General features: G+C 68.2%; 52 protein-coding genes and 1 pseudogene (1 of these 53 only partly in view). 21 read left to right on the top strand and 32 right to left on the bottom strand.

Annotated features, from left to right (window positions below; translation table 11 throughout):
* Window positions 1-73 precede the first annotated feature (73 nt).
* Window positions 74-1,753, bottom strand: coding sequence for an electron transfer flavoprotein-ubiquinone oxidoreductase (locus K9U40_RS03105; protein WP_282888753.1), 1,680 nt, complete (start codon window positions 1,751-1,753; stop codon window positions 74-76).
* 275 nt (window positions 1,754-2,028) lie between these two features.
* On the opposite strand from K9U40_RS03105, the gene K9U40_RS03110 reads away from it, so the two are divergent.
* Window positions 2,029-2,916 (top strand): uracil-DNA glycosylase, encoded by an 888-nt coding sequence (locus K9U40_RS03110; protein WP_282888754.1) that lies wholly within the window; start codon window positions 2,029-2,031, stop codon window positions 2,914-2,916.
* A 115-nt stretch (window positions 2,917-3,031) separates the two neighbouring features.
* Here K9U40_RS03110 and K9U40_RS03115 read toward each other — a convergent pair whose 3' ends face one another.
* The 5 genes from K9U40_RS03115 to gcl form a co-directional block, all read right to left on the bottom strand.
* Window positions 3,032-3,529 (bottom strand): CYTH domain-containing protein, encoded by a 498-nt coding sequence (locus K9U40_RS03115; protein WP_282888755.1) that lies wholly within the window; start codon window positions 3,527-3,529, stop codon window positions 3,032-3,034.
* Between the two features lie 194 nt (window positions 3,530-3,723).
* Complete coding sequence (gene pyk / locus K9U40_RS03120) at window positions 3,724-5,316, bottom strand: pyruvate kinase (RefSeq protein WP_282888809.1); 1,593 nt, start codon at window positions 5,314-5,316, stop codon at window positions 3,724-3,726.
* Between the two features lie 424 nt (window positions 5,317-5,740).
* Window positions 5,741-6,619 carry a 2-hydroxy-3-oxopropionate reductase gene (gene glxR / locus K9U40_RS03125; RefSeq protein WP_282888756.1) on the bottom strand — a complete coding sequence of 293 codons (879 nt, stop codon included), beginning with the start codon at window positions 6,617-6,619 and terminating at the stop codon, window positions 5,741-5,743.
* A 96-nt stretch (window positions 6,620-6,715) separates the two neighbouring features.
* Entirely contained in the window at window positions 6,716-7,495 is a 780-nt protein-coding gene (gene hyi, locus K9U40_RS03130) for a hydroxypyruvate isomerase (RefSeq protein WP_282888757.1), read from the bottom strand.
* Window positions 7,496-7,755: 260 nt separating this feature from the next.
* A complete protein-coding gene (gcl, locus tag K9U40_RS03135) occupies window positions 7,756-9,531 on the bottom strand; it encodes a glyoxylate carboligase (RefSeq protein WP_282888758.1) in 1,776 nt (591 codons plus the stop codon).
* 183 nt (window positions 9,532-9,714) lie between these two features.
* Here gcl and K9U40_RS03140 point away from each other — a divergent pair, with 183 nt between their 5' ends.
* From K9U40_RS03140 to K9U40_RS03150, 3 genes are all read left to right on the top strand, one after another.
* A complete protein-coding gene (locus tag K9U40_RS03140; RefSeq protein WP_282888759.1) occupies window positions 9,715-10,014 on the top strand; it encodes a YARHG domain-containing protein in 300 nt (99 codons plus the stop codon).
* A gap of 125 nt (window positions 10,015-10,139) precedes the next feature.
* Window positions 10,140-11,432 (top strand): nicotinate phosphoribosyltransferase, encoded by a 1,293-nt coding sequence (gene pncB / locus K9U40_RS03145; protein ID WP_282888760.1) that lies wholly within the window; start codon window positions 10,140-10,142, stop codon window positions 11,430-11,432.
* A gap of 242 nt (window positions 11,433-11,674) precedes the next feature.
* Complete coding sequence (locus tag K9U40_RS03150) at window positions 11,675-12,313, top strand: peroxiredoxin (protein WP_282888761.1); 639 nt, start codon at window positions 11,675-11,677, stop codon at window positions 12,311-12,313.
* A 77-nt stretch (window positions 12,314-12,390) separates the two neighbouring features.
* Here K9U40_RS03150 and K9U40_RS03155 read toward each other — a convergent pair whose 3' ends face one another.
* The 5 genes from K9U40_RS03155 to murJ form a co-directional block, all read right to left on the bottom strand.
* Window positions 12,391-12,822, bottom strand: coding sequence for a CBS domain-containing protein (locus K9U40_RS03155; RefSeq protein WP_282888762.1), 432 nt, complete (start codon window positions 12,820-12,822; stop codon window positions 12,391-12,393).
* A gap of 171 nt (window positions 12,823-12,993) precedes the next feature.
* A complete protein-coding gene (locus K9U40_RS03160; RefSeq protein ID WP_282888810.1) occupies window positions 12,994-13,725 on the bottom strand; it encodes a rhomboid family intramembrane serine protease in 732 nt (243 codons plus the stop codon).
* A 224-nt stretch (window positions 13,726-13,949) separates the two neighbouring features.
* On the bottom strand, window positions 13,950-17,129 hold the full coding sequence (locus K9U40_RS03165) for an efflux RND transporter permease subunit (RefSeq protein ID WP_282888763.1): 3,180 nt from the start codon (window positions 17,127-17,129) through the stop codon (window positions 13,950-13,952).
* Between the two features lie 9 nt (window positions 17,130-17,138).
* Window positions 17,139-18,311: an efflux RND transporter periplasmic adaptor subunit gene (locus K9U40_RS03170; RefSeq protein ID WP_282888764.1), complete on the bottom strand. Its 1,173-nt coding sequence runs from the start codon at window positions 18,309-18,311 to the stop codon at window positions 17,139-17,141.
* A gap of 170 nt (window positions 18,312-18,481) precedes the next feature.
* Complete coding sequence (murJ, locus tag K9U40_RS03175; RefSeq protein WP_282888765.1) at window positions 18,482-20,032, bottom strand: murein biosynthesis integral membrane protein MurJ; 1,551 nt, start codon at window positions 20,030-20,032, stop codon at window positions 18,482-18,484.
* 287 nt (window positions 20,033-20,319) lie between these two features.
* Between murJ and K9U40_RS03180 the strand changes: the two genes are divergently transcribed.
* The gene (locus tag K9U40_RS03180; RefSeq protein WP_282888766.1) at window positions 20,320-20,571 is read left to right on the top strand and encodes a hypothetical protein; all 252 of its coding nucleotides are present in this window, start codon (window positions 20,320-20,322) and stop codon (window positions 20,569-20,571) included.
* Window positions 20,572-20,722: 151 nt separating this feature from the next.
* On the opposite strand, the gene rnhA is transcribed toward K9U40_RS03180, so the two are convergent.
* The 3 genes from rnhA to ispH are packed head-to-tail and all read right to left on the bottom strand — an operon-like array spanning window position 20,723 to window position 23,133.
* Window positions 20,723-21,181 (bottom strand): ribonuclease HI, encoded by a 459-nt coding sequence (rnhA, locus tag K9U40_RS03185; RefSeq protein WP_282888767.1) that lies wholly within the window; start codon window positions 21,179-21,181, stop codon window positions 20,723-20,725.
* Window positions 21,178-22,143, bottom strand: a complete 966-nt coding sequence (locus K9U40_RS03190; RefSeq protein WP_282888768.1) for a homoserine kinase — start codon at window positions 22,141-22,143, stop codon at window positions 21,178-21,180. Before K9U40_RS03190 ends, rnhA begins: the two co-directional genes overlap by 4 nt.
* Window positions 22,144-22,146: 3 nt before the next feature.
* A complete protein-coding gene (gene ispH, locus K9U40_RS03195; RefSeq protein ID WP_282888769.1) occupies window positions 22,147-23,133 on the bottom strand; it encodes a 4-hydroxy-3-methylbut-2-enyl diphosphate reductase in 987 nt (328 codons plus the stop codon).
* A 346-nt stretch (window positions 23,134-23,479) separates the two neighbouring features.
* Between ispH and K9U40_RS03200 the strand changes: the two genes are divergently transcribed.
* A complete protein-coding gene (locus K9U40_RS03200; RefSeq protein ID WP_282888770.1) occupies window positions 23,480-24,184 on the top strand; it encodes a DUF1013 domain-containing protein in 705 nt (234 codons plus the stop codon).
* A 172-nt stretch (window positions 24,185-24,356) separates the two neighbouring features.
* Here K9U40_RS03200 and K9U40_RS03205 read toward each other — a convergent pair whose 3' ends face one another.
* Window positions 24,357-25,187 (bottom strand): universal stress protein, encoded by an 831-nt coding sequence (locus K9U40_RS03205; RefSeq protein ID WP_282888771.1) that lies wholly within the window; start codon window positions 25,185-25,187, stop codon window positions 24,357-24,359.
* Between the two features lie 308 nt (window positions 25,188-25,495).
* On the opposite strand from K9U40_RS03205, the gene K9U40_RS03210 reads away from it, so the two are divergent.
* Window positions 25,496-26,539, top strand: coding sequence for a glycosyltransferase family 2 protein (locus tag K9U40_RS03210; protein WP_282888772.1), 1,044 nt, complete (start codon window positions 25,496-25,498; stop codon window positions 26,537-26,539).
* Entirely contained in the window at window positions 26,536-27,384 is an 849-nt protein-coding gene (locus K9U40_RS03215) for a ChbG/HpnK family deacetylase (RefSeq protein WP_282888773.1), read from the top strand. Before K9U40_RS03210 ends, K9U40_RS03215 begins: the two co-directional genes overlap by 4 nt.
* A gap of 56 nt (window positions 27,385-27,440) precedes the next feature.
* On the opposite strand, the gene K9U40_RS03220 is transcribed toward K9U40_RS03215, so the two are convergent.
* From K9U40_RS03220 to K9U40_RS03230, 3 genes are all read right to left on the bottom strand, one after another.
* Complete coding sequence (locus K9U40_RS03220; RefSeq protein ID WP_282888774.1) at window positions 27,441-28,085, bottom strand: CoA transferase subunit B; 645 nt, start codon at window positions 28,083-28,085, stop codon at window positions 27,441-27,443.
* Window positions 28,085-28,804: a CoA transferase subunit A gene (locus tag K9U40_RS03225; protein WP_282888775.1), complete on the bottom strand. Its 720-nt coding sequence runs from the start codon at window positions 28,802-28,804 to the stop codon at window positions 28,085-28,087. Before K9U40_RS03225 ends, K9U40_RS03220 begins: the two co-directional genes overlap by 1 nt.
* Window positions 28,805-28,894: 90 nt before the next feature.
* Window positions 28,895-29,662 (bottom strand): SDR family NAD(P)-dependent oxidoreductase, encoded by a 768-nt coding sequence (locus K9U40_RS03230; RefSeq protein ID WP_282888776.1) that lies wholly within the window; start codon window positions 29,660-29,662, stop codon window positions 28,895-28,897.
* 244 nt (window positions 29,663-29,906) lie between these two features.
* Between K9U40_RS03230 and K9U40_RS24765 the strand changes: the two are divergent.
* Window positions 29,907-30,272, top strand: a pseudogene (locus K9U40_RS24765) (N-acetylmuramoyl-L-alanine amidase); the annotation flags it as partial.
* Window positions 30,273-30,402: 130 nt separating this feature from the next.
* On the opposite strand, the gene K9U40_RS03235 reads toward K9U40_RS24765, so the two are convergent.
* The 4 genes from K9U40_RS03235 to uvrC form a co-directional block, all read right to left on the bottom strand.
* Window positions 30,403-30,879, bottom strand: a complete 477-nt coding sequence (locus K9U40_RS03235; protein WP_282888777.1) for a molybdenum cofactor biosynthesis protein MoaE — start codon at window positions 30,877-30,879, stop codon at window positions 30,403-30,405.
* A gap of 3 nt (window positions 30,880-30,882) precedes the next feature.
* The gene (gene moaD, locus K9U40_RS03240) at window positions 30,883-31,134 is read right to left on the bottom strand and encodes a molybdopterin converting factor subunit 1 (RefSeq protein WP_282888778.1); all 252 of its coding nucleotides are present in this window, start codon (window positions 31,132-31,134) and stop codon (window positions 30,883-30,885) included.
* Window positions 31,131-31,769 (bottom strand): CDP-diacylglycerol--glycerol-3-phosphate 3-phosphatidyltransferase, encoded by a 639-nt coding sequence (gene pgsA / locus K9U40_RS03245; RefSeq protein ID WP_282888779.1) that lies wholly within the window; start codon window positions 31,767-31,769, stop codon window positions 31,131-31,133. The genes moaD and pgsA overlap by 4 nt, the downstream gene beginning before the upstream one ends.
* Window positions 31,770-31,887: 118 nt before the next feature.
* Window positions 31,888-34,206, bottom strand: a complete 2,319-nt coding sequence (gene uvrC, locus K9U40_RS03250; protein WP_349239403.1) for an excinuclease ABC subunit UvrC — start codon at window positions 34,204-34,206, stop codon at window positions 31,888-31,890.
* Window positions 34,207-34,494: 288 nt separating this feature from the next.
* On the opposite strand from uvrC, the gene K9U40_RS03255 reads away from it, so the two are divergent.
* The 3 genes from K9U40_RS03255 to K9U40_RS03265 all read left to right on the top strand — a co-directional run bounded on the left by K9U40_RS03255 (window position 34,495) and on the right by K9U40_RS03265 (window position 36,940).
* Window positions 34,495-35,106, top strand: a complete 612-nt coding sequence (locus K9U40_RS03255) for an outer membrane protein (RefSeq protein ID WP_282888780.1) — start codon at window positions 34,495-34,497, stop codon at window positions 35,104-35,106.
* A 245-nt stretch (window positions 35,107-35,351) separates the two neighbouring features.
* Window positions 35,352-36,050, top strand: coding sequence for an outer membrane protein (locus K9U40_RS03260; RefSeq protein ID WP_282888781.1), 699 nt, complete (start codon window positions 35,352-35,354; stop codon window positions 36,048-36,050).
* Window positions 36,051-36,271: 221 nt separating this feature from the next.
* Entirely contained in the window at window positions 36,272-36,940 is a 669-nt protein-coding gene (locus K9U40_RS03265; protein WP_349239404.1) for an outer membrane protein, read from the top strand.
* Here the strand turns inward: K9U40_RS03265 and panD are convergent.
* Window positions 36,924-37,373, bottom strand: a complete 450-nt coding sequence (panD, locus tag K9U40_RS03270) for an aspartate 1-decarboxylase (RefSeq protein ID WP_282888782.1) — start codon at window positions 37,371-37,373, stop codon at window positions 36,924-36,926. The genes K9U40_RS03265 and panD overlap by 17 nt on opposite strands.
* Window positions 37,374-37,683: 310 nt before the next feature.
* Here panD and K9U40_RS03275 point away from each other — a divergent pair, with 310 nt between their 5' ends.
* A complete protein-coding gene (locus tag K9U40_RS03275) occupies window positions 37,684-38,718 on the top strand; it encodes a Gfo/Idh/MocA family protein (RefSeq protein WP_282888783.1) in 1,035 nt (344 codons plus the stop codon).
* 325 nt (window positions 38,719-39,043) lie between these two features.
* Window positions 39,044-40,186, top strand: coding sequence for a DegT/DnrJ/EryC1/StrS family aminotransferase (locus K9U40_RS03280; RefSeq protein ID WP_282888784.1), 1,143 nt, complete (start codon window positions 39,044-39,046; stop codon window positions 40,184-40,186).
* A gap of 96 nt (window positions 40,187-40,282) precedes the next feature.
* Here K9U40_RS03280 and K9U40_RS03285 read toward each other — a convergent pair whose 3' ends face one another.
* Window positions 40,283-41,389 carry a polyamine ABC transporter substrate-binding protein gene (locus K9U40_RS03285; RefSeq protein ID WP_282888785.1) on the bottom strand — a complete coding sequence of 369 codons (1,107 nt, stop codon included), beginning with the start codon at window positions 41,387-41,389 and terminating at the stop codon, window positions 40,283-40,285.
* 97 nt (window positions 41,390-41,486) lie between these two features.
* Window positions 41,487-42,890: a glutamine synthetase family protein gene (locus K9U40_RS03290; RefSeq protein WP_282888786.1), complete on the bottom strand. Its 1,404-nt coding sequence runs from the start codon at window positions 42,888-42,890 to the stop codon at window positions 41,487-41,489.
* A 460-nt stretch (window positions 42,891-43,350) separates the two neighbouring features.
* On the opposite strand from K9U40_RS03290, the gene K9U40_RS03295 reads away from it, so the two are divergent.
* Window positions 43,351-43,680: a CHASE3 domain-containing protein gene (locus K9U40_RS03295; RefSeq protein WP_282888787.1), complete on the top strand. Its 330-nt coding sequence runs from the start codon at window positions 43,351-43,353 to the stop codon at window positions 43,678-43,680.
* On the opposite strand, the gene K9U40_RS03300 is transcribed toward K9U40_RS03295, so the two are convergent.
* From K9U40_RS03300 to K9U40_RS03310, 3 genes are all read right to left on the bottom strand, one after another.
* Window positions 43,661-44,014 (bottom strand): (2Fe-2S) ferredoxin domain-containing protein, encoded by a 354-nt coding sequence (locus K9U40_RS03300; RefSeq protein WP_282888788.1) that lies wholly within the window; start codon window positions 44,012-44,014, stop codon window positions 43,661-43,663. The genes K9U40_RS03295 and K9U40_RS03300 overlap by 20 nt on opposite strands.
* A 273-nt stretch (window positions 44,015-44,287) precedes the next feature.
* Entirely contained in the window at window positions 44,288-45,310 is a 1,023-nt protein-coding gene (locus tag K9U40_RS03305) for a sulfate ABC transporter substrate-binding protein (RefSeq protein ID WP_282888789.1), read from the bottom strand.
* 164 nt (window positions 45,311-45,474) lie between these two features.
* The gene (locus K9U40_RS03310) at window positions 45,475-46,461 is read right to left on the bottom strand and encodes an aldo/keto reductase (RefSeq protein WP_282888790.1); all 987 of its coding nucleotides are present in this window, start codon (window positions 46,459-46,461) and stop codon (window positions 45,475-45,477) included.
* 114 nt (window positions 46,462-46,575) lie between these two features.
* On the opposite strand from K9U40_RS03310, the gene K9U40_RS03315 reads away from it, so the two are divergent.
* From K9U40_RS03315 to K9U40_RS03330, 4 genes are all read left to right on the top strand, one after another.
* On the top strand, window positions 46,576-47,214 hold the full coding sequence (locus tag K9U40_RS03315) for a TetR/AcrR family transcriptional regulator (RefSeq protein WP_282888791.1): 639 nt from the start codon (window positions 46,576-46,578) through the stop codon (window positions 47,212-47,214).
* A 148-nt stretch (window positions 47,215-47,362) separates the two neighbouring features.
* Window positions 47,363-47,785, top strand: coding sequence for a nucleoside-diphosphate kinase (ndk, locus tag K9U40_RS03320; protein WP_282888792.1), 423 nt, complete (start codon window positions 47,363-47,365; stop codon window positions 47,783-47,785).
* A 521-nt stretch (window positions 47,786-48,306) separates the two neighbouring features.
* Complete coding sequence (locus K9U40_RS03325; protein ID WP_282888793.1) at window positions 48,307-49,047, top strand: TerC family protein; 741 nt, start codon at window positions 48,307-48,309, stop codon at window positions 49,045-49,047.
* A 68-nt stretch (window positions 49,048-49,115) separates the two neighbouring features.
* Entirely contained in the window at window positions 49,116-51,236 is a 2,121-nt protein-coding gene (locus K9U40_RS03330; RefSeq protein WP_282888794.1) for a molybdopterin-containing oxidoreductase family protein, read from the top strand.
* Between the two features lie 40 nt (window positions 51,237-51,276).
* Here the strand turns inward: K9U40_RS03330 and purN are convergent, their stop codons facing one another.
* From purN to K9U40_RS03350, 4 genes are all read right to left on the bottom strand, one after another.
* Window positions 51,277-51,945, bottom strand: a complete 669-nt coding sequence (gene purN / locus K9U40_RS03335) for a phosphoribosylglycinamide formyltransferase (RefSeq protein WP_282888795.1) — start codon at window positions 51,943-51,945, stop codon at window positions 51,277-51,279.
* Entirely contained in the window at window positions 51,942-53,015 is a 1,074-nt protein-coding gene (purM, locus tag K9U40_RS03340; RefSeq protein ID WP_282888796.1) for a phosphoribosylformylglycinamidine cyclo-ligase, read from the bottom strand. Before purM ends, purN begins: the two co-directional genes overlap by 4 nt.
* A 417-nt stretch (window positions 53,016-53,432) precedes the next feature.
* On the bottom strand, window positions 53,433-54,122 hold the full coding sequence (gene aqpZ / locus K9U40_RS03345; RefSeq protein ID WP_282639720.1) for an aquaporin Z: 690 nt from the start codon (window positions 54,120-54,122) through the stop codon (window positions 53,433-53,435).
* The gene (locus K9U40_RS03350) at window positions 54,119-54,331 is read right to left on the bottom strand and encodes a hypothetical protein (protein ID WP_282888797.1); all 213 of its coding nucleotides are present in this window, start codon (window positions 54,329-54,331) and stop codon (window positions 54,119-54,121) included. The genes aqpZ and K9U40_RS03350 overlap by 4 nt, the downstream gene beginning before the upstream one ends.
* A 350-nt stretch (window positions 54,332-54,681) precedes the next feature.
* On the opposite strand from K9U40_RS03350, the gene K9U40_RS03355 reads away from it, so the two are divergent.
* A complete protein-coding gene (locus K9U40_RS03355; RefSeq protein ID WP_282888798.1) occupies window positions 54,682-54,960 on the top strand; it encodes a hypothetical protein in 279 nt (92 codons plus the stop codon).
* Window positions 54,961-55,120: 160 nt separating this feature from the next.
* Window positions 55,121-55,524: the start of a carbohydrate-binding family V/XII gene (locus K9U40_RS03360; RefSeq protein ID WP_282888799.1), read on the top strand. It continues 2,116 nt past the right edge of the window; the window shows 404 of its 2,520 coding nt (coding positions 1-404); its start codon is at window positions 55,121-55,123; its stop codon lies beyond the right edge, outside the window.

Genomic DNA, 55,524 nt, shown 5'->3' on the forward strand with positions numbered 1-55,524 from the left:
CTCGATCTTCCTTTTGTTTTTTTTAATGATCCGCCGCTCACCGATCTCTACCCCTATTAAGTCTTCGGCAGCGTCAGCTGTGTTTATGAGACAAGTTCGGCCCACCGCCGCCTTCCGGCGCGGTCCAGGTGATGTTCTGGTTCGGATCCTTGATGTCGCAGGTCTTGCAGTGCACGCAGTTCTGCGCGTTGATCTGGAAGCGCGGCGCGTCCGCCCCCTCCTCGATCCACTCATAGACGCCGGCCGGGCAGTAGCGGTTGGACGGGCCGGCATAGATGTCGTGCTCGGACGCCTTCTGCAGGGCCATGTCCTTCACCACCAGATGCACCTGCTGGTTCTCCTCGTGGTTGGTGTTGGAGAGGAACACCGAGGACAGCTTGTCGAAGGTGAGCACGCCATCCGGCCGGGGATAGGCGATCTTCTTGCAGTCCTTGGCCGGCTTCAGCGAGGCGGCGTCGGTCTTGCCGTGCTTCAGGGTGCCGAACAGGGAGAAGCCCAGCGTGTTGGTCCACATGTCCAGCGCGCCGAGCGGGATGCCGACGAAGGTGCCGAGCTTCGACCACAGCGGCTTCACATTGCGCACCTTCTTCAGGTCCGCGCCGATGGCGGACGAGCGCCACGCCGCCTCGTAGCTCGCAAGCTCATCATGGCCGCGATCCTCGGCGAGCGCGCCGGCGAGGTGATCGGCGGCGAGGATGCCGGAGAGCACCGCATTGTGGCTGCCCTTGATGCGCGGCACGTTCACGAAGCCCGCCGCGCAGCCCACCAGCACGCCGCCGGGGAAAGAGAGCTTGGGCACGCTCTGGTACCCGCCTTCCGAGAGGGCGCGGGCGCCGTAGGCGATGCGCTTGCCGCCCTCGAAGGTGTCGCGGAAGAAGGGATGAGTCTTGAAGCGCTGGAACTCGTCGAAGGGAGAGAGCCAAGGGTTCTGGTAGTTGAGGTGGACCACGAAGCCCACCATCACCTGCTCGTCCTCCATGTGGTAGAGGAAGGCGCCGCCGCCGGTCTTGCCGTCGAGCGGCCAGCCGAAGCCGTGCTGCACCAAACCGGGCCTGTGCTTCTCCGGCTTCACCTTCCACAATTCCTTGAGGCCGATGCCGAATTTCGGGACGTCGCGGCCGGCATCGAGGCCGTATTTCGCGATGAGCTGCTTGGTGAGGTGGCCGCGCGCACCCTCGGCGAACACGGTGTAGCGGCCCCGCAGTTCCATGCCGCGGGTGAACTCGGCCTTCATCTCGCCGTTCTTGTCGACGCCCATGTCGCCGGTGGCGATGCCTGCCACGGCGCCCTTCTCGTCATAGAGGATCTCGTCGGCGGCAAAGCCGGGATAGATCTCGACCCCCAGCGCCTCGGCCTTGGCGGCGAGGAAGCGGCAGACATTGCCGAGCGAGCCGACGAAATTGCCGTGATTGTTCATCAGCGGCGGCATGGCGAAATTGGGCAGGCGGATGCCGCCGGCGGGGCCGAGCAGATAGAAATGATCATCCGACACCTGGACCGAGAGCGGGGCGTCCGCCTCCTCCCGCCAGCCGGGGACGAGCGCATCGAGACCAACCGGATCAATGACGGCGCCGGAGAGGATGTGGGCGCCCACCTCCGAGCCTTTCTCCACCACCACCACCGAGATCTCGCTGCCGCGCTCGGCCGCCTGCTGCTTCAGGCGAATGGCGGTGGCAAGCCCGGCAGGCCCGGCGCCGACCACCACCACGTCATAATCCATGCCTTCGCGTTCAGGCAGTTCCGCCTCGCTCATGCCTCAAGCTCCCCTGTCTCTCGTTCCTTGCTTGGACTTTTTCCACGGTTGCAGCGCAATGACAATCGGCTCAATGCCGCATACGACAATCCATTGCCTTATACGAGCAAATGGTGATCCGGCCCGGCAAGCGGGACGTGGCACGGGAGGCGGCAAGCGACGCCCGGCCCCGCCCGGCAAGCCGGCCGGCCAAGGCGTTCTCCTTGCTGCGGCCGGAGGGCAGCGCACCGAGCAAATTGATGCAATCTGCTCGGTGCGCGCACTAGAATGGAATTATGACTCTGACGCCCCGTGACGACCTCGCCGATATCCTCGCTTTCTATCAGGAGGCGGGCGTGGACGTGGCCGTGGGCGAGGCGCCGGTGAATCGTTTCGCCGAAAGCGCGGCGGAGCAGACCCGGGCCCGGCGCCCACCGGCGGTTCAGGTTCCCGACACGCCTTCGCCCCATGGCATCGTCGGGCGTCCGCAGGCTGCCGCCGCACGCCCCACCCCCACGGCGCCGCCCCGTTCCAACGCTGCGTCCGCTTCGGGCGCCTCGGCGCTGGTCACCCAGCCGCCGGACGAGGCGGTGATGTCGGCGCGGGAGGCGGCGCGGAACGCCGAAAGCCTGGACGCCCTGCGCGCCATCCTCGACGGTTTCGACGGCTGCGCCCTGAAGCGCACCGCGAGCCGACTGGTGTTCGCCGACGGCAATCCGCAGGCGAAGGTGATGTTCGTGGGCGAGGCGCCGGGCCGCGACGAGGACCAGCAGGGCCTGCCCTTCGTCGGCCGCTCGGGCCGGCTGCTGGACCTGATGATGGCGGCCATCGGCCTCGACCGCACCAGCGCCTACATCGCCAACGTCATCCCCTGGCGCCCGCCGGGCAACCGCACGCCGACGCCCCAGGAAACGGCGGTGTGCCTGCCCTTCATCAAGCGCCAGATCGAATTGGCGGACCCGGACATTCTGGTGTGCCTCGGCGGCCCGTCGGCGCAGGCGCTGCTCGCCACCACAGAGGGCATCACCAAGCTGCGCGGGCGGTTCATGGACTATGAGACCGGCACCCGCACCATTCGCGCCATCGCCACCTTCCATCCCGCCTATCTGCTGCGCACGCCGCTGGGCAAGCGCCTCGCCTGGCGGGACATGCTGGCGGTGGAAGCCGCGCTGAAGGGCGCGTGATACCAAAACGGCCTTTTGTCTTTGACCGGTGCCGGGAGGGCTCCGCTCAGGCGCCCCGCGGGTCCAGAACCGACCGCTGACGCGTCAGGCGCATCGCCCATTGGCATGACGCCCTTCAGAGGCCGTTGCCCAGTTCCCCCTCGACGAGGGCGAGGCCGCCCAGCGGCGCGCTGACGAGGGAGGAGTTGCGGTAGCGGGGATCGTCGGTGACTTCCTCGCCCACCCAATCGGGCAGCGCGACCCGCTCGTCCGCGCGGGCGAGTTCCACCTCGGCCATGACCAGCCCGTCATTCTCGCCCTCGAACACGTCGACGGTCCAGAGCTTGCCGGCATGCTCCAGAAAATAGCGCGTCTTCTCGATGAGGGGACGCGAGCACAGGGTCTCGAGCATGACCTCGGCATCTTGGAGGGGAATGGGATATTCGAACTCGGCGCGGCTGAGGCCCTGGGTCTTGCCCTTCACGGTGATGAAGGCTTCTGCGCCGGCGATGCGTATGCGCACCGTGGCTCCGTCGCCGAGGGACAGATAGCCCTGCCGGATGGCGCAGGCCCGCGCGCCGGCGCGCCAGCGGTTCGATTTGACGAGGAATTTGCGCTCGATTTCGACAGGCATCAGCTGCTTGACCCCATAGCCGGCAGCTTAACCCCATTTTACGGGGGCCCGTCCAGAGCGAGGGCGGTTCCATGGCACCGCCCGACGAAAGAAAACGATTTCGGCACCTTGCCTGCGTCAGAAGGCAGCGGCAGGGGACAGCGGAGGCCGGGTGGGGGTGCGGCCGGAGGTTGCCCGGCCGCACCAGAACCGCGTTAAGCGTGCACCTTGCCGCCCTGGGTTTTTGCGTCCTTGGCTTTGGCCTCATGAGACTTGGCCTCATGAGACTTGGCCTCATGAGCTTTGGCCTCATGAGCTTTGGACGGGTGCGCCTTGGGCGAGCGGACCGCTGGCGTGTCCACGTCATGGCGGGAGGGCGGGCTGTCAGCGCCGATGGTGGTGATGCGCATGATGTTGGTGGTGCCGGGCCTGGCGAAGGGCACGCCGGCGGTGATGGCCAGCCGGTCCCCCGGCTTGCCCAGGCCATGCTCCACCGCCGTGCGCACCGCCGTATCCACCATGTCGCCGAAGGAATGGATGTCCTCCTTCATGTGCACGGCGTGCACCGCATAGGAGAGGGCGAGGCGCCGCGCGGTCTCCATCTTCGGGGTAAGGCCAAGGATCGGGATGGCCGGGCGCTCGCGCGCCGCCCGCAGGCCCGTGGTGCCCGACAGGGTGAAGGCCACCAGCGCCGAGGCGTCCACCGCGATGGCGGCCTGGTAGGTGGCCTTGGTCACCGCGTCGCCGATGGTCTTGCCCCATTCCGCCTGGGTGGCATCCAGCACCTGCCGGTAGCCGGGATCGCATTCCACGTGGCGGATGATGTCGTCCATGAAGGTGACGGCCTCCACCGGGAACTGGCCCGCCGCCGTCTCCGCCGAGAGCATCACGCAGTCGGCGCCCTCATAGACCGCGGTGGCCACGTCCGACACCTCGGCGCGGGTGGGCACCGGGGCGGTGATCATGGATTCCAGCATCTGGGTGGCGACGATGACCGGGCGGCCATATTTGCGCGCCTCGGCGATCATCCGCTTCTGCAGCGCCGGCACCTCGGCCAGCGAGATTTCGACGCCGAGGTCGCCGCGGGCCACCATGATGGAATCGGACAGTTCCACCAGCTCGGTGAGGTGCTCCACCGCCGACGGCTTCTCCATCTTCAGCATCACCGCCGCGCGGTCCTTGATGAGGGCGCGCGCCTCGTGGATGTCCTCCGGCCGCTGCACGAAGGAGAGGGCGATCCACTCCACCCCCGCCTCGCAGGCGAATTCCAGGTCGAGGCGGTCCTTCTCGGTGAGCGGCGACAGCGGCAGCACCACGTCTGGGATGTTGAAGCCCTTGTTGTTGGAGAGCTTCACGCCCGCCACCACCTGGGCCTCCAGGAAGCCCTCGCCCTTCTTCACCACCTTGAGGCGCACCTTGCCGTCGTCGCACAGCACGGTGGAGCCGACCGTGAGGGCGGCGAGGATGTCCGGGTGCGGGATCGGCACGCGGGTCTCGTCGCCGAGCCGGTCCACGTCGGCGTCGAAATGCAGGATGTCGCCGGCCTTGATGGCGATGGCGCCGTCCTTGAAGCGGCCGATGCGCAGCTTCGGCCCCTGCATGTCGGCGATGACGCCGATGGGCCGGTTCATCTCCTTCTCCAGCCGGCGGATGCGGTCCAGCACCACGCCGTGATCGGCCTGGGTGCCATGGCTGAAATTGAGGCGGAACACGTCCACGCCCGCGAGGAACAGCGCCTTCAGCTTCTCCTCGCTGTTGGAGGCGGGGCCGACGGTGGCGACGATCTTGGTGGAGCGCTGGCGCTTCAGGGGCTGGCGCTGCGGTTCACCGTGCAACTCACCCTGCGACTCGGGCTGTTCTTGGCGCTTTGTGGGCATTGGGACTTTCCTCCGGCTCCCGCGATTGTTCACGCCTTGATTGTGCGTCTTGTTGAGTCGAGCGTTCTTAGGGGCATCATGCGCGCCCTTCGTGTACGCATAAAGTCGCATAAACGGCAGCAGCGCTGACGGATAGCCGGGCGGGCCGTTTCACCCGGGGACGGCCCCGCCGCCCGGTCCGCTCGGAGGGAAACGCCGGGCCTCGGCGCCTCGGCATCCCGTCCTGGAGGGCGCGCGCCCGGATCGGCCCCGGATCGGCGTTTGGCGGTCCCCTGCCCGCATCCGCCCGTCATGGCAGGCGCCCTGCCCTCCCCCGCGTGCGGGGGAGGGAAAATCGGCGACGGCGCGGCGCGCCTCACGCCACGTCGTGGTTGGCCATCAGCTCGAGCGCCTTCACCATGGCGGAGTGGTCCCACTTGGAGCCGCCATGGGCGGCGCAGGTGTTGAACAGCTCCTGGGCGGTGGCGGTGTTGGGCAGGGCGACGCCGAGGGCGCGGGCGCTCTGGAGCGCGAGGTTGAGGTCCTTCTGGTGCAGCTCGATGCGGAAGCCCGGATCGAAAGTGCGCTTCACCATGCGCTCGCCGTGCACCTCGAGGATCTTGGACGAGGCGAAGCCGCCCATGAGCGCCTGGCGCACCTTGGCCGGGTCGGCGCCCGCCTTGGAGGCGAACAGCAGGGCCTCGGCCACCGCCTCGATGGTCAGCGCGACGATGATCTGGTTCGCGACCTTGGTGGTCTGGCCGTCGCCGTTGCCGCCCACGAGGGTGATGTTCTTGCCCATCTTCTCGAACAGGGGCTTCACCTTCTCGAACGCGCCCTCCGGCCCGCCGATCATGATGGTCAGCGAGGCGGCCTTGGCGCCCACCTCGCCGCCGGAGACCGGGGCGTCGAGATAGTCGCAGCCGAGCGCGTTGATCTTCTCCGCGAAGCCCTTGGTGGCCACCGGCGAGATGGAGCTCATGTCCACCACGATCTTGCCCGCGGACAGGCCCTCGGCGACGCCGCCCTTGCCGAACAGGGCCCCTTCCACATGCGGAGTGTCCGGCACCATGGTGATGATGATGTCGGCGGCCTTCGCCACGTCCGCGGAGGAGGCGCAGGCGGTGGCGCCCTTCGCCGTCAGCTCCGCGGGGATGCGGAACACGTCATAGACGAACAGGGTGTGGCCGGCGTCGATGAGGTGACCCGCCATGGGGGACCCCATGATGCCGAGGCCGATGAATCCGACGTTCATGTGCGTTTCTCCTGAAGAGCTCTCATTTGCATCTGCCGCACGTGCGGCCGGAAGGCGCCCCCTCCCCCGCAAGCGGGAGAGGGGGCCGCGTCGTGCCTAGCCCTTGTAGGGCGCGAACCAGCCGATGCCCTCGTCGGTGGTGGTCTTCGGCTTGTATTCGCAGCCGATCCAGCCGTCGTAGCCGGCCTCGTCGATGGCCTTGAACAGGAACGGATAGTTGATCTCCCCCGTGCCCGGCTCGCCGCGGCCCGGATTGTCGGCCAGCTGGATGTGCTTGATGCGGGCGATGTTGGCGCGGATGGTGGGGGTGAGATCCCCTTCCATGATCTGCATGTGATAGATGTCGTACTGGAAGAAGATGTCGTCCGCCCCCACTTCGTCCAGCACCGCCAGGGTCTGCCTGGTGTTATGCAGGTGGAAGCCGGGGATGTCGCGGGTGTTGATGGCCTCCACCACGAAGGGAATGCCCGCCGTCTTCAGCTCGGCGGCGGCGAACTTGAGGTTCTTCACCAGGGTCTCATGGACCTGTTCCGCCGGCACATCCTTCGGGGTGAGGCCCACGAGGCAGTTCAGCGCCTTGGTGCCCAGCGCCTTCGCATAGTCGATCCCCTTGCCGACGCTGTCCTGGAACTCGCCTTCGCGGCCCGGCAGGCAGGCGATGCCGCGCTCGCCCGCCGCCCAGTCGCCGGCCGGCAGATTGTGCAGCACCTGGGTGAGCTTGTAGGTGGCCAGCTTCTCCGCCAGCGCATCCTTTTCATACGGATAGGGAAAGAGATATTCGACCCCGGTGAAGCCGGCTTGAGCCGCCTTTCCGAAGCGGTCGAGGAAGTCGATCTCGTTCCACAGCATGGTGAGATTGGCGGCGAACTTGGGCATGCGTCTCTCCGCGGGCTGAGCCTTGGGCCAGAGCATTTTTCCGCTCGCCTTGGCTCACGGAAATCGCTCTAGAGTTTTGCGTTAACGCGTTTTCTTCACGCGAACCGGTATCCACTTCGCTTGAAAACGCTTTAGTCACGCCGCCATGCCCCGGCCTTCCGGGGCATCCACGGCTTATGGAAAGGGGCGAAGGGCGGCAAAGGGCACCCCCCGGAGGAACCGGAGGATGCCGCACATGCCGGGAGCGGAGCCTGCGGGGATTATTCCGCCGGCTCCAGGGCGCGGACCTGATCCAGCGGCACGTCGAGGATTTCCTCGAACTCGTTGACCGCGTTGATCTCCACCCCCATGGCGATGTTGGTGACGCGCTCCAGGATGAATTCCAGCACCACCGGCACCTGATGCTCGTCCATGAGCTTCTGGGCGTTGGCGAAGGCGTCCTTGAACTCGTTGGGGGTGCGCACGCGGATGGCCTTGCAGCCGAGGCCCTCGGCCACCGCCACATGATCCACGCCGTAGGCACCGGCCTCCTCCGAGTTGATATTGTCGAAGGCGAGGCTCACCTCGAAGTCCATGTTGAAGCCGCGCTGCGCCTGCCGGATGAGGCCGAGATAGGAGTTGTTCACCACCACGTGCAGGTAGGGCAGCTTGTGCTGGGCGCCCACCGCCAGCTCCTCCACGAGGAACTGGAAATCATAATCGCCCGAGAGCGCCACGATCTTGGCATCGGGCCGCGCGGCGCGCACGCCGAGGGCCGCCGGCAGGGTCCAGCCGAGCGGGCCGGCCTGGCCGCAATTGATCCAGTGGCGCGGATTGTAGACGTGCAGGAACTGCGCGCCGGCGATCTGCGACAGGCCGATGGTGGACACATAGGTGACGTCGCGGCCCAGCGCCTCGTTCATCTCCTCATAGACCCGCTGGGGCTTCAGCGGCACCACGTCGAAGTGGGACTTGCGCAGCATGGTCTGCTTGCGCTCCAGGCATTCGCCGGCCCACGCCGACCAGTCCGGCAGCTTGCCGGCAGCTTTCAGCGCCTTCGCCGCGGCCACGAACAGCTCCAGCGCCGCTTTGGCGTCGGAGACGATGCCGAAATCCGGCCCGAACACGCGGCCGATCTGGGTCGGCTCGATGTCCACATGGATGAACTTGCGTCCCTCCGTATAGACCTCCACCGATCCGGTGTGGCGGTTGGCCCAGCGGTTGCCGATGCCGACCACAAAGTCGGACGCGAGCAGGTTGGCGTTGCCGTAGCGGTGCGAGGTCTGCAGGCCGCACATGCCGGCCATCAACGGATGGTCGTCGGGGATGGTGCCCCAACCCATGAGGGTGGGGATGACCGGGATGCCGGTCAGCTCGGCGAATTCCACCAGCAGGTCGGAGGCATCCGCATTGATGACGCCGCCGCCGGAGACGATCAGCGGGCGCTGCGCGCCGAGGATCATCTCCATGGCCTTGTCGATCTGTGCCTGCGTCGCCGCCGGCTTGTAGACCGGCAGGCTGGCATAGGTCTCCTCGTCAAACTCGATCTCGGCGAGCTGCACGTCGATGGGCAGGTCGATGAGCACCGGGCCGGGACGGCCCGAGCGCATGACATGGAACGCCTGCTGGAACACCATGGGGACGAGGGCCGGCTCGCGCACGGTCACCGCCCACTTGGTGACCGGCTTGGCGATGGATTCGATGTCCACCGCCTGAAAGTCTTCCTTGTACAGACGGGCGCGGGGCGCCTGGCCGGTGATGCACAGGATCGGGATGGAATCCGCCGAGGCCGAATAGAGCCCGGTGATCATGTCGGTGCCGGCGGGGCCGGAGGTGCCGATGCACACGCCGATATTGCCGGCCACCGCACGGGTATAGCCCTCGGCCATGTGGGAGGCGCCCTCCACGTGGCGCGCCAGAACGTGGCGGATGGAGCCGCGCGCCTTCATGGCGGAATAGAGCGGGTTGATGGCCGCGCCCGGCACGCCGAAGGCGCAGCGGATGCCTTCCTTCTCAAGGACACGGACGGCGGCATCGACAGCACGCATGCGGGCCATGGCTCTTCCTCCTGTTGGTCTTATTGACTTGCATTCTGAATACGCCCCGGCCGTCTTCGCTTCTATGGGAAGAAACGGAATGACATTGATGCCATGAGAGAAACAATCATGCGCACCGCCGTCATTCTCCCGGTCCGGTCGCGGTGCTAGCCTGCCGAGCGGGACGGAAGGCGGGAGGCGGGGATGAACAAGCCGGCGCTCATTCGGGGCTTGGTGTGGGGCACGCTGGTGCTGGGCGTTTCGGGCGCCGTACCGGCGTTCACGCCGGCTGCGCAGGCCCAGGCGCTGAGCGAATTATCGTGCCGCGCGCTGTGGTATCAGCGCAATGCCGTCTATGCGGAGCGCGGCTACTGCTTCAAGACGGCGGACGCCATCGCCACCTTCGGCGAGCGCTGCTTCCCGCCCTACGGCCAGCTCACCCCGTCCCAGCAGCGCTACGTGGACGAGGTGAAGATGTGGGAGGCGCGCAAGGGCTGCCGCTGAGCGGAATTTGCTGCGAACGGATCGCATCGCGCGCCGGCATGCTATAGGTAGGATGCCTGCCCCCCCGGAGCCGTCCGCGACCGGACGCCGCCTCCCAAGACGACGCCAATGATAAGACGACGCCAATGACCGACATCGCGACGCGCGTCTACAACCACACCTGGAAGATCGACCCCATCGTGCGCTCCGTGCTCGACACGGACTTCTACAAGCTCTTGATGGGGCAGACGATCTTCAACCGCCATCGGGCGACACGCGTCACCTTCGGCATCCATAACCGCTCCACCCACATCCGGCTGGCCGAGATCATCGACGTGGGCGCCCTGCGCGAGCAGCTCGACCATGTGCGTTCCTTGAAGCTCACCCGGGGCGAGAGCACCTGGCTGCGCGGCAACATGTTCTACGGCAAGCGGCAGATGTTCTCGCCGGACTATGTGGCCTGGCTGGAGGGCTTCCGCTTCCCCGCCTATCACCTGGAGAAGCGCGACGGGCAGTATGAGCTGACCTTCGAGGGGCCGTGGGTCGAGACCACCATGTGGGAGATCCCGGCGCTTGCCATCATCAACGAACTGCGCTCGCGCGCCGTGCTCAAGGGCATGGGCAAGTTCGAGCTGCAGATCCTCTATGCCCGTGCCATGGCACGGGTGTGGGAGAAGGTGCAGTTCCTGAAGACCCTCGCCCCCGTCAACATCGCCGATTTCGGCACCCGCCGCCGCCATGGCTTCCTGTGGCAGGACTGGTGCGTGCAGGCGCTGATCGAGGGGCTCGGCGAGGGCTTCCTCGGCACCTCCAACTGCCTCATCGCCATGCGGCGCGAGGTGGAGGCCACCGGCACCAATGCCCACGAGCTGCCCATGGTCTATGCGGCGCTGGCCCGCAACGAGGAGGAGCTGCGCTGGGCGCCCTATCAGGTGCTCGCCGACTGGCAGGAGGATTATGACGGCAACCTGCGCGTCATCCTGCCCGACACCTACGGCACCAGCGGCTTCCTCGCCCATGCCCCCGACTGGGTGGCGCACTGGACCGGAATCCGCATCGACAGCAAGGAGCCGGTGGCGGGCGGCGAGGAGGCCATCGCCTGGTGGAAGGCGCGGGGACAGGACCCGCAGGACAAGCTCGCCATCTTCTCCGACGCCCTCGATGCCGAGGAGGTGGCGCGCATCCATCGCACCTTCCTCGGGCGCATGCGGCTCGGCTTCGGCTGGGGCACGCTGCTGACCAACGACTTCCGCGGCCTCGCCCCGAATGGCGCGCTCGATCCCATCTCCATCGTCTGCAAGGTGGTCTCCGCCAATGGCCGCCAGGCGGTGAAGCTCTCCGACAATCCCACCAAGGCCATGGGCCCCGCCGACGAGATCGAGCGCTACAAGCGGGTGTTCGAGGTGGGCGCGCAGGTGGCCCGCCGCGCCGTGGTCTGAGCGGGCGCTCCCGGGCGGGAGCCGAGGCCGGCCTTGCCCATGGCCCCCGACCGCCGCGCGCGAAGATCGGGGCGGCGGACCCACGCCCCATCATCCCCGTTTCGTCCGGACCCGGGCCCACGCCCCGTTGCCCGCTTATACGCCCGCACGCACGCAATCGGGCGTAATTCACCTTTAAATGCATCGACGATGTGGTATAATTTCAATATCAACGCGTTTTATATGTGATATTGGAGCAGAACATGGCGACCCTGCGACTTGGCGACGTGGTTCCCGATTTCGAGGCCGTGACCACCGAAGGCCCCATCAAGTTTCACGAGTGGCTCGGCGACAGCTGGGGCATCCTGTTCTCCCACCCCAAGAACTTCACCCCGGTCTGCACCACCGAGCTTGGCCAGGTGGCGCACCTGAAGGGCGAGTTCGACAAGCGCGGCGTGAAGGTGATCGGCCTGTCGGTGGACACCATCGAGAACCACCCGGCCTGGGTGGGCGACATCAAGGACGCCACCGGCGCCACCCTGAACTTCCCGCTGATCGCCGACGCGGACAAGAAGGTCTCCGACCTCTACGACCTCATCCATCCCAACGCGAACGACACACTCACCGTGCGGTCGGTGTTCATCATCGGGCCGGACAAGAAGCTGAAGCTGTCCCTCACCTATCCGGCCTCCACCGGCCGCAACTTTGCCGAGATCCTGCGGGTGGTGGACAGCCTCCAGCTCACCGCCAAGCACTCGGTGGCGACCCCGGTGGACTGGAAGCATGGCGACGACGTGATCATCGTCCCGTCCCTGTCCGACGACGCGGCGAAGGAGAAGTTCCCCGACGGCTGGAAGACCGTAAAGCCCTATCTGCGCGTGGTGCGCCAGCCCGGCGCCTGAGGGGGCCTCATCCAGCTTCTGCCGCGGGCGCGTCCCGCGGCATCCGGTCCGGCCGGCTCGTGCCGGCCGGACCCGTTTCAGGCCGACATGATGTAGTCGCGCAGCTGCGCGCTCTCGCGCTCCATCTCCTCGACGCGGAACTTCACCACATCGCCGATGGAGATGATGCCCACGAGCTTGTCGCCCGACACCACGGGCACGTGGCGGAAGCGGCCGCGCGTCATGCGCTCCATGATCACCGGAATGGTCTCGTCGGGGGTACAGGTCACCACCGCGCGCGTCATCACGCTCGACAGCGGCTCGGCGAGCACGCCGACGCCCTGCTCGCCGATGAGGCGCACCACGTCCCGCTCCGAAATGATGCCTTCCACGCTCATGGCGTCGTCAACCACCACGATGGCGCCGATGCGGCGCCCGGCAAGGCGCGCCACGGCATCGCCCACGGTCGCGTCCGGCCCGATGGTGCAGATGTCGCTGCCCTTGCGGCTGAGGATGACGCTCACGGTCATTGGTGTTTGCTCCCTTCTCACAGTCCAGGGACCGGCTTCGCGATTGGCCGGTCTTCTCTGGCTCATTGCCCGAATGCGTGATGATCCCTCGCATCGCGCTGCGACGCAAGCGCGCAGTCAGCGCCGTGCAACGCAACCGCCGTCCGGCGGCAGAAGGCTTCCCCCGGGCGCTCAGCCCGAAGGGGCGCGGCTGGCGCGACGGGGGACGGGATCGAACAGGGAGAACAGCAGCAGGCCGGCGACGAATCCGCCCACATGGGCCTGCCAGGCGATCTGCGCGCCGTCCGCCCCCGGCAGGGATACCCCGACGGCGAACAGCAGGTTGAGGGCGAAGAAGGCGCCCACGAACACCAGCGCCCGGCGATCGCGGAGACTGTCCAGGAGCGAGCCGGCGGGCTGGTGGTCGGCGAAGAGGACGCGCCGGCCCGACAGGGCCGCGCCGGGGGCGAAGGCGAAGCGCACCGCCGCCGCCATGGCGCCGGATACCGACGCCGACGCGCCGATGAGCGGCAGCAGCTCGTCCGGATAGCTGACATAGTGCGCCAGCGCGCCGCCCGCCGCCGTCACCGCGAAGAAGGCCACGAACCGGGCCGAGCCGAAGCGCCGCGCCACCGGCGTGCCGAAGGCCAGCAGCCAGACCAGGTTGACGATCAGGTGCATCCAGTTGGCGTGCAGGACGGCGTAGCTCACCGTGGTCCACACCTTCGGCCCGAAGCCGCCGGGCAGGTAGAACACGGTGTCCGGCAGGGAGTAGCGGGCCGGGATGAAGGCGAAATAGGTCAGGACCTCAAGGTCTGCCTCGTCCGACAGCACCAGGACCCGCAGCGCGTGGATCAGCACCATGCCGAGCGCCAGCGCCGAGATGGCCGCAGGCACGTTGAAGATGGGCTGCCGATCCGGCATGCCGGGGAAGGAAGGGCTACGGGACACCGCCTGCACATAGGAGGCGGGACACCGCCCGGCAAGCCCAAAGGTTGACGCGCCCCTGCGGCGGCTTTGCCGGGCCCCTGCGCAACCGGCCTCGGCGCACGGGTTTCATCCGCCGCGCGCAGGCCGGGGCGAACGCTGGCGGCGCCCCGTCACCGTACCGGCCGCGCCCCGGAAAGGGCACGACCGGCGGGATGATCCTACTCGGCCGGGGCCGGGTGCTGCGGGGTCTCGGCCTTCGCCGCGCGGCGGGCGCCGAGACCGGCGAGCCAGCGGGCGAAGACGTAGAAGGTGGGTGTGAAGATCAGGCCGAACAGGGTCACGCCGATCATGCCGGCGAACACGGCGGTGCCCAGCGCCTGCCGCAGCTCCGCGCCGGCGCCGGTGGCCCACACCAGCGGCACCACGCCGAGGATGAAGGCCAGCGAGGTCATGATGATGGGACGCAGCCTGAGCCGCGCCGCCTCCACCGCCGCCTCGCGCCGGCCATGGCCCTGGTCTTCCAGCTGCTTGGCGAACTCGACGATGAGGATGGCGTTCTTGGCGGCAAGGCCGATGAGCACGATGAAGCCCACCTGGGTCAGGATGTTGTTGTCCTGACCCCGCAGGATCACGCCGATGAGCGCCGCCACCAGGCACATGGGCACGATGAGGATGACCGCCAGAGGCAGGGTCAGGCTCTCATACTGGGCCGCCAGCACCAGGAACACGAACACCACGCCCAGCGCGAAGGCGAAGATGGCGGTGTTGCCGGCCTTCTGCTGCTGGTAAGCCAGCGCCGTCCATTCATAGGAGAAGCCCTGCGGCAGCACCTTCGCCGCCAGATCCTGCATGATCTGGATGGCCTGGCCCTGCGAATAGCCGGGGGCCGGCGAGCCGTCGAGTTCGGCGGCGGGATAGAGATTGTAGCGCGGCACCCGGTAGGGACCGGAAATGTCGCGCACCGTGGTGAAGGAGCCGAGCGGCACCGTCTCCCCGCCCGCGGTCCGCACCCGGATCGAGAGCACGTCCTTGGGATCGAGCCGGAACGGCGCATCGGCCTGGGCCTGCACCCGGAAGGTGCGGCCGAACAGGTTGAAGTCGTTGACGTAGGAGGAGCCGATATAGGTCTGCAACGCGGCGAACAGGTCGGCGGTGTTCACCCGCAGCAGCTGCGCCTTCTGCCGGTCGATGTCGAGGAACAGCTGGGGCGTCGAGGTCTCGAACAGCGAATAGACCTGCATCAGCCCCGGGGTCTGCGCAGCGGCGCCCATCATGGCATAGGTGGCGTTGCGCAGGGCGAGGAGGCCCGAGCCGGAGCGGTCCTCGATCATCATGCGGAAGCCGCCGGCATTGCCGATGCCCTGCACCGGCGGCGGCTGCACCACGATCATCTGGGCTTCCTGGATGCCCGCCATCTTGCCGAACAGCACCCTCTGCACCGCCGCCGCCGTCTGCTCGGGATGGCCCTCCCGCTCGGGGAAGGGCTTCAGGATCACGAACATGGCGCCCGCGTTCGGCGCGTTGGTGAAGGTGGCGCCCGAGAAGCCGGCGATGTTGATGACGCGGCTGACGCCCGGCGTGCCGAGCACCAGGTCGCCGGCCTGCTTCATCACCGTCTCGGTGCGCTGCATGGAGGCGCCGGGCGGCAGCTGGGCGGCGATGATGAGATAGCCGCGGTCCTGCTGCGGGATGAAGCCCTGGGGCGTGGTGGTGAACAGATAGCCGCCGAAGGCAACGATGCCCGCATAGACGATGAGCACCAGCGCCACCACCCGCACCAGCCGCGCGGTCAGATAGGCATAGCCGTTGCCGAGCCCCTCGAAGGCGCGGTTGAAGAGGCCGAAGAAGCCCACCACCGGCCGGGCGTACCAAGCCGGCTTCTGGTGCACCGAGCGGTGCGGCTTCAGCAGCAGCGCGCACATGGCCGGCGACAGGGTCAGCGACACCAGCAGCGAGATCAGCGTGGAGCCGGCGATGGTGAGGGCGAACTGGCGATAGAATTCGCCGGACAGGCCGGTGATGAAGGCGGTGGGCACGAACACCGCCGTCAGCACCAGCGAGATGGCCACCAGCGCGCCGCCCACCTCGTCCATGGTCTTGTAGGCGGCATCCCGCGGGGAGAGGCCCGCCTCGATGTTGCGCTCCACATTCTCCACCACCACGATGGCGTCATCCACCACGATGCCGATGGCCAGCACCAGGCCGAACAGGGACAGGTTGTTCAGCGAGAAGCCGAACAGGCCCATGACGAAGAAGGTGCCGATGAGCGAGATCGGGATGGCGAGGATGGGGATGATCGCCGCCCGCCAGCTCTGGAGGAACAGGATCACCACCAGCACCACCAGCACGATGGCCTCGCCGATGGTGTGCACCACCGCATCCACCGACTGCTGGATGAACTGGGTGGGGTTGTAGTAGATGCCGTACTTCAGCCCCTCGGGGAAGGTCTTGCCGATGCGCGCCATCTCCGCCACCACCGCGTTGCCGGTGGCGAGGGCGTTGGAGCCGGGGCGCTGGAACACGCCGAGCTGGATCGAGATGTCCTTGTCGAGGAACGAGGTCGAGGCATAGTCCTGGGCCGCGATCTCCACCCGGCCCACGTCCTTCAGCCGCACCAGCGCCTGGTCGGTCTGCTTGATGACGATGTCGGAGAAGGCCCGCGCGTCCGTAAGCCGGCCGAGGGTGCGCACCGCGATCTGGAAGGCGCGCTGCTCCGGCACCGGCGGCGCGTTGAGCACGCCGGAAGCCACCTGCACGTTCTGCGCCTTGAGCGCCGCCACCACGTCCGTGGTGGTGAGGTTGAGCTGGGACAGCCGGTTCGGATCGAGCCAGATCTGCATGGCGTATTCGCGCGAGCCGAACACGGTGATGGAGCCCACGCCGTCGATGCGCGAGAGCACGTCCTTGATCTCGATATTGGCGAAGTTCGAGATGAAGAGCGGATCGCGCGAGCCGTCGGGCGAATACAGGCTGACCACCAGCATCAGGTCGGGCGAGGACTTGGCCGTGACCACGCCCACCTGCTGCACTTCGCTCGGCAGGCGCGGCTGGGCGATGGCGACGCGGTTCTGCACCTGCACCTGGGCGATGTCGAGGTTGGTGCCGATGTCGAAGGTGACGGAAATGGAGAAGCGGCCGTCCGCCGTCGAGTTGGACGACAGGTAGAGCATGCGCTCCACGCCGTTGATCTGCTGCTCGATGGGCGCGACCACGGTCTCGGCGACAATCTCCGCCGAGGCGCCGGGATATTGCCCGGTCACGGTGATCACCGGCGGGGCGATGTCCGGATACTGGGCCACCGGCAGGCGCAGGTAGGTCACCGCGCCGAGGATCATGACGACGGCGGAGACCACCGAGGCGAAGATGGGGCGGTCGATGAAGAAGTGTGAGAAGCGCATCTTCTCACCTCACTTCGCGGTCGTGGCGGCGGCTGCGGGCGGCGGGCTGGCCTCCGCCATCTGCGGGTTGACGGTGACGCCGGGCCGCACGCGCATGAGGCCGTTGACCACCACCTTGTCCTCCGCCGTGAGGCCGGAGCGGATCACCCGCATGTCGCCCACCAGCGGCCCCAGGGTGACCACCTTCTGCAGCACCTTGTTCTCCGGCCCGATCACATAGACGAACTTGTTCACCTGCTCGGTGCCGATGGCGGCGTCCGGCACCGCCAGCGACTGGTAGGGGGCGGACGAGTCGAGGCGGATGCGGGCGAACATGCCGGGGCGGAACAGGCCGTTCTTGTTCTCGAACACGGCACGGCCACGGATGGTGCCGGTTTCCCGGTCGATGACGTTGTTCAGGAAGTCGAGCTTGCCCGGGTGGATGAAATCCTTGTCGTCGATGAGCTTGAGGGCGACCGGGTCGCCGGAAACGTCGGCCCCGCCCTTGCGGCGCAGGATGCGCAGCAGGGCGGCCTCGTCGATGGTGAACTCGAAGCGTATGGGATCGGTGGAGACGATCACCGCGAGCAGGGTGGGCGTCGCGCCCGATCCCGCCGCCACATAGTTGCCCACCGACACCCGCCGGTCGCCGATCCGGCCCGACACCGGGGCGCGCACCTCGGTGAAGGTGAGATCGAGCTGGGCGGAACGGACGGCAGCCTCCTGCGACAGCTCCGTCGCGGCGGCTGCGCGCGCGGCCTGGGTGCGCTGGTCGAAGGTCTGCTTGGAGATGGCGTTCGAGGTGCGGTCCTCAAGCAGCGTCCTGGCGCGGTCGAGGTCCGCCTTGGTGAAGTCCAGATTGGCCTTGGCCTGATCCAGGTTGGCCTTGGCCTGGTCGAGGGCGATCAGGTACGGGCGCTGGTCGATGGTGAAGAGCAGGTCGCCCTCCTTCACCATCTGGCCGTCGGTGAAATGGATCTTGTCGAGATAGCCGGCGACGCGGGCCCGCACGTTCACCTCGTCGATGGCGACGAAGCGGCCCACATACTCGTCCTGGTCGGTGACGGTCTTGGTCTGGGGCGTGGCCACCGTGACCTGGGGCGGGGGCGGCGCACCCTGCTGCTGGGCGGAAGGCTGTCCGCACGCGGCAAGCGGCAAGGTGAGCGCAGCGACGAGGACCCAAAGGCGCGGGGCAGGCGTCATGGCAATCCGGCTCCTGAGCGGTGAAACATCCGCCAACGAAGATTTTGGAGAAGGTTCGGCACCCCCCGCAACTGACGAGCCGAAACCGGAAGACGGCGCATCCGATAGCATATGCTGCTGCGATGCAAAACGGTTGATCCCGGCAAAATTCCGAGATCGTCGCCGGCCTGTCATTGCGGCAACGGCGGCGCCCGTCGACCCGTGACCCCGGCGATGAAGCCGCGCCCGAGCAGAACAATGGTCGCGCCAGCGTAGACCAGGGCGCCGGCCAGGATCACCAGCAGCAGCATCACTTCCGCGCGAGCCGGCAGGTCCGCCTGCAACACGGCGCCGGCCAGCAGCTGCGTGCCGAAGAGGCTCGCGCCCACCAGAACGCCCACCCCGAGAAGGCGCAGCAGGTGCCCCCCCAGCGCCGCGTCACCCACCGGATAGCCGCGCCGCAGGGCGAAGAAGACCAGAAGCCCCACATTGATCCAGCCGCCCGCCGCCGTGGCGAGGGCAAGGCCCACCTGGGCGAGGCTGCCCATGAGCGCGAACTTCAGCGCCACGTTGAGCGCCACCGCCGTGAGCGAGGCGATCATGGGCGTGCGGGTATCGCCCCGGGCGTGGAAGGGCGCGATGAAGGCGCGCACCACCACGAAGGCGAGGAGGCCCACCCCATAGGCCTGCAGCGTCGCCGCCGCCGCCGCGGCATCGGCATTGGTGAAGGCGCCGCGGGCGAACAGCGCCCGCATGGTCAGGTCCGGCACCAGCAGCGCGGCCGCCACGAAGGGCAGCGCGAGGAGGGCGGCCAGCTCGATGGCGCGCGCCTGCGAATAGGCGGCGCCGCGATCGTCCTTCGCGGCGAGGCGCCGCGACATTTCCGGCAGCAGCACCGTGCCCACCGCGATGCCCACCACGCCGATGGGCAGCTGGTTGATGCGGTCCGCATAATAGAGCGCCGAGAGCGCGCCCGCCGGCAGGAAGGTGGCGATGATGGTATCGGCGAACAGCGCGATCTGCACCCCCGCCGAGCCGATCACCGCCGGGCCCAGCGCCTTGAGGAACTGCCGCGTGCCGGGATCGAGCTTCGGCCGGCCGAACCTCAGCCCGATGCCGTGGCGTTCCGCATCGAGCCCCACCGCGAACAGCTGCGCCACGCCGGAGATGAGCACGCCCCACGCCGCCGCATGTCCGGCGGTGGGAAAGAGCGCCGCGCCCAGGAGCGTGCCCACCATGCACACATTCATGAGGATGGGCGCCGCCGCCGCCATGGCGAAGCGGTCGGACGCATTCAGCGCGCCGGAGACCAGCGTCGCCACCGAGATCAGCGCCAGGTAGGGAAAGGTGATGCGCGTGAGCGTCACCGCCAGGCCGAACCGCTCGGGGTCATCCGCGAGGCCCGGCGCCAGCAGCGCCACGAATTGCGGCGTGAAGCCCAGGGCCAGGGCGAGGAGCACGGCATGGACCAGCGCCATGGCGGTGAGGATCTCGTCGGCGAACGCCCGCGCCGAGGCGGCACCGTCCTGCTCCCGGAGCCGCGCATAGGTGGGCACGAAGGCGGCGTTGAAGGCGCCCTCGGCGAAGATGGCGCGGAAATGGTTGGGCAGGCGGAAGGCGACGAGGAAGGCGTCCGCTACCGGCCCCGCGCCCAGCACGGCTGCCATCACCACGTCGCGGATGAAGCCGGCGAGGCGCGAGACGAGCGTCAGCCCGCCGACGGAAAGGATGTTGCGGAACATGGGAACGGGCGGCCCCAGAAACGGTTTCGAGCGAAGCGGACACCCCGTCGCATCCGGAAAGCGTGTCAACGCGAGGATGCACCGAACAGGTGGCCGGACCCTAAAGGGCCGCGCGGCGGGAGGGAAGGCGTCAGTCCGCCCCCTCCCCGCGCCGGCCTCCGGGGTTCGAGGGCGGCCGCAGGGCACGACCAAGGCGATATCCGGCCGGCCCGATAGCGGGGGCATGCCCCGCCGCATACCGTTGGCCTCGCCACGCCATGCAACCCATGATAGCATTAAAGGGTTGGATGCTTGCCGCCGCACGCGGCATGGAAGGGGTTGGGGCGATGAACAAACTGTTATGGGCACCTCTGTTCGGGGTGCTGGCCATGGCGGCGGCCGGCCGCGACCAGGCACTGGCGCAGGGGACCAAAACCATCGACCAGATGCGGCAGGAGTGCCTGGCCGAAAATCCTCCGGCGCGGCAGGCGGACCGCTCGACCCTCATCTCGCGCTGCATCGAGCGCAAGAAGGAAGAGGCCAGCAAGAAAAAGTCCTGACTGGCCGTCCGGACCACCGGGAAGGCATCGCCCGGTCCCTCAAGTCAGGCCCGGCGGTGCGCCGGTCAGCCGTGTCGAACCGCCGGCGACGCCGTGCGGAAACGCCTTCCGGCTCCCGCGCGGGACGGCCGGGGGCCGGCTCGAGGCCCCCTCAGGCGCCGCCGAGCCGGCCCTTCAGCTTGAACGGCGCCATGCCCGCGCGGGCCAGTTCGTCCGCGCGCTCGTTCTCGGCGTGGCCGGCATGGCCCTTCACCCAGTGCCAGCGGATGGTATGGCGCTTCAGCGCCGCGTCGAGCCGCTCCCACAGGTCCTGGTTCTTCACCGGCTTCCTGTCGGCGGTGCGCCAGCCGTTGCGCTTCCAGCCGTGCATCCACTTGGTGACGCCGTCCTTCAGATAGGCGCTGTCGGTGTGCAGATCGACCGCGCAGGGCTCCTTGAGCGCCTCCAGCGCGGAGATGGCGCCCATCAGCTCCATGCGGTTGTTGGTGGTCAGCGGCTCGCCACCGCTCAGCTCCCGCTCGTGGGCGCCGAAGCGCAGGATCGCGCCCCAGCCGCCGGGGCCGGGATTGCCCGAGCAGGCCCCGTCCGTGAACACCGCCACCTCTTTCATGCCGCCAGACCGTAATCCTGCGCACTGTCCACCGCCTGGTGGAAGCGCAGCTTCCTGAGATATTCCAGCGGGTCCTTGGGACGCACCAGCGCGCCCTCCGGCACGTTCAGCCAGTCCACGAGGCGGGTCAGCAGGAAGCGCAGCGCGGCGCCGCGGGCAAGGCGCGGCAGGGCGGCTTTCTCCTTGTCCGAAAGCGGCCGCACCGCCTCGTAGCCGGACAGCAGCGCCCGCCCCTTGGTGACGTTGTAGGCCCCGTCCGGCTCGAAGCACCACGCATTGAGGCACACCGCCACGTCATAGGCGAGGAAGTCGGTGCAGGCGAAGTAGAAGTCGATGATGCCGGAGAGCTTTTCGTCGAGGAAGAAGGCATTGTCCGGGAACAGGTCGGCATGGATGACGCCCGCCGGCAGGCCCTTCGGCCAGCTCGCCTCCAGCGTCGCCAGCTCCGCCGCGATGGCGGCGGCAAGGCCCGGCGCGACACCGTCCGCCTGCCCGTCCGCCGCCTCGAACAAGGGCCGCCAGCCGGCGACGGAGAGATTGTTGGCCCGCGCCAGGGCGAAGTCCGCGCCGGCCAGATGCAGCCGGGCGAGGCCCCGCCCCAGCTCGGCGCAATGCTCGGCCGTGGGCCGGCGCACCGACACGCCCGGCAGGAAGGTGACCATGGCCGCCGGCCGCCCCGCAATCTCCGAGAGCACCGCCCCCGAACGCTGCGCCACCGGCTGTGGGCACGACAGGCCCCGCGCCGCCAGATGCTCCATGAGGCCGATGAAGAACGGCAAATCGTCCCGGTTCACCCGCTTCTCGTAGAGGGTGAGGATGTAGCTGCCGCGCGTGGTCTGAACCAGGAAGTTGGAGTTCTCCACCCCCTCCGCGATGCCGTGGAAAGAGGTGAGCGTGCCCACGTCATAGCCGGACAGGAAGGCTTCAAGCTCCGCCGGCGAAACATCCGTATAGACCGCCACGATCTACTCCGCCGCATCCGGCCGCAAAGCACGCGGCAGGGGGAAGAACACGTCTTCTTCCGTGGAGGTCACGGTCTCGACCGTCACGGCGAAGCGTTCGGCGAAGGCGTCGATGATCTCTTCCACCAGCACCTCGGGGGCCGAGGCGCCAGCGGTAACGCCGAGGCTGGCGATGCCGGAGAACATCGTCCAGTCGATCTCTGCCGCCCGCTGCACCAGCACGGCGCGGGCGCAGCCGGCGCGCTCGGCCGCCTCGCGCAGGCGCTGGGAATTGGAGGAATTGGGGGCGCCCACCACCACCAGCGCATCCACCTTGGGCGCGATGGCTTTGACCGCCTCCTGCCGGTTGGTGGTGGCGTAGCAGATGTCTTCCTTGTGCGGCTCGCAGAGCGCGGGGAAGCGCTCGCGCAGGATGGCGACCATCTCGGCGGTATCGTCCAGCGACAGGGTGGTCTGGGTCACATAAGCGAGGTTTTCGGGATCGCGCGGCATCACGGCGCGCGCCTCCGCGGCGGTCTCGATCAGGGTGAAGGCGCCGTCGGGCAGCTGGCCGATGGTGCCCACCACCTCCGGATGGCCCTGATGGCCGATGAGCAGGATGTGCCGGCCCTTGCGGAAATGCACCTGCGCCTCGCGGTGCACCTTGGTCACCAGCGGGCAGGTGGCGTCGATGGCGAACAGCTTGCGGGCCGCCGCCTCGTCCGGCACCGCCTTCGGCACGCCGTGGGCGGAGAAGATGACCGGCGCGGCGGTGTCCGGCACCTCGTCCAGCTCCTCCACGAAGACGGCGCCCTTCCGCTTGAGGTCTTCCACCACGTATTTGTTGTGCACGATCTCGTGGCGCACATAGACCGGCGCGCCGTAGAGCTTCAGCGCCTGCTCCACGGCGTCGATGGCCCGCACCACGCCCGCGCAGAAGCCGCGCGGCGCGGCAAGAAGGACCTTGAGCGGCGGCTTTGCGGCGGCATCCAGCTTTTCGGAGGCGTCCATGGCAGGCTCGAATTGGGGCATCGGGCGAATTGGCGGCCTCGCGGCGCCCCTGTCAAGCCGGCGCGACGGCGCGCCGGCGATTTCGGGCGGTCATCCCGGCACCGCTCATTTTGCCGGCCGGCGCGCGCGGCAATTGCAACTTGCCCCCGGCGCGCTTATGTTGGCGCCATCCCGGATATAAGCGATGAGTTCCGTGGTCCGCCCCAGGGGAGGGGTGGCCTTGCGAACCCGCATACACCGACACCATCACATCCCGGCGCCGGCACCGACCAAGCCCAGGCGCCACAGGACCGAACAAGCCCGAGGACCGAAGCGTCCGACGACCAACAAGCCGCAAGAGGCCGCCATGTCGAACATACCTTTGATGCCCAAGGCCACCGCCGTCTGGCTCGTGGACAACACCGCGCTCTCCTTCGAGCAGATCGGCGATTTCTGCAAGCTGCACCCCCTCGAGGTGAAGGGCATCGCCGACGGCGAGGTGGCGCAGGGAATCAAGGGACTCGACCCCATCTCCACCGGCCAGCTTTCCCGCGACGAGATCACCCTCGCCGAGAAGGACCCCAACCGGCGCCTCAAGCTGCTGGAATCCAAGGTCCGCCTGCCGGAGCAGAAGAAGCGCCGCGGGCCGCGCTACACCCCGGTCTCGCGCCGCCACGACCGGCCTAACGCCATCCTCTGGCTGCTGCGCAACCATGCCGAGCTGAAGGATGCGCAGATCATCCGCCTGGTGGGCACCACCAAGGCCACCATCCAGTCCATCAAGGACCGCACCCACTGGAACTCGGCCCAGCTCTCACCCATGGACCCGGTGACGCTGGGCCTGTGCAGCCAGATCGACCTCGACCTCGAAGTCCAGCGCGCCGCCAAGGATCGCCCCGCCACCGCGATGGAGGACCGCGGCGCCACCCTGCTGCCGGCGGACGTCACCACCGGGAAGGAGGACCACGAGGAGGAGGCCCCCAAGGGCCGCGAATCCCTCGACCTGGAGACGGTGTTTGCCAAGCTTGGCGGCTCGAAGAAGGGCGAGAGCGAGGACGACGACGAGGAGTGATACCCGGCCCGCCCCCTCGGGATCGTTCATCCACAGACGAAAAAGCCCTCTCCCGCCGGGAGAGGGCTTTTTGCGTTTCCGCCGGAAACGCCAGCCGATGCCAGCCGATGCCAGGCGGGTCACCACCCGGGCCGGCCCCTGGTCGATGAGCCGGCCTCGACGGCCATGCGCATCAATGGGCCATCAGCACCGGCACGGTCATGGTGGCGAGGATCTCGCGGGTCACACCACCCAGCACCAGCTCGCGGATCCGGGAATGCCCGTAGCCTCCCATCACCACGAAATCGGCGCCCTGGTCGGACACTTCGTTGAGGATGGCGGCGGCCACCGGCTCGCCGGATGACATCGGCAGCTTGCGCACCTTGGCGTTGAGGCCGTGGCGGGCGAGATGGCGGGCCACCTCCGCGCCGGCGGTGTCCTCGCCCTCCTCGTGGGCGACCACGCGGAAGATCTCCACCTCCTTCACGCGATGCAGGAGGGGCAGCGCCTCGGCCAGCGCCCGGGCCGCGGACCGGCTGCCGTCCCAGGCCACCACCGCGCGCTCGGCGGCGAAGGGCTTGGTCTGCACATACGGCACGATGAGCACCGCCCGGCCGGATTCCATCAGCACGGTCTCGGCGATCACCTCCTCAGGACCGGGACGGTCCGGATCGGGCTGGGCCACCACCGTGAGGTCGAACAGCCGCGCCATCTCGGCGAAGCTGTTGGCGGCCACGCCCAGCGACGCGGACAGGCTGCGCACCTCGTGCGCCACCCCCGCAGCGCTCGCGGCGGCGATGAAGCGTGCCGACGCCTTCTCGGCGGCCGCCTGGTTTTCCAGCACCTGCGCATCGATGAAGTCGGTGGGAAGGGCGCCCATGTAGAAGGGCGGCACATCAATCTCATAAGCGACCGAGAGGCCGGTGATATGAGCACCGAAGCTTGAGGCGAGGCTCGCCGCGAAATCGCAGGCGCGATCCGTCTCGACCCCTTGGGCGAGATTGACCAGAATGTCGCGAATCATCTCGTAAGGCCCCCATTCGGCCGTTTGAACGACGCGACCTTACCCTAAACTCGCCCAAAGTCTCGGGTCTTGATATCCCGCAATCGCGGCCGTTTCTTCGCGACCGCGGCCCGCCAAATGACGACGCGGCCGCCTTGGGGGAAGACGGCCGCGTCAATGGCACGATCAATGGGGGGAATGATCGCGCTGGCACCTCAACGCGGGAGCGGAGCACGGGTTCCGCGTCCCTTGAAAAAATTTCTGCTCCTTTTCGGGGTGGAGGCGGCTAGATGAACCTGCATTCTCTGCGCGGGCCGAGCGGAAGTATCATGACACCAGATCTCAGCATCGTCGTTCCGCTCTACAACGAGGCCGAAGGCCTGCCCTCCTTCCATGCCAGCCTGAACGCCGCCGCATCCACCGAGGCGCGCGCCCGCGGCCTCCACATGGAGATCGTCTATGTGGACGACGGCAGCCGCGACGACAGCGCGGCCATCGCCGCCACCCTGCCCGTGCTCGGCATCGACATCCAGGTGGTGGCGCTGTCGCGCAATTTCGGCAAGGAAGCCGCGCTCATGGCCGGCCTCGACCATGCCCGCGGCGACGCCGTGATGTTCATGGACGGCGACGGCCAGCACCCGCCCGAGATGATCCCCACCTTCCTGCGCCTGTGGAAGGACGAGGACTATGACGTCGCCTATGCGGTGAAGGCCGACCGCTCGGACGAGGCGACGAGCCGACGCCTGTTCGTGCGCGCCTTCTACAAGCTCCTGAACTTCGGCGCCGCCACCACCATTCCCGAGGACGCGGCCGACTTCCGCATCCTCTCCCCGCGCGCGGCGGCCGCCCTGCGGCGCATGCCGGAGCGCAACCGCTTCTTCAAGGGCCTGTCGAGCTGGATCGGCTTCCGCCAGATCGCCGTGCCCTACCGGCCGGCGGCGCGCGCGCACGGCTCCACCTCCTTCAATTTCCTGCGCCTGCTCGGACTGTCCATGGAGGCGCTGACCTCCTTCTCGCCGGCGCCGCTGCGCCTTGCGGCGGCGTTCGGCGCCGCGCTGGCCGGGCTGGCGCTGCTCTATGGCAGCTGGATCGTGGTGGAGCGCCTCGTCTGGGGCATCCCGCTGCCGGGTTATCCCTCCATCGTCGTGGGCCTGATGGTGATCGGCGGCACGCAGCTGCTGGTGATGGGGCTGATGGGCGAGTACGTCGCCCGCATCCTCTCCGAGATCAAGGCGCGCCCGGTCTATTACGTGGCCGACCACGTGCTGAACCGCGCCGGTGCCGAGGCCTCCGGCCACCCGCTGGCCGGACAACCCATGGGCGGGCCGGGCCTATCCTATCCGGCGGCGCTGGCCTCGAGGGCCGAGCCGTGAAGCGCGTGGTGCTGTGCGCCGACGACTACGCCATCTCGCCCGGCGTGTCGGAGGCGATCCGCCGGCTGATCGCGGCGCGGCGCATCAACGCCACCTCGGTCATGACCGTGTTCGACGGCCTGATCGAGGAAGCCGACTGCCTCCTGGCCGCGGCCGAGGGCACCGATGCCAGCATCGGCCTGCATGTCACCCTCACCGGCACCTTCCCCCCACTCACCCGCGGCATCGCCGGCGCAGACGGCCACTTCCCCGCTTTGTCCCGGGTGGTGGTCGCGGCCCTGTCGCGGCGCCTCGACGCGCAGGCGGTCGAGGCAGAGGTCGAGGCGCAGTTCCAGGCCTTCCTCGACGCCTTCGGGCGGCCGCCGGATCATGTGGACGGGCACCAGCACGTGCACGTGCTGCCGGTGGTGCGCAAGGCGGTCCTCACCGCCACCGCCCGCTTCGCCCCCCGCGCCTGGCTGCGCGACGTGACGCCGGCCAGGGCGGCGCTGCACGGCTTCGACGTGAAGGGCAGGCTCATCGGCGCCTTCGCCAGCGGCTTCGCGCGCGATGCGACGCCCTTCGGCCTCGCCACCAATCGCGGCTTCGGCGGTGCCTACGACTTCTCCGCCGACCACGATTTCGCGACCCTGCTCACCCATTTCCTGAAGGGCGTGCCCGATGGCGGGCTGGTGATGGTGCATCCCGGCCGGGTGGACGACCCCCTCACCGCGCGCGATCCCCTGACCCAGCAGCGCGAGGTGGAATATGCCGTGCTCCACGGGGAGGCGATGCCCGCCATCCTCGACGCGGCCGACGTGAGCCTCGCACTGCCGGACGGGCTGCGGAACACAGCTGCGGCGTGAACGAAAAAGGCTCCCCGCAGGGCGGAGGAGCCTTCTTCGTCAGGAGCGGGACGCGCTCAGGCGAGGCCCACCTCGAACTTGGCCGCCGTCTTGGCCTTGACCTCGTCAAGGCTGACGCCCGGCGCCAGTTCCTTCAGCACCAGCGTGCCGCCGCGCTTCGTGAACTCGAACACGGCGAGGTCGGTGATGACGAAGTCGGTCACATGGGTGCCGGTGAGCGGGAGGGTGCAGCGCTCCACCAGCTTCGGCGCGCCGGACTTCTCCACGTGCTCCATCAGCACGATGACCTCCTTGGCGCCGGCCACCAGATCCATGGCCCCGCCCATGCCCTTCACCATCTTGCCGGGCACCATCCAGTTGGCGATGTCGCCCTGCTCCGACACCTGCATGGAGCCGAGGATGGAGAGGTCCATATGGCCGCCGCGGATCATGGCGAACGAGTCGGACGAGGAGAAATAGGATGTGTCCGGCACCTCGGTCACGGTCTGCTTGCCGGCGTTGATGAGGTCGGGATCCTCCTCGCCCTCGTAAGGGAAGGGGCCGATGCCGAGCATGCCGTTCTCGCTCTGGAAGCTCACGGTCATGCCGGGGGGCAGCGCATTGGCGACCAGGGTGGGGATGCCGATGCCGAGGTTCACGTAGAAGCCGTCGCGGATCTGCTGGGCGGCGCGGGCCGCCATCTCGTCACGGGTCCAGGCCATCACTTCACCTCCTCGGGGCGCTTGCGGGTGGTCACCTTCTCGATGCGCTTCTCGGCGCCCTTGCTGACGACGATGCGGTCCACATAGATGCCGGGGGTATGGATGGTGTCGGGATCGAGGTCGCCGATCTCCACCAGTTCCTCCACCTCGGCGATGGTCACCTTGCCGGCGGTGGCCATCATCGGGTTGAAGTTGCGCGCCGTCTTGCGATAGACGAGGTTGCCTTCCTTGTCGGCCTTCCACGCCTTGATGATGGACAGGTCGGCGATGAGGCCGGTCTCCAGCACATAGTGCTGGCCATTGAACTCGCGGGTCGGCTTGCCCTCGGCGATGATCGTGCCGTAGCCGGTCTTGGTGTAGAAGCCGGGAATGCCGGCGCCGCCCGCACGGATGCGCTCGGCCAGCGTGCCCTGCGGGTTGAACTCCAGCTCGAGATCGCCGGCGAGATAAAGCTGCTCGAACAGCTTGTTCTCACCCACGTAGGACGAGATCATCTTCTTGATCTGGCCGTTGGCGAGCAGGATGCCGAGGCCGAAATCGTCCACGCCGCAATTGTTCGACACGACGGTGAGGTGCTTGGGCCCAAGTTCGCGGATCGCGGCGATCAGATTCTCGGGAATGCCGCAGAGGCCGAACCCCCCCGCCATGATCAGCTGGCCGTCGGAGACGACGCCCTCCAGGGCACTTTTCGCGTCCGGGTACACCTTGTGTCGCATCATTTCCTCCTCGGCGCTGACGCCTCGATGACCTTAAGAGGCCGGCCCCTCAAGCGGAAGCGGGACCGTGCGGAATTGCGCGCCGCAGCGCCGTCACAGGGATGAGACGAGGTGGCCGCCATCGACCACCAGCGTCGTCCCGGTCACGTAGCGGGCGGCGTCGGAGCACAGGAACAGGAGCGGGCCCTCGAGATCGTCGAGGGTGCCGAGGCGGCGGGAGGGAATACGCTTGATCAGCGCCTCGCCCGCCGGACTCGAGAAGAAATCGCGGTTGAGGTCGGTTTCCACATAGCCGGGGCACAAAGCGTTGGCCTGGATGGAGTGCCGCGCCCATTCGAGCGCCATGGACTTCGTCAGCTGCACCAGGGCCGCCTTGGAGGCCGCATAGGCCGCCACCTGCCCGGCGATGCGCAGGCCAAGGATCGACGCCACATTGACGATGCGGCCGCCGCGCCCTGCCTTCGCCATGGCGCGCGCCGCCTCCCTGCCCACCAGGAAGCCACCCTTCAGGTTGGTGTCGAGGATGCGGTCCCACGCCTCGGCGGTCTCGTCCATGAGCGGCGTGGTGCCGGTGACGCCGGCATTGTTGACGAGGATGTCGAGGCCGCCGAACGCCGCCACCACCTCCCCCACCGCCGCTGCGGCAGAGGCCTCGTCGCAGACATCGAGGGCGACGGGCAGCGCGGTGCCGCCGGCAGCCTCGATGCGGGCGCACAATTCGGCGCAGGCGTCACGCCGGCGCGCGGCCACCGCCACGCGCGCCCCGGCGGCAGCCAGCCGCTCGGCAAAAAAGGCCCCGAGACCTCCGGACGCGCCCGTCACCAGGGCGGAGCGACCGTCGAGGGAGACACGAAAATCCATGGATCGCTTCTCTGGATCGTTTCTCTCACCAGCGCGGAGACCGTTGCCCGGCTCTTCGGGAGGGCGCCTGTGTTTCATAGACGTGGCCCAAGGCGGGACGCAAGGGGCTGCGGAGGGCGGCAGGCCATCCGCATGGGGACGCGGCTGCATCCCCGGATACCGGATGCCGCAATACACAACTATTGATTGATTTATATCAGCTTAATAACCTGAGGATGTCGGGACGCTGGGGTCAGGAGGTGGCATGGGCTACGCCATCAACACACGCCATCGACTTGAGCAGGACGGCCGCGCGGTGGAGCGCATCGCTTCACCGGCATCGCACACGGGCGGCGCGTTCGGGCGGACGCCGCACATCCTCATCATGCACTTCACCTACGGCGCCTCGGCCCTCTCCAGCGCCCATTGGTTCCAGGACAACCCCTGCAAGTCCTCCGCCCATGTCGTCGTCGACCGCGACGGCTCGACGATCCAGTGCGTGGATTTCCACACCGCCGCCAATCATGCCGGGCGCTCGTCATGGGGCGGGCTGACCTCGTTCAACGACAAGTCGTTCGGCATCGAGCTCGCCAACTGGGGCTATCTGGAGCCCGGCCCCGGCGGCACCTGGCGGTCCTATACGAACGTGCCCATCGCCAGCCCCTTCCTCGCCGCCCACAGGAACGCACGGCGCCTTCCTTGTCTGAGGGCGGGTGCGGGTCGCCGGAGCGCGTCGCGGGGAAAGGCAATCGCCGAGAGGGTCAGTCCCGCGCCCAGCGCTCGGCCGCCGCGTCGTCGCTGGCCTTGGCCTCGACCCAGGCGCCGGCCTCGGGGCCTTGCCCCGCCAACTCCTCCTTCTTCCAGAAGGGGGCGCTGGTCTTCAGCCAGTCCATGAGGAACTCCGCCGCCGCGAACGCCGCAGCACGGTGCGCCGAGGCGGTGGCGACGAAGACGATGGGGTCGCCGGGCACCAGCCGTCCGTGCCGGTGCACCACGATGGCGCCGAGCAGCGGCCAGCGCGCGCGGGCCTCCGCCACGTGGCGCTCGATCTCCTCCTCCGCCATGCCGGGATAATGCTCCAGGGTGAGCGCCGCGAGGGCCGCGCCCTCCGCCCCTGCATCGGCCCGGCACAGGCCGGTGAAGGTGACGATGCCGCCCACATCGGTGCGCCCTTGCGCAAGGCGCGCCGCCTCGGCCGCCGCGTCGAAGGGTTCGCGCTGGATGCGGACGGAAAACACGGCTCAGCCTCCGGTCATGGGCGGGAAGAAGGCCACTTCCCGCACCCCGGCCAGCGGCGCGTCCGGCTTCACGTGGCGCCGGTCGAGGGCGGCGCGGACCACGGCCGCATTCTCGAAGGCGTGAGCGTGGGCCTCGTCGCGGCCGGCGAGCCAGCGGGCGAGATCGGCCACGGTCGCCACCTCCGGCGGCGGCGCCACCTCTTCCTCCGCCACCCCGACGCGCTCGCGCAGCCAGGCGAAATACAGGATCTTCACCGCTCGTCCTCCACCAGGTGGCGGGCGCCGGCCCGGAAATAATCATAGCCTGTATAGAGCGTGAGCACGGCCGAGACCCACAGCAGCGTCAGCCCCACGAGGTTCACCCCCGGCAGCACGCTCTCCCCGGCCGGCCCCGTGATGAGCACGCCCACGGCGACGAGCTGGAGCGTGGTCTTCCACTTGGCGAGGCGGGAGACCGGCACCGAGACGCGCAGCTCGGCCAGGAACTCGCGCAGGCCGGACACCAGGATCTCCCGGCACAGGATGACGATGGCCGCCCACAGGGACCAGCCCCGTATGGTGCCGTCGGAGGCGAACATCAGCAGGCAGGTGGAGACCAGCAGCTTGTCGGCGATGGGGTCCAGCATCCGCCCGATGGCCGATTGCTGCGACCAGGCGCGGGCGAGATAGCCGTCGAAGAAATCCGTGACCGCGGCTGCAATGTAGAGCACGAGCGCCACCCAGCGCAGCCACAGCCCGCCCTCCAGGATGTCGGACCAGAACAGGCAGGCCGCCACCAGCGGCACCGCCAGGCAGCGCGAATAGGTGAGGATGTTGGGCAGCGAGAGCGCGTGGCCCCGCCCGCCCCGGCCGGGCGCGGTGGTGGGAGAACGGGTCGCTGCCTCTGCCATCACATCTCTGCCGTCGGAGTCCGCCATTGCCCGCGCCCTCAGGACGCGGACGGGTTCTATTTAGGCCGCGCGGGCGGCGGGCGAAAGCCTCCCCGCGCGCGGCGCGCCGCGGCAAGCGTCAGCCCGGCGGCCGCTCATGAAAATAATCATAGACCGCTTTGGCGGTGCCGGCATTGATGCCCGCCACCTGCTCGAGGTCGGCGAGGGACGCGCGCTCGATGGCCTTGAGCGTGCCGAAATGGCGCAGCAGCGCGCGCTTGCGTGTGGGCCCGACGCCGGGAATGGCCTGAAGCCCGGCCTCGGTGATGTCCTTCTTGCGCCGGGCGCGATGGGAGCCGATGGCGAAGCGGTGCGCCTCGTCGCGCAGGCGCTGGATAAAATACAGCACCGGATCGCGCGGCTCCATGCGGAAGGGCGTGCGGCCGGGCAGGAAGAACTGCTCGCGCCCCGCCTCGCGGTCGAGCCCCTTGGCGATGCCCACCAGCGGCACGTCGGTGATGCCCAGTTCGTCCAGCACCGCGCGCGCCGCATTGAGCTGGCCGAGCCCGCCGTCGATGAGCACGAGGTCGGGCCACGGCGAGGCTTCGGTGGCGTCCGCGAGCGCTTCCGCCTCCTCCCGGCCGGGCAGGGGCTGCTCGTCCGGTCCCGCGCTCGAAGGCACCGCTTTCACCTGCGTCGGCGTGACCGGCCCGGCAGAACCGCCGTCATGGCCGGGCTCGTCCCGGCCATCCACGCCCGGCGGCCGGGCGCCTTCTTCCACGTGCGCGGGCTCCGCGTGGATGCCCGGCACAGGGCCGGGCATGACGGGCGGCGCAGCGGATTGGAGCGCGCGCACCTCGCCAGCGGCACCGCTTCTCCCTTCCGTTGCGTCCGGCTCCCGGACGCCCGGCGCGGGCTCCCCCGCGCGCGGCGCCTCCTTGAGCAGCCGCGAGAAGCGGCGGCGCAGCACCTCGCGCATCATGCCGAAATCGTCGCCGGGCACGATGTCCGCCGACTTGATGTTGAACTTGCGGTACTGGGATTTGCGGAAGCCTTCCGGCCCCGCCACGATCATGCCGCCCACCGCATTGGTGCCCATGATGTGGGAATTGTCGTAGACCTCGATGCGCTGCGGCGGTCCCTTGAGACCGAAGGCCGCCGCCACCCCCTCCAGCAGCCGCGCCTGGGTGGCGCTCTCCGCGAGGGTGCGGGCGAGGGCCTCGCGGGCATTCTGGAGCGCATGGTCCACGAGGTCGCGCTTCTCGCCGCGCTGGGGCACGGCGATCTCGATGCGGTGGCCGGCCTTCTCCGAGAGCGCCTCGGCGAGGAGCGCCCCGTCCTCCACCTTGTGGGACAACAGGATGAGGCGCGGACAGGGCTTGTCCTCGTAGAACTGGGCCAGGAAGGCGCCCAGCACCTCGGCTTCCGAAAGCGAGCGGTCGGCGCGGGGATAGTAGGCCCGGTTGCCCCAGTTCTGCCCGGTGCGGAAGAAGAACACCTCGATGCAGGTAGCCCCGCCCTGCTGGTGGCAGGCGAACACGTCCGCCTCCTCCACCCCGCGCGGATTGATGCCCTGCGACCCCTGAACGGCGGACAGCGCGGCGAGGCGATCACGCAGGCGGGCGGCGCGCTCGAACTCCAGCTCCTGGGAGGCGGCCTCCATCTCCTGTGCCAGCTCTTCCTTAACGGCGCGCGAGCGGCCGGAGAGGAAGGCGCGGGCCTCGCGCACCAGTTCGGCATAATCGGAATGGCTCACCTCTCCGGTGCAGGGGCCGGCGCAGCGCTTGATCTGGTGGAGGAGGCACGGGCGCGTGCGGTTCTCGTAATAGCTGTCGGAACACGAGCGCAGCAGGAAGGCGCGCTCCAGCGCGTTGATGGTGCGGTCCACCGCCCACACGCTGGCGAACGGCCCGTAATAATCCCCCGGCCGGTTGCGCGCGCCGCGGTGCTTGGTGATCTGCGGCGAGACGTGATCGGCGGTGATGAGGATATAGGGGAACGACTTGTCGTCCCGCAGCAGCACGTTGAAGCGCGGCTTCAGCTGCTTGATGAGGTTGGCCTCCAGCAGCAGAGCCTCCGGCTCGGTGCGGGTGGAGACGAATTCCATGGACGCGGTGGCCGCGATCATCCGCGCGATGCGGTTGGTATGGCCCACGGGGCGGGTATAGCTGAGCACCCGCTTTTTGATACTCTTGGCCTTGCCCACATAGAGCACCGTGCTGTCCGCCGCGATCATGCGGTAGACGCCGGGGCCCGCGGGCGCGTGCTTCGCCGCGCGGATGATGGCCTCGCGGCCGCTGGCGAGGCTTTCCGCGCCGGGCTCAGGCGCGTCGCCCGCGTCGAGGGCGAGGAGGCCGGCCTCCTCCGCCTCCTCCATCTCGTCCGATTCGGACGGAAGGGCGGCCTGGTCACGGGCCATGGCGATCTCGGGCGGGTCGATGGGGCGTCTGCCGGTCATGAGGGCTATGTAATGCGCCCGGCCGCCAGATGAAATCGCCGGTGGCTCCCGGCCGTTAACGCCCGCTCAACCACGCCGCCAAAGCCCCGACCTACCCGGGTGGCGCACCGGTGGGCGCTTTGGTGTCTTTGTATTTATAAATCAAATACTTGCAGGCTTAACCGGGCGTTAGCCATCCGCGCTGCCGGGGGCTTGGGGACAGATTTGGGCAAGGTTCGTCTGCGAGGGTGCGCCGAGTGCCGGACCGAAACCTCCGGCAGCACCTGGCAGCACCTGGAGGACCCGTTCATGCGTTCCCGTCTGCTTGCTTCCGCCGCGCTGGTGGCGGGAGTAACCCTCGCCGCCCCGGCGGTCGCAGCCGACCTCTCCGGTCGCTATCCCGCGCCCTACGTGCAGCCCGTGGCGGCCTTCACCTGGACCGGCTTCTATATCGGCGCGAATGCCGGCTATGGCTGGGGCTCCACCGTGAACAGCGATCCGGGCGGGTTCATCGGCGGTGTCCAGGCCGGCTACAATTTCCAGTTCGCCAGCCCGTTCGTGCTGGGCATCGAGGCCGACTTCAACCTCTCCGGCCTGTCCGCAGGGGGCTACAGCCTCAATTATCTGGGCACGGTGCGCGGCCGCCTCGGCTGGGCGTTCGACCGGTTCCTGGTCTACAGCACGGGCGGCCTTGCCTATGGCCAGGGCAGCCTGGAGATCCTCGGCCTCTCCTCCAATTCGACCCAGACCGGATGGACCATCGGCGCCGGCGCGGAGATGGCCTTCGATCGCAACTGGAGCGCACGCGCCGAATATCTTTACGTAGACCTCGGCAGCGCAACCTATCCGACAGTGATCGGACCCGTGGAAAGTGGCATCAACGCCAATATTCTGCGGGCCGGCGTCAATTATCGCTTCTGATCAGGTTGCATGACCCAGCGGCATAAATTGAGGCAAAACCTTGGAAGCATCTCGGGTTTGCCTTTTTTACGAAATGATCCGTCACAAGCCTGAACAATTGCTAGGATTTTGCCACATCTATGCCCGGTTTGATTTTGCGGGTGTGGCACGAGAGTTACAGACGCCCGCACCCCGGGACTGTATGAAGGAACCACCCATCGGCGACGCCCCCGGGCCGAGCCGGATGACAAACAAAGGTAATGAACATGTTGAAGCGTGCACTTCTGGGCGCCACTGCCCTCGCTCTCCTCGCCGGCTCTGCGTCCGCGGCGGATCTCGCCAACCGCTACCCTGTGAAGGCGGCGCCCATTCCGGTGCAGGTGTTCTCTTGGACCGGCTTCTACATCGGCGGCAACGTCGGCTGGGGCTGGGCTGACAACACCTACGACTTCACCCCGTTCGGCTCGCCCTACAGCTATTCCTACAGCCCCGGCAGCAGCAACGGTTTCATCGGCGGTTTCCAGCTCGGCTATAATTACCAGTTCGCCAACAACGTCGTGATCGGCGCCGAGGCCGATTTCGACTGGTCCGACATCGGCAGCTCCACCATCGCCGTGGGCGGCCCGCTGACCGGCGGCGAAATCTCGCAGAACATCGACTATTTCGGCACCATCCGCGCCCGCCTCGGCTTCGCCATGGATCGCTTCCTGCCGTACATCACCGGCGGCGCGGCCTGGGCCAAGCAGAACTTCAGCGACTTCTACGGCGCCACCTACGACGACACCAAGTGGGGCTGGACCGCCGGCGCCGGCGTCGAGTACGCCATCACCAACAACTGGACCGTCAAGGCCGAGTATCTCTATCTCGGCTTCGACAAGAACTCCGCCACCGACTTCTACGGCGACACCTATTCCGTGGGCTCGAACATCAGCACCGCCAAGCTCGGCGTGAACTACAAGTTCTGATCCCACGCCCCGTGCGTGAGCGCATGACGTGACACTGGGCTTCCGGCCGATGGCCGGGAGCCCTTTTCGTTTGGACCCGCCTGCCGGTCGCACGCATTCGTGAACGCCGGACCGGTCACCAGCCCTGTGCCGCCACGGCTTTGCCGCCGATCCGCCCCGCCTGCGCCGGCTCGACCGGCGAGGCTTGCGCCGCTATGATCCTTCCCTTCGGGAGCGGACCCATGACGCGGATGCTCTTCGCCGGTTCGGTAGTGTCGGCCGCGCTCGTCTCGGGCGCGCTGATGGCTGCGCCCGCGGCAGCCGCGGACCTCGGGCGCACGGCCCCGGCGCTCCCGGCGGCACTTCCAGCCCCCGTCTTTTCATGGACCGGCTTTTATATCGGCGGCAATGCCGGCTATGGCTGGGGCTCCGGCCAGGATGATCCGGGCGTGGCCGGCATCGACCCCAAGGGTTGGTTCGGCGGCGGGCAGGTCGGCTATAATTACCAGTTCGGCAACAACATCGTGGCCGGTGTCGAGGCGGATATCCAGGGTGGCGACATCAGCGCCGGCACCTCCGGGCCGCTCGGGACCCTTGGATTGTCGAGCACCCTCGACCTGTTCGGCACGGTGCGCGGCCGGCTCGGCTACGCCTTCGGCCCGGTGCTGCCCTATGTCACGGGCGGCTTTGCCTGGGGCAACAATTCCATCGACTATCTGGGCGCCAGCCAGTCCCAGACCCATACCGGCTGGACCGCCGGCGCCGGCATCGAATATGCGCTCACCGACCACTGGACCGCCAAGACCGAGTATCTGTACACGGATCTCGGCTCCAAATCCTACGACACGATCGGGGTCAGCGCCGGGGTGACCTCGCAGACCGCCAGGATCGGCATCAACTACAAGTTCTGAGCGGGATCGGATTCTCCTCGCCCTGCTCGTCGCGCACGGCAAAATGGTAGGCGCCGTGGCTGTCGCGGGTGACCTCGTAGGTGAGGCGGCCGACAACCCGGTTCTCCTTGTCGAAGGTGAGGACGCGCGGGCGCAGCGCCACGATCTCGCCTTCCGGCACATAGACCGAATTGCAGATGATGACCTCGTCGCCGGGCTGGCAGGTGCGGGCGGCGGCGCCGTTGAGCACGCAGCAGCGCGAGCCGCGCTCGCCCAGGATGACGTAGGTGGAGATGCGCGCGCCGGAATTGCGGTTCCAGATCTCGACGAACTCCAGCGGCAGGATCCCCGCCTCCTCGCAATGCTCGGGATCGAGCGTGATGGAGCCGTGATAGTTCAGGTCGGCCCCCGTCACGGTGAGGCCGTGCAGCTTGCCGGCGACGATCTTGCGCATGTTCGCTCGTCCTCCCCCTTCCAGATCGCTTGCGGGTCGGCCCCCACGAACGAAGCAGTCCCACGTGGTGACGCGCGCCTGACGCGCGGCACGCCCTTCGCGCCGCGGAACGGCGAGCGCGAAAAGCGCGCTGTGATAAGCCCTGCGGCGGATGGAGGAAAGAGGCACGCGCCGCACCCGCGGACGGCCCCGGTAACACGCGGATGCAATTCTTGAACGTGGCACCACCCCCGGATTGACGCCGCTCCTCGCCATTTAAACTGTGAATGTGCTAGGAGCCCGCTTCGTATCATGATTGATGAGGGCTGAAATGGCTCATACGGCAGCGCCCGGCACGGAGCGCGCCCGGGTTCGCCCGAAGGACGACCAGCCGGTGCGGATCGGTGTCACCGGCATCGGCATCATGGGCTCCAACCACGCCCGCGTGCTGTCCCAGCTTCCCGGCGCGGAGCTCGTCGCCGTCGCCGATCCGGACCAGGAGCAGGCGCAGCGGGTGGCGAGCTTCCTCGGCTGTCAGGCGGTGGGCGACCACCGCGCGCTGCTCGACCTCGGCCTCGACGCCGTGGTGGTGGCGGCGCCCACCCACCTGCACCACCCCATCGCCCTCGACGTCATCGCAGCCGGCTGCTCGGTGCTGGTGGAAAAGCCCGTCGCCTCCACGGTTGAGGAAGGCCGCGAGATCGTCGCCGCCGCCCGCGACAAGGGCGTGACCCTGATGATCGGCCATGTGGAGCGCTTCAATCCCGCCGTCCGGGCGGTGAAGGACGCCATCCGCGACGAGAACCTGCTGTCGATCGCCATCACGAGGGTGGGGCCGTTCCCGCCGCGCATGTCCAACGTGGGCGTGGTGATCGACCTTGCGGTGCACGACATCGACCTCATCCGCTGGTTCACCGGCTCGGATATCCTCGAGGTGCAGCCGCAGACCTCCGCCGCCATCGCCGAGCGCGAGGACATCGCCCTCCTCCAGTTCCGCACCACCTCGGGCGTGCTCGCCCACATCAACACCAACTGGCTGACGCCGTTCAAGGCGCGCACGGTGCATGTGGCGACCTCGAAGAAATACGTCATCGGCGATCTCCTCACCCGCCAGGTGACCGAGCATTTCGACTACCGGCCGGACGGCTCCTATTCCACCCGCCACCTGCCGGTGGCCTATGCCGAGCCGCTGCGCGCCGAGCTGGAGAACTTCCTCTCCGCCGTGCGCACCGGCCGAGCGCCGGAAGTGACCGGCGAGGAAGGCGTGTCGAGCCTGGAGATCGCCATCTCCTGCCTGCCGGGTTCGGCGGCCGCCAAGACGGCGCCCTCCGAGGCCTCGGCCGAGAAGCGCCGCGCCTTGGGCTGAGCGCGCAGCGCGGGCCGGGGCGGCCACGGCCGCCTGCGGGCCCTTGGCGCCTCGCAGCGGCGCGCTTCATACCAAGGGACCTGAGCCTGGCTCACCGGCCCTTGGCCCAGTCCGCGCAGCGCCCGGCTGCTGCCGGCACCGGCCTCAAGATGTGCAGCCCGGAAACGCCCGCGTTGCGGAGCGACACCCTCCCGGCGCCGGTCGAAGACCGGGGCCCTGGTCCAGCGCCCCGCCGCACCCGCGCCATTCCGCCCGCCCGACGGGCACCTGACAGGGATCATCCATGACGTCTCCCGCGACGGCCAAGAGCATCACGGCTTCCAGCATGCCTCAGAACGCCCCCATCGCCTTCATCGACCTTGCCGCCCAGCGCGCGCGCATCGGCGCCCGCATCGACCAGAAGGTGCTGGACGTTCTCGCCTCCTGCCGGTTCGTGAACGGGCCGGAGGTGGGCGCGTTCGAGGAGCAGCTCGCGGCCTTCGCCGGCGCCAGGCATGCCGTCTCCTGCTCCAGCGGCACCGACGCGCTGGCGCTGCTGCTGATGGCCTGGGGCGTGAAGGCGGGCGATGCGGTGTTCTGCCCGGCCTTCACCTTCTGCGCCACCGCCGAGGTGGTGCCCTATGTGGGCGCGACCCCGGTGTTCGTGGACGTGAAGGCCGACACCTTCAACATGGACCCGGAAAGCCTGGAGCAGGCCATCGCAGTGGCCGTCGAGCAGGGGCTGACCCCGCGCGTGGTGATCCCGGTGGACCTGTTCGGCCAGCCGGCCGACTATGACGCGCTCCTGCCCATCGCCGAAAAACATGGCCTGAAGGTGCTGTGCGACACCGCCCAGGGTTTCGGCGGCACCTGGAACAACAAGCGCACCGGCTCCATCGGCGACGCCACCGCCACCTCCTTCTTTCCGGCCAAGCCGCTCGGCTGCTATGGCGACGGCGGCGCCATCCTCACCGACGACGCCGAGCTGGTCACCGTGCTCAAGAGCCTGCGCGAGCACGGCCAGGGCGTGGACAAGTACCAGAACGTGCGCATCGGCATGACGGGGCGCCTCGACACCATCCAGGCGGCGGTGCTGATCGAGAAGCTCGCCATCTTCGAGGAGGAGATCGCGGCGCGCGAGCGGGTGGCGCGGCGCTACAACGCGCTTTTGAAGGATGTCGCCACGGTGCCGGCGGTGGACCCGCGCGCCACCTCGGTGTGGGCGCAATACACCATCCGCCTCGCCCCCGGCGTGCGCGACGGCCTCGCCGACAGGCTGAGGGCGCAGGGCGTGCCCACGGCGGTCTATTACCGCCTGCCCATGCACCTGCAGCCGGCCTACAAGCACTATCCCTCCGCCGGTGCCATCCTGCCGGTGTGCGAGACCCTGGCGGAGGAGGTCATCTCCCTGCCCATGCACGCCTATCTCGACGAGACCACGCAGGACCGCATTGTCGCGGCGGTGAAGCAGGCCCTCGCCGAGGGCTGAGGGGGCCACTCAGGCAAAGACCACCGGAAGCGCCTGCTTCCGGTGGTCTTTTTGTTTGGCGATGATCCGGCTCAGCCGTTCACGTCAGCCCGCGCCTTACTTGCCGCGCTTGAAGCTGTTCCAGGTCTTGGTGATGACCCGTTGCACCGGCGGCTCGTTGGTGGTGACGATGAACAACCGGTCGAACGTTTCCTTGTCCGGGTAGATGGCCGGATTGTTCAGGATATCCTTGTCGATGAACTTCTGGGATTCCAGATTTCCGTTGGCATAGGAAATGAAATTGGAGTTCTTCGCCGCCACTTCGGGGCGCATCATGTAGTTGATGAAGACGAGGGCGTTGTCGATATTCTTCGCATCCTTGGGGATGGCGAAATTGTCGAACCACATGAGCGCGCCCTGCTTGGGGATCACGTATGCCACGTTCACCGGCGGCTTCTTGGTCTTCTTCGCGGCCTCGGCGGCGCGGGCCTTGGCCTGGAACACGTCACCCGACCAGCCCACCGCCAGACAGATGTCGCCGCGAGCCAGGGCGTTGATATAGCCCGACGAATCGAACTTCTTGATATAGGGTCGAACCGACATGAGCAGTTCGCCGGCCTTGGCGATGTCATCCGGGTTCTTGGAGTTGGGATCGAGCCCCAGATACTTCATGGCGGAGGGGATCACCTCCTCCGGGCCGTCCAGGAAATAGACGCCGCAATCCTTGAGCTTGGACAGGATCTCCGGCTTGAACACGATATCCCACGTATTCATGGGAATGTCGCCGAGCCGTTCCTTCACCTTGTCCACATTGTAGCCGATGCCGGTGGTGCCCCACATGTAGTTGACGGCGTGGGCGTTGTCCGGATCGTAGACGGCGAGGCGCTTGGTCACCTCGGGCCAGGCGTATTGCAGGTTCGGGATCTTCGACTTGTCGAGGGTCAGGAAGATGCCCGCCTTGATCTGCCGCTGCAGGAAGGAGCCGGACGGCACCACCACATCGTAGCCGGTCTTGCCCGCCAGCAGCTTCGTCTCCAGCACCTCGTTGCTGTCGAAGACGTCATAGCGAACCTTGATGCCGGTTTCCTTGGTGAAGTCCTCCAGCACGGTCGGGTCAATATAATCGGACCAGTTGAAGACGTTGAGGACCTTGTCCTGCGCCGACGCCGCCCCGGTCAGGCTCAGCGTGGCCATCAGAACTGCCGCTACGATATGACGACGCATCCGCCGCTCTCCTCTGGAAAGGGGCTGTTTTTACCTTTGCCCCATGGCGCCAAGGCTATGTCGTCGAGCAGGGGTCCTCAACAGGAAACGCGGCGGTTCACAGATACGTTTCATACTCCAAAGGAAGAATGACCCTGCGGAAGGCGTTGAGTTCCTCCTGCTTCATCACCGCGTAGATCCGCCGGTAGTCCGTCCCGAAAGCGCGGGCGATGAAATCGGAGCCGGCAAAGCGGGTGACCGCCACTTCCATGTCGGGGGAAAGGCGTTCGGCGGCCTCGTGCTCGTAGGCGTTGCCGGACAAGGGGGCCGGCGGCTCGATTGTCTGCTCCAGCCCCTCCAGCATGCCGGCGAGGATCGCCGCGAGCACGAGATGGGGGTGGGCCTCCGCACCGGCGATGCGGTGCTCCAGCCGGCGGGCGTGCAGCGGCCCGTTGGGCACGCGCACCGCCACCAGGCGGTTGTCGAAGCCCCAGCTGACCGAGGTCGGCGCATAGCTGCCCGGCACCAGGCGGCGATAGCCGTTGAAGCTCGGCACGAAGATCAGCGTCGCGTCGGCCATGGTGGCGAGCAGCCCGCCCGCCGCATGGCGCAGCGCCGCGTCCCCGACCCCGTCCGGCCGGGCGAACAGGTTGCCGCCGCCCTGCTCCATCAGGCTCGCATGGACGTGCATGCCGTTGCCGGCGAAGTCCGCCAGCGGCTTGGCCATGAAGGTGGCCCTCAGCCCATGCCGGCGCGCCACCCCGTCGATCAGGCGGCGCAGCAGCACCGCGTCGTCGGCCGCCCCCAGCGCATCCACCCGGTGATAAAGATTGACCTCGAATTGGCCCGGCGCCGCCTCCGAGATCACGGTGTCGGCCGGCAACCCCTGCACGGCGCAGGCGGCGCGCATGTCGTGCAGAACCTCGGCGAAGGCGTCGAGGTCCGACATGGCATACATGTTCTGCCGTGCCTGCCCCGTGGCCTGGAACACCGGCTCGGGCGGCGCGCCGGGGGCGGTGCCGGGCTTCAGGAGGTAGAATTCCAGCTCGAAGGCGACGCAGGGCGAGAGCCCGCGCGCGGCGAAGCGCTCCACCACGGCGGCGAGTTGCTGGCGCGGGTCCAGCTTCCACGGCGCGCCGCGGGCCGACCCGTCCGGCTCGTGCATGGTGATGAGCACCTGCGCCGTGGGGCGCGGCGCCCAGGGCACCGGCTTCAGCGTGCCCGGAACCGGCCAGCACAACCCGTCCTTGTCGCCTGTCTCCATGTGGATTTCGGTGGCTTCCACCTCGCAGCCCCAGATGTCGAGGCCGAAGATGGAGAGGGGAATGGCGACGCCGTCCTTCCAGATCTTGCGCATGGAATGGCCGGGAATCCATTTGCCGCGAAGCACCCCCGAGGTGTCGGGCAGAAGGACTTCCACCACCTCCGGCTCACCGAAGGCTGAAAGATAGGCCGCGACCTCGTCCGCGCCCCCGGGGGCCGCGGCATCTTCGGGTCTTCGACCGGAAACCGAGGTCGGCATGACACTCCATTCAAAAAAACAGCGATTTCCCGGTTATCCAAGCGCGATCCTCGGGAACCTTCAAGCGCCACGATGATTATGCACCGGGAGTGGTACCGGGCGCATGGCGCGCGGGGCTGCGCTGGCGCATTGCAACGGAACAAGACCATCCCATGAGGACAACAGCGGGACGCCTGACAGGTCCACTCCCTGCGGCGCGCCTCAGGGACGCATCCGCCGCTCAGAGGCCGTCATGCGAGGGGGCTCCATTGCGCTGGTGATGCCCCGCGGCCTTTCGCGCAGTCGTGGCGCGGCTTTGCCCTGCGCGCCGGCCTCAGCGCCATCTCCATCTCGCTGGTCTACCGGGCTCAGGACGACGCCGCCGACGTGACCCATACCCTGCGCTTGATGAACGCGATATCATAGGCTTAGGTGATAATCCGGCAGGCCGAAAGCGCCAAACGCGGCTCTCTCATCGCCGGTGGCGGGGGGCTTCCTGCGCTTCTCGGGGGAATCGAAGGCCCGCGCCCTGCCGACCCTCGACGACATCGCCAGCCTGACGCCGGACAAGCCGGCCCAGCAGGTCCGCGTCGCGGAAGCGCGGCCACTCCTGGCAACCCTCTTCGTGGCCTTCGATCGCGCCATCGCGCTGCGCTGCAGCGGCGGTGCCGAGGGCACGCAATCGAACCTGGAGGCCGACCCCACCGAAGGCGCCATGACCCGTCTCGGGATGCGGCTCATCGACATGAAGGCGCCAGGCGCCTCCATGCCCGTGACCGGATGCCCGGTCCTCAGATGCGCGGAACGATGATGAGCCGCTCCACCGGCTTGCCGCCGAGGAGGTGGGAGGAGACGATCTCGTCGATGTCTTCCGGGGTCTTGGGCGTGTACCAGATGCCCTGCGGATAGACGACCATGATGGGTCCCGCCTGGCAGAAGCTGAGGCAGCCCGAGGAGGTCATGGCGATGTCGCGCCGTCCCGACGCCTCCAGCTTCTTGCCCAGCCGCTCCCACAGGGGCGCCGCACCGTTGGCCCCGCACGAGCCGCGCGGATGCTGGGGCGGCCGCTGCGTGAAGCAGCAGAAGACGTGGTAGGTATAAACCTGCGGGATATCGAGGACTTCGCTTTCGGCAGCTTCAGACATGACGGCTCGCGGCTCGGTGGGGCTGGTCTGGAGCCATTCAAAATACGTGCCGGGGAGGCGTCCGCCTCCGAAACTCAAGCGCAGGCAAGATGTTCCTACCGCCCTGGCCGGGCGCGCGGGAGAACGCCGGCACCGGCCAAAGCCGACAGGGCGGGAATGCGACACAGGCCTGAGGCGCCCACCCCTTCGCTGCGACCTGGGGCGGCCGGGCCGCCGGAACGCGCTTGCACGCCCCCGCAGGCCCCACCCGCTTCGATCACCTCGATCCCTCGATCATTTGGCGCTGAACAGGGAATCCAGCCTGGCGCCGGAGGCGAAGTGCTCGGCCTGGAGCTTCTGCCAGCCGCCGAACACCTCCTCCACCTTCACGAGGCGCACCGGCGGGAACTGGGCCTTGAAGGCTTCCGCCACCTTGGGGTCCACCACCCGGTGGAAGGCCTTGGCGGCGACGGTCTGGCCGGCCGGCGAATAGAGGAAGTCGAGATAGGCCGTGGCCGAGGCGCGCGAGCCGCGCTTGTCCACCACCTTGTCCACCACCGCCACCGGGAACTCCGCGAGCAGGCTCACGGAGGGCACCACGGTCTGCAGCTTGCGGTCGGGATAGAGGCCCTCGATGGTCCGCGTCTCGGCCTCGAAGGTCACCAGCACGTCGCCGGTCTCGCGCTCCACGAAGGTGGTGGTGGCGGCGCGGCCGCCGGTGTCGAACACCGGCACGTTGGCAAGCAGCTTCTTCACGAAGGCGTCGGCCTTGGCGGCGTCGCCCTTGTTCTGCTCCAGCGCGAAGGCATAGGCGGCCAGATAGGTGTAGCGCGCATTGCCCGAGGTCTTGGGGTTGGGGAAGATGACCTTGACGTCGTCGCGCACCAGGTCCGACCAGTCCTTGATGCCCTTGGGATTGCCGGCGCGCACCAGGAAGGCGGGGAAGGAATAGTACGGCGAGGCGGCATTGGGGAATTTTGCCTGCCAGTCCTTGGCCACGAAGCCGGCCTTGGCCAGCGTATCCACGTCGATCACCTGATTGAAGGTAACCACGTCCGCCTCCAGCCCCTCGATGATGGCGCGGGCCTGGCGCGAGGAGCCGGCATGGCTCTGGTTCACGGTCAGCTCCTGGCCGGTCTTCTCCTTCCAGAAGGGGATGAACTCGGCATTCACGGCGGTGAACAGCTCGCGGGAGATGTCATAGGAGACGTTGAGCAGCGAGTTCGGTCCCTGCTGGGCAAAGGCCGGCAGGGCGCCGACCGGCGCGGCAGCGGCGCCGGCGAGCGCAAGAGCAAGTACGGCGCGGCGGGTAATCATGAAGCCTCTCCCATCCACATTTCATATTAGGTGAAATGCATAATTCACATGAGCCATGCATAGCATGTGAAATTTGGGATGTGAACCGCCCGTGCGGCAGGCCGGGGCCGCCGTGGCGGGCCGGGAGGGGCGGCACCGTCACCCCCGGCCCGCCCCGCTTCGCATCAGAGCCCGAGCAGGGCCATGCCGGCCTCGGGATAGCGCGTGCCGGCCACCGCCTCGGGCGCGAACAGGGCGTCGAGGACCATGATCTCGTCCGGCTTCAGGCGGATGGCGGCCGCCGCCGCGTTCTCCTCCAGATATTTGATGCGCCTGGTGCCAGGGATGGGGACCACATGCTCCTGCTTGCCGAGGATCCAGGCCAGGGCGATCTGGGCGCTGGTCGCCCCCTTCGTCGCGGCGAAATCCTTCAGCGCCTCGGTCAGCTTGAGGTTCTGCGCCAGCGCCGCGCCGGTGAAGCGGGGATTGGCGCGGCGGAAATCATCGGGCGCAAGGCTGTCCGGGCTCGTCACCGTGCCGGTGAGGAAGGAGCGCCCCAGCGGACTGTAGGCGACGAAGGCGATGCCAAGGTCCCGGCAAGCGTCCAGCATCCCGGCTTCCGGCTCTCGGCTCCAGAGCGAATATTCGATCTGCACCGCCGTGATCGGATGCACCTTGTGGGCGCGCCGCAGGGTCTCCACCGAACATTCGGAGAGCCCGAGGAAGCGCACCTTCCCCGCCTCCACCAGGCCCTTCATGGCCCCCACCGTCTCCTCGATGGGCGTCCTGGGGTCCACGCGGTGCTGGTAATAAAGGTCGATGGTGTCGATGCCCAGCCGCCCGAGGCTGGCGTCGCAGGCGGCGCGCACATAGTCCGGCGTGCCGGAAACGCCGAGGCGCTCGCCATTGGGTCCGCGCACATTGCCGAACTTGGTGGCGAGGATCACCTCCGCGCGCCGGCCCCTGAGGAAGCGCCCCAGCAGGCGCTCATTGTGGCCGACGCCGTACATATCTGCGGTATCGAAGAAATTTATGCCGAGATCGAGGGCCGCTGCTAGGGTTGCCAGCGACTGCTCATCGTCGCTGGGGCCGTAGAATTCGGACATGCCCATGCAGCCGAGGCCGATGGCGGACACGGAAAGACCCGAGCGACCGAGGGGACGGTGGTCCATGGGGGACCTCATGAGGATGAGAGGGATCGCAAACGGCGCGACACGCGCTGGCCGTATGTGTAAACTACACCGTACCGTTTACCTCTGTCAATGACCCCCAAGCCCGCTCCACCCATGCCGACGCCCCCTGACCCCGCAGCAGCCTCCCCGGCTGCGAGCAGGCCCCGCCGCGACACCCGCGGCACCACCGCGCGCATTCGCGCGGCCGCCCGCGGCCTGTTCCTCGAGAAGGGCTATGAGGGCACCTCCATGGATGCGGTGGCCGCCGCGGCGCCGGTCTCCAAGCGCACGCTCTACCAGCACTTTCCCGGCAAGGCCGACCTGTTCGGCGCGGTGATCGACGAGGCGTGGTCCCATTTCACCCGCGCGCCCCTCATCCCCGCCGAGGCCAGCGGCGACCCGCGCGCCGTTCTGCGCGCCTATGTGGGCCGCCTGACGGAGCACTGGGCCCGGCCGGAGGTGATCCCGCTGCTGCGTCTGGTCATTGCCGAGGCGCCGCGCTTTCCCGAACTGTCGCAGGCCTATTTCGCCGCCGGCAAGGAGCCGGCGGTGAAAGGGCTCGCCGCCTATCTCGCCGCCCTCGTCGCCGAGGGCCGGCTGCCGGCGGGGCTCGACCCGCAGCTCGCGGCGGCACAGTTTCTCGGTGCCATCAAGGAGCCCCTGTTCTGGCCGCGCGTGCTCGGCGTGCCGGTCGCCTTCGATGCGGCGGAGGCGGTGGAGCGGGCCATGGATGCGGTGCTGGGCAAGGCCTAGCGGTTCGACCGCTACTCTTTGATCTACCAGGCACCAAAATACCGCCGCCCCGGCCCTTCCCTTGCCGCGTCACCCCGCGGCTGCTAAGAGCCGCGCCATCCGCGGGACATTCGCGGCATCCCACCAGCAACAGACAGGACGGTCCCCCATGGCGATCGAGCGCACCTTCTCGATCATCAAGCCCGACGCCACGCGTCGCAACCTCACCGGCGCCGTGAATGCCGTCATCGAGACGGCCGGCCTGCGCATCGTGGCCCAGAAGCGCATCGCGATGACCAAGGCGCAGGCCGAGACCTTCTATGCCGTGCACAAGGAGCGTCCCTTCTTCGGCGACCTCGTCGCCTTCATGACCTCCGGCCCCGTGGTGGTGCAGGTTCTGGAAGGCGAGAACGCCGTCGCCCGCTACCGCGAAGTGATGGGCGCCACCAACCCGGCCAATGCGGCGGACGGCACCATCCGCAAGCTGTTCGCGGAATCCATCGAGGCGAACTCGGCCCACGGTTCCGACAGCGTCGAGAATGCGGCGGTGGAAATCGCCCAGTTCTTCTCCGGCAACGAGATCGTCGGCTGAGCGGACAGGGTGCGGCGATGCATCCGCATCGCGGCACCACCCGCCGGAGACGGCCATGCGTTCTGATGCCGCAGCGCGTGAACGAATTTGTGCGCTGCGGCGTCCGGTTTTACTTGAGGCCGGACCTTGGGGCAGGTTAGCGTAGCGTCAAAATTCATAATACGGCGCACAAGACGCAGAATACCACCCGCACAAGCGGGGATCCAAGGCCCGGGGTGGGAACCATGTCGCTCGATTCACCAGTGCTCTGGCTGGCGCTGCTGCAAAAACCGGATCAATGTTCTCCTGCCGCGCGGGTACGCCGGCGCGACCGCCTGAGGCCAGGACGACCGAACATCGCGCGCTAGGATCCCCGCTGGTGTGACCCGATCCGGCCCGACAGGGAACCGCCCGATCGGCCGCTTTTCCCGGCCCACAATGGTTTAGCGCCAGCTACCAAGGCGCACGAGCACAGGTATAGGGAAGTCGTGCGCACAGCGTTGCCACGCGCGGGGCGATCCCTTGCGCAGCAGGAGTAGACGATGGATTTCACAGCGCCCACCTTCTGGGTCTCGCTTCTGCAGATCATCTGGATCGATCTGCTGCTCTCCGGCGACAATGCGGTCGTCATCGCGCTGGCCTGCCGTTCGCTGCCACCCCAGCAGCGCAAATGGGGCATCCTGCTGGGCGCCGGGGCGGCGGTGGGGCTGCGCATCCTGTTCGCCCTCGCCGTCACGGTGCTGCTGGGCGTGCCGTTCCTGAAGGTGGCGGGCGGCCTGCTGCTGTTCTGGATCGCCATCAAGCTGGTCACCGACAATGACGGCGACAGCCACGAGGTGGCGGCCTCCGACAGCCTGTGGAAGGCGGTGCGCACCATCGCCATCGCCGACGCGGTCATGAGCCTCGACAATGTGGTGGCCATCGCCGCCGCCGCGCGCGGGCACTGGGAATTGTTCGTGTTCGGCCTGCTTTTGACCATCCCGCTCATCGTCTTCGGCTCGCAGCTGCTGCTGCGGCTGCTCACCCGCTTCCCCATCCTGATCTGGGCCGGCGCGGCGCTGCTCGGCTGGATCGCCGGCGAGATGCTGGTGGGCGATGTAACGTCCCTCAACCTCCTCCAGCAGATCGACCCGTCGCTGGTGAAGGTGGACGACCACGGCATGCATCCGGCGGCGCTGCCCCATTATGTGGCGAGCGTCATCGGCGCCGCCATCGTGCTGGGCACGGGCTACGTGCTGCGCAACCGGGCGCGGGCCACGGCGGAGGCCGGGCACGGCGCCTGATGCCAGCCGCACCGCCGGCGGGTGAAATGGGGGCGACGGCGACCGTCGCCCCCTTTATCTTGCGGGCCATGAACGTGCATGCCCCGAACACGTCGCGCGCCACCGACCGTCCCGTCACGACACGCGCCTCCGTCTGCCCCCATGACTGCCCCTCCACCTGCGCCCTCGAGGTGGACGTGATGGGCGACGGCCGCATCGGCCGCGTGCGCGGGGCCAAAGCCCAGAGCTACACCGCTGGCGTCATCTGCGCGAAGGTGGCCCGCTATGCGGAGCGGGCGAACCATCCCGACCGCCTCACCCATCCGCTGATGCGCACCGGCCCCAAGGGCTCCGGCCAGTTCACCCGCATCTCCTGGGACGAGGCCCTCGACCGCATCGCCGAAGGCCTGCTGGAGGCCGAGCGCGCCCACGGCGCCCAATCGGTGTGGCCCTATTATTATGCCGGCACCATGGGCCTGGTGATGCGCGACGGCATCAACCGGCTGACCCATGCCAAGGGCTATTCGCGCTTCTTCGCCACCATCTGCGTGAACCCGGCCTGGAGCGGCTACATGGCGGGCGCCGGGCGCATCTCCGGCGCCGACCCGCGCGAGATGGCGGCCTCCGATCTCATCACTTTGTGGGGCACCAACGCGGTCTCCACCCAGGTCAACGTGATGACCCACGCCATGCGCGCCCGCAAGGAGCGCGGGGCGAAGCTGGCAGTGGTGGATGTCTATCGCACCCCCACCATGGAGCAGGCGGACATTCCGCTCCTCATCCGTCCCGGCACCGACGGGGCGCTCGCCTGCGCGGTCATGCACGTGCTGTTCCGCGACGGCCACGCCGACCGCGCCTATCTCGACCGCTACGCGCGGGACAGCGAGGCGATGGAAGCCCACCTCGAAACCCGCACGCCGGACTGGGCCGCCGCCATCTGCGGGCTCCCGGCGGACGAGATCGAGGCCTATGCGCGCCTCGTCGGCGCCACGCCCCGCGCCTTCTTCCGCATCGGCTACGGCTTCTCCCGCTCCCGCAACGGGGCGGTGAATATGCATGCGGTCTGCTCCATTCCGGTGGTGGCGGGCAGCTGGCAGCATGAGGGCGGAGGGGCGCTGCATTCGCTGTCGGGCACCTATGGCTGGCGCAAGAAGATGATCGAGGGCCTCGACCTCCTCGATCCCAGGACCCGCCAGCTCGACCAGTCGCGCATCGGCCCCATCCTCATGGGGGAGGAGGACGCGCTGGCCGGCGGCGGGCCGGTGAAGGCCCTGTTCATCCAGAACACCAATCCGGTGGCCATCGCCCCGGAGCAGGAGAAGGTACGGGCGGGCTTCGCGCGCGAGGACCTGTTCGTGGCGGTGCACGAGCAGTTCATGACCGACACGGCGCGCCTCGCCGACATCGTGCTGCCCGCCACCATGTTCACCGAGCATGACGACCTCTACCAGGCGGGCGGACATCCCCACATCCAGCTCGGGCCGAAGCTGGTGGAGCCGCCGGGCGAGTGCCGCTCCAACCATGAGGTCATCGCCGCTTTGGCCCGGCGCCTGGGCGCGGAGCATCCCGGCTTCGCCATGACCCCGCGCGAGCTCATCGACTGGACCCTGCGCGAGAGCGGCCGCGCGCCCGTCGACGAGCTGGAGAAGGCGCGTTTCATCGAGGTGGCGCAGAGCTTCGAGGACGCGCATTTCCTCAACGGCTTCGCCCACCGCGACAAGCGCTTCCACTTCGCCGTGGACTGGGCCAATCTCGGCTTTCCGGCCCCCGCCAGGTTCGGCCCGGTGGCGGACATGCCTTCCCTGCCCGACCACTGGGCGGTGATCGAGGAGGCGACGGCCGAGCACCCGTTCCGCCTCGTCACCGCACCGGCGCGCAACTTCCTCAATTCCTCCTTCACCGAGACCCCCACCTCCGTGGCGCGGGAGGGCGAGCCTTCCCTGCTGATCCATCCGGACGACGCGGCGGCGCTGGGCGTCACCACCGGCGACCTCGTGGCGGTGGAAAACCCGCGCGGCCGAGTGGTGCTCAAGGCGCGGCTGTTCGACGGCGTGCGGCGGGGCGTGGTGGTCTCGGAGCAGATCCAGCCGGCACGGGCCCATCGCGAGGGCCGCGGCATCAACACGCTGACCGGGGCCGATCCGGTGGCCCCGGTGGGCGGCGCGGCGTTCCACGACAACCGGGTGCGGGTGGAGAAGCTGGCGGACTGACCCAGGATCGTCCCTCTCCCGCCTGGGGAGAGGGGTCGCCTCACACCGCCGGCACCACCAGCGGGGCAAGCCCGCCCTTGGCGCCTTCGATGGCCACACGCTCGTCGGCCACGCTCAGCCGGCCGGCGGCGAGGAGTTCCAGGCCCTTGGGGTAGATGACATGTTCCTGCTCCAGCACCCGGTCGGCGAGCACGTCCGGCGTGTCGCCGGGCTCGATGGGCACCACGGCCTGAAGGATGATCGGCCCCTCGTCCATCTCCGCGCGCACGAAATGCACGGTGCAGCCATGCACCCGCACCCCCGCCTCCAACGCCCGCTCATGGGTGTGGAGGCCCTTGAAGCTCGGCAGCAGGGAGGGATGCACGTTGATCATGCGGTTGCGCCAGCGCTCCACCAGCCAGGGCGTGAGCAGGCGCATGAAGCCGGCGAGGCAGACGATCTCGATGCCCTCCGCCTTCAGGTGCGCGTCCAGCGCCGCGTCGAAGGCGAGGCGGTCAGCATAGTCCTTGTGGGAGAGCACCAGGGTCGGGATGCCGTGCTCCCTGGCGAAATCCAGCCCCGCCGCGTCGGCACGGTTGGAGAGCACCAGGGCGATCTCGGCAGGGAAATCGTCCTGCTCGGCCGCGCGCACCAGCGCCGCCATGTTCGAGCCACGGCCCGAAATGAGCACGGCCGTGCGCCGCGGCGAGTCGCTGGGGGCAAAGCTCATGATGCGAACCTGAAATCGGTCGCACCCTCATAGGCCACATGGGCAGCGCCCTCGCCCGGCTCGATGACGCCGAGGCGGATGACGCATTCGCCCTGGTCGGCGAAGGCGTCGGCCACCGCCTCTTCCTCCTCCGCCGGCACCACCACGGCCATGCCGACGCCGCAGTTGAAGGCGCGCAGCATCTCTTCCGGCGCCACGGCGCCCACGGTGGCGAGCCAGCGGAACACCGGCGGCACCATGAGGTTGGTGAGGTCGATGCGGGCCAGCGTGCCCTTGGGCAGCACCCGCGGCAGGTTCTCGGTAATGCCGCCACCGGTGATGTGGGCCAGCGCCTTCACCGAGCCGGTGGAACGGATGACCGACAACACGCTCTTCACATAGAGCCGGGTGGGGGTGAGCAGGGCCGCGCCCAGCGCGTGGTCGGGCTGGAACGGGGCCGGATCGGACCAGCCGAGGCCCGAGCGCTCGACGATGCGGCGCACCAGCGAATAGCCGTTGGAATGTACCCCGGCCGAGGCGAGGCCGAGGATCACGTCGCCCGGCGCCACGTCCTTGCGCGGCAGCAGGTCGCCCCGCTCGACGGCCCCAAGGGAGAAGCCGGCGAGATCGTAGTCGCCGTCCTTGTACATGCCCGGCATCTCGGCAGTCTCGCCGCCGATGAGGGCGCAACCGGCCTCCTTGCAGGCGCGGGCGATGCCGGCGACGATGTGGGCGCCCACCTCCGGCGCGAGCCGGCCGGTGGCGAAATAGTCGAGGAACAGCAGCGGCTCGGCGCCCTGCACCACCAGATCGTTCACGCACATGGCCACGAGGTCGATGCCGATGGTGTCGTGCACGCCGGTATCAATGGCGATCTTGAGCTTGGTGCCCACCCCATCGGTGGTGGCGATGAGGAGCGGGTCGGCAAAGCCGGCCGCCTTCAGGTCGAACACCCCGCCGAATCCGCCGATGTCCGCGTCGGCGCCGGGGCGCGCGGTGGCCTTCACCAGCGGCTTGATGAGGTCGACCAGGCGGTTGCCCGCGTCGATGTCCACGCCCGCGTCGCGATAGGAAAGTCCGTCCTGAGCCATAAGGTCCTCGTATCTCGCGCGGGGCTTAGCTTTGAATGCGGGGCAAAGCAAGGCAGGGCTGGCATGTGGCGAGCCGTGACAGGCCCCGCCGGCGACGGGGCGCCGGGCGGGCGCACCATTTTCCAGCCTCACGGTGGCCGCCAACGGCAGGCCGCGGGAGATCACGAACCGGCGGCCTGCGCCATTCGACAGGCCGGGCCGGACGGGCTCAGGGGCAGGCAAGGTGGGGAGCGTCGATCACCCCGCGGCGGCAGGGAGGTCCGCCACCAGGAAATGGCGGCAAGCCCCGTTCCCCCGCCGGGCCATGCATTGCCCCGCACGCAGGCAAGGGATGGGCGTCGGCCCATCCCCGTTGCGATCGCGCACCCGTCCGCGCGGCGGTCCGGCCGAACCCGGCCCCGCTCGGGAGTGGGACGCTCAGTCCTCGAGCACCTTCAGCTTGAACAGCAGGCCGGCAAGATAGGCGCCCACCAGCGGCACCACGATGAACAGCCAGAGCTGGCCGATGGCCTTGCCGCCGGCGAACAGGGCCGGGCCGATGGACCGCGCCGGGTTCACCGACACGCCGGTGACGGGGATGAACACGATGTGGATCATCACCAGCGACAGGCCGATGGCGAGGCCCGCCGCCTGGGTGATGCCGGCCTTGGAGGTGGAGCCGAGGATCACCACCAGGAACACGAAGGTGCCCACCAGTTCCGCCACGATGGCCGCGCCGAGCCCGTAGCCGCCGATATAGCCCTCGCCCCAGCCGTTCTGGCCGAGGCCGGCGGTGGCGACATCGAAGCCCGCGAGCTTGCCCGAGGCGATGACGAACAGGATGGCCGCGCCGGCAATGCCGCCCAGCACCTGGGCGATGATGTACATGGGCACCTCGGACGTGGGCAGGCGCCCCGCCGCCCAGACGCCGATGGTGACCGCGGGATTGATGTGGCAGCCCGAGACATGGCCGATGCCATAGGCCATGGACGTGACCGCGAGGCCGAAGGCAAAGGCGATGGCGAGCATGCCGATGGGTGCCGAGCCGTAGCCCGTCAACACCGCCGAACCGCACCCGAACAGCACCAGAACGGCGGTGCCGATGAACTCGGCGACATACTTGTTCATCCCATCCCCTCCTCGATCGGCGCGCCGGCCCCGATCATCAGCAGCCAGGCACGCGCCCATTTCCCAGGCTCGCGGACGGCGCCGCTCCGGATGCCGGTGGCAACCCGACACAGTTCCCGCCCGCTGTGCGCGAGGATCCGTACCTGCTCGCGCGCCTGCCCAGCCAAAGCCGCATCGCAGCCAAGATCAAGCCCGCAATCCCAAATCATCGGCGCTCTCCACCGCATCTTGCCCGGCGACCTGGCCTGCGACCTGGCCTGGCGCGCCCGAAGCGGGCCGGCGGCCGCTCGCGGAAAGATGAACGGATTCCAAACGTCCGGGATGGCGCGGGTTCAGGGCGGCAGGCGTACACACATAGACGCGCATCCTCCGTTGGGGGGAAGACCACCGGCACGGCGCGCCCTATGCCCGGTGAAGCGACAAGGCGTGGAACGGTTCCGTGCGAAGCGGGCAGCCCCGAAGGAGTGAAATTGCCACAGAGAAACCAGCCGGGCCGGGTCGCGCATGACGGCGGATCCGCCCTCAAGTCCAGGACATGAATGCGTTTCGAGAGACTCCCATGAAACGGTCTTCCATCATCACCATGGTCGGCGCCACGCTTCTCGGCGTGAGCCTGCTCGGCGGCGACCTGGTGCGGGCATTCCCGGCCATGGGCCCGGATGCCCCGTCCGCGACCGCCGCCACCAGCGGCGCGCCCTACCGCTGGCAGGGCTACTGGAGCACCGGAAATGCGGTGGCGGCCGGAAACGGTAGCCTCTGCCCCTTCCGCAAGACCCTGTCCCTGTCGGGAGGCGCGCCCCGCCTGAAATGGCAGCGCGCCTGCCAGACACCGGTCTGACGTCCGGGTCCGACGGGCGGCAGCCCTCGATCGGACCGGACCCGGCATCGGCCGGACCGGTCCGTCCTCCCGAGGGCCGGCCCCAGCAAGGCACCGCTGACGCTTTCCCGCGAACATGCTAGTCCTCCGCCGCCCCGACGGATCGGAAGGGAGTGACTTCATGACGCGACTTTGGACCGGCGTTTCTTCCGCCGTGCTCGCCACCGCCTTGCTCTGGAGCGCCAGCGGCCAGGCCCAGCAGGCCCAGCCCGCAGCCGCCCAGCAGGGCGCCGGCCAGCAGACCTCCGGCCAGGACGCGTCAGGCCTTCAGGCCCCGCTGCCATGGCCGCGGGATTTCTCCCTCGCCGGCGACCAGATGCTTCAGCTCTACCAGCCCCAGGTCGACAGCTGGACCGGCGACGTGATGTCCGGCCGCGCGGCGGTGGCCATCGGGCCCAAGTCCGGCACCCCCACCTACGGCATGGTTCGGTTCTCGGCCCGCGTCGCCGTGGACAAGCCGGCCGGGCTCGTCCACCTCGCCACCCTCGCCATCGAGGGCGTGGAAGTGCCCACCGATCCGGCCAA

The organism is Xanthobacter autotrophicus (assembly GCF_030015065.1).
GTDB classification, from domain to species: Bacteria; Pseudomonadota; Alphaproteobacteria; order Rhizobiales; family Xanthobacteraceae; genus Xanthobacter; species Xanthobacter autotrophicus_D.

Excerpts from the sequence above, each read along its gene's own strand:
- K9U40_RS03105 (WP_282888753.1), bottom strand. The coding sequence starts at position 1,753 with ATGAGCGAGGCGGAACTGCCTGAACGCGAAGGCATGGATTATGACGTG.
- K9U40_RS03110 (WP_282888754.1), top strand. The coding sequence starts at position 2,029 with ATGACTCTGACGCCCCGTGACGACCTCGCCGATATCCTCGCTTTCTAT.
- K9U40_RS03115 (WP_282888755.1), bottom strand. The coding sequence starts at position 3,529 with ATGCCTGTCGAAATCGAGCGCAAATTCCTCGTCAAATCGAACCGCTGG.
- glxR (WP_282888756.1), bottom strand. The coding sequence starts at position 6,619 with ATGAACGTCGGATTCATCGGCCTCGGCATCATGGGGTCCCCCATGGCG.
- hyi (WP_282888757.1), bottom strand. The coding sequence starts at position 7,495 with ATGCCCAAGTTCGCCGCCAATCTCACCATGCTGTGGAACGAGATCGAC.
- gcl (WP_282888758.1), bottom strand. The coding sequence starts at position 9,531 with ATGGCCCGCATGCGTGCTGTCGATGCCGCCGTCCGTGTCCTTGAGAAG.
- K9U40_RS03140 (WP_282888759.1), top strand. The coding sequence starts at position 9,715 with ATGAACAAGCCGGCGCTCATTCGGGGCTTGGTGTGGGGCACGCTGGTG.
- pncB (WP_282888760.1), top strand. The coding sequence starts at position 10,140 with ATGACCGACATCGCGACGCGCGTCTACAACCACACCTGGAAGATCGAC.
- K9U40_RS03150 (WP_282888761.1), top strand. The coding sequence starts at position 11,675 with ATGGCGACCCTGCGACTTGGCGACGTGGTTCCCGATTTCGAGGCCGTG.
- K9U40_RS03155 (WP_282888762.1), bottom strand. The coding sequence starts at position 12,822 with ATGACCGTGAGCGTCATCCTCAGCCGCAAGGGCAGCGACATCTGCACC.
- K9U40_RS03160 (WP_282888810.1), bottom strand. The coding sequence starts at position 13,725 with ATGCCGGATCGGCAGCCCATCTTCAACGTGCCTGCGGCCATCTCGGCG.
- K9U40_RS03165 (WP_282888763.1), bottom strand. The coding sequence starts at position 17,129 with ATGCGCTTCTCACACTTCTTCATCGACCGCCCCATCTTCGCCTCGGTG.
- K9U40_RS03170 (WP_282888764.1), bottom strand. The coding sequence starts at position 18,311 with ATGACGCCTGCCCCGCGCCTTTGGGTCCTCGTCGCTGCGCTCACCTTG.
- murJ (WP_282888765.1), bottom strand. The coding sequence starts at position 20,032 with ATGTTCCGCAACATCCTTTCCGTCGGCGGGCTGACGCTCGTCTCGCGC.
- K9U40_RS03180 (WP_282888766.1), top strand. The coding sequence starts at position 20,320 with ATGCTTGCCGCCGCACGCGGCATGGAAGGGGTTGGGGCGATGAACAAA.
- rnhA (WP_282888767.1), bottom strand. The coding sequence starts at position 21,181 with ATGAAAGAGGTGGCGGTGTTCACGGACGGGGCCTGCTCGGGCAATCCC.
- ispH (WP_282888769.1), bottom strand. The coding sequence starts at position 23,133 with ATGGACGCCTCCGAAAAGCTGGATGCCGCCGCAAAGCCGCCGCTCAAG.
- K9U40_RS03200 (WP_282888770.1), top strand. The coding sequence starts at position 23,480 with ATGTCGAACATACCTTTGATGCCCAAGGCCACCGCCGTCTGGCTCGTG.
- K9U40_RS03205 (WP_282888771.1), bottom strand. The coding sequence starts at position 25,187 with ATGATTCGCGACATTCTGGTCAATCTCGCCCAAGGGGTCGAGACGGAT.
- K9U40_RS03210 (WP_282888772.1), top strand. The coding sequence starts at position 25,496 with ATGACACCAGATCTCAGCATCGTCGTTCCGCTCTACAACGAGGCCGAA.
- K9U40_RS03220 (WP_282888774.1), bottom strand. The coding sequence starts at position 28,085 with ATGGCCTGGACCCGTGACGAGATGGCGGCCCGCGCCGCCCAGCAGATC.
- K9U40_RS03225 (WP_282888775.1), bottom strand. The coding sequence starts at position 28,804 with ATGATGCGACACAAGGTGTACCCGGACGCGAAAAGTGCCCTGGAGGGC.
- K9U40_RS03230 (WP_282888776.1), bottom strand. The coding sequence starts at position 29,662 with ATGGATTTTCGTGTCTCCCTCGACGGTCGCTCCGCCCTGGTGACGGGC.
- pgsA (WP_282888779.1), bottom strand. The coding sequence starts at position 31,769 with ATGGCAGAGGCAGCGACCCGTTCTCCCACCACCGCGCCCGGCCGGGGC.
- uvrC (WP_349239403.1), bottom strand. The coding sequence starts at position 34,206 with ATGACCGGCAGACGCCCCATCGACCCGCCCGAGATCGCCATGGCCCGT.
- K9U40_RS03255 (WP_282888780.1), top strand. The coding sequence starts at position 34,495 with ATGCGTTCCCGTCTGCTTGCTTCCGCCGCGCTGGTGGCGGGAGTAACC.
- K9U40_RS03260 (WP_282888781.1), top strand. The coding sequence starts at position 35,352 with ATGTTGAAGCGTGCACTTCTGGGCGCCACTGCCCTCGCTCTCCTCGCC.
- K9U40_RS03265 (WP_349239404.1), top strand. The coding sequence starts at position 36,272 with ATGACGCGGATGCTCTTCGCCGGTTCGGTAGTGTCGGCCGCGCTCGTC.
- panD (WP_282888782.1), bottom strand. The coding sequence starts at position 37,373 with ATGCGCAAGATCGTCGCCGGCAAGCTGCACGGCCTCACCGTGACGGGG.
- K9U40_RS03275 (WP_282888783.1), top strand. The coding sequence starts at position 37,684 with ATGGCTCATACGGCAGCGCCCGGCACGGAGCGCGCCCGGGTTCGCCCG.
- K9U40_RS03280 (WP_282888784.1), top strand. The coding sequence starts at position 39,044 with ATGCCTCAGAACGCCCCCATCGCCTTCATCGACCTTGCCGCCCAGCGC.
- K9U40_RS03285 (WP_282888785.1), bottom strand. The coding sequence starts at position 41,389 with ATGCGTCGTCATATCGTAGCGGCAGTTCTGATGGCCACGCTGAGCCTG.
- K9U40_RS03290 (WP_282888786.1), bottom strand. The coding sequence starts at position 42,890 with ATGCCGACCTCGGTTTCCGGTCGAAGACCCGAAGATGCCGCGGCCCCC.
- K9U40_RS03300 (WP_282888788.1), bottom strand. The coding sequence starts at position 44,014 with ATGTCTGAAGCTGCCGAAAGCGAAGTCCTCGATATCCCGCAGGTTTAT.
- K9U40_RS03305 (WP_282888789.1), bottom strand. The coding sequence starts at position 45,310 with ATGATTACCCGCCGCGCCGTACTTGCTCTTGCGCTCGCCGGCGCCGCT.
- K9U40_RS03310 (WP_282888790.1), bottom strand. The coding sequence starts at position 46,461 with ATGGACCACCGTCCCCTCGGTCGCTCGGGTCTTTCCGTGTCCGCCATC.
- K9U40_RS03315 (WP_282888791.1), top strand. The coding sequence starts at position 46,576 with ATGCCGACGCCCCCTGACCCCGCAGCAGCCTCCCCGGCTGCGAGCAGG.
- ndk (WP_282888792.1), top strand. The coding sequence starts at position 47,363 with ATGGCGATCGAGCGCACCTTCTCGATCATCAAGCCCGACGCCACGCGT.
- K9U40_RS03325 (WP_282888793.1), top strand. The coding sequence starts at position 48,307 with ATGGATTTCACAGCGCCCACCTTCTGGGTCTCGCTTCTGCAGATCATC.
- K9U40_RS03330 (WP_282888794.1), top strand. The coding sequence starts at position 49,116 with ATGAACGTGCATGCCCCGAACACGTCGCGCGCCACCGACCGTCCCGTC.
- purN (WP_282888795.1), bottom strand. The coding sequence starts at position 51,945 with ATGAGCTTTGCCCCCAGCGACTCGCCGCGGCGCACGGCCGTGCTCATT.
- purM (WP_282888796.1), bottom strand. The coding sequence starts at position 53,015 with ATGGCTCAGGACGGACTTTCCTATCGCGACGCGGGCGTGGACATCGAC.
- aqpZ (WP_282639720.1), bottom strand. The coding sequence starts at position 54,122 with ATGAACAAGTATGTCGCCGAGTTCATCGGCACCGCCGTTCTGGTGCTG.
- K9U40_RS03350 (WP_282888797.1), bottom strand. The coding sequence starts at position 54,331 with ATGATTTGGGATTGCGGGCTTGATCTTGGCTGCGATGCGGCTTTGGCT.
- K9U40_RS03355 (WP_282888798.1), top strand. The coding sequence starts at position 54,682 with ATGAAACGGTCTTCCATCATCACCATGGTCGGCGCCACGCTTCTCGGC.